Raw genomic sequence first — 49,906 nt, 5'->3', positions numbered from 1 at the left:
GCGGCGCTGTTCTTGTGCATGCGCTGCATCTCGGTGTACGCCTGGCACGGCGGCGAAGCCCACACCAGATCAAACCCCTCTAGGTCTGCGTCCAGCGCGTCACCCTGGCGGAACGTGAAAGGGTAGTAAGGCTGCGGGTGAATGTCCACGCCCACCACTTCAAAGCCGGCGCGGTGCAGGCCCATGCCAGCACCGCCAGCGCCACAAAACAAGTCCAGGCAACGTGGCGCGCGGCGGGGCATAACACGTCGGTCAAGCAGAGCGCCAACGGCGGCACCGCTGGTGGCTTCGTCTTGCATTTGTAGCGCCGTTGTCACCTGCTTACCTCAGCGTTATACGTCTTCAATGCGCGCACAGTTCACAGCCGGGCGATTCGTTGCGCACCTTGCCGCCCTTGCTGTTCCACATGCTTTTGCCGATCTGCTTCGACACGATCATGACCTTGGCCTTTTGTGCCGCGCCGAACTCGTCGAAGGCGTAGGCCTTCTCTTTCCACACGTCGCCGGACGCTTGGCACGGGAAGCACCCGACGCGCGGGAAGCCTGCGGCGTACAGTGGGTTCTCTTGGCCGTCCAGGTACTCCAACACGTCGGACTCCGACCAGGAACAGATAGCGAGTCGGAAGCGCACGCCCATCTTGCCCAGGTACTTCGGATACTTGGTCATCACCTCGTGCGGGTGGTACAGGGCATCGTCCAGCTTGCCGGCGTAGCGCTTCCCGCGCTCGGGGCTTTCCTGGGTGCGCATGCCGTACCAAACCTCAAAGCCGCCTTGTTCTTCGGCCAGCGCCTTGCAGTAGATGCGCGTCTCACGAATCTTGAGTTCGTCGGTGCAGTGTCGCGCACCGCCACCAGGAAACCGGCCGTACTTGATCGACTTCTCCATGACCGACCCACCAGTCACCGTGTCAATCCTCACCGGCCCATACAACGCGCGCAGTTTCTCCACATGCGCATACGTCAGCGGGTGCTCGAACTGGGTGTCGCAGAACAGCCCGCGCACGTCTTCCGGCGCATGGTGCTGCATCGCCATCTTTAGCGCAGCCTGCGAGTCTTTGCCGCCGCTGACTGGAACCAATACCTTGACGCTCATGTTTTCTCCCGCTTCGGAACCAAGACGTATAACTCCTCGTTCGAGCCGACCGAGTACGGCCGCTTAACTCCACGTTAGAGCGCAACCGGAGCGCCCACAGCGGGCAACTCCTCAGCTTTTCTTACAGGTTCGCTCACGCTGTGGGCTCCCGGTTAGCTCGAACGTTAGGCCCCAAGCCGCGCCAGCAGCGCAGTCGCCCGGCCTGTCTCGAAATCAGCCTCACCGTGCTGCTCGGCAAAGGCCGTGATCTGGCCCACCAGGTCGCGCACGCAGGCCAGCAGATCAGGGACGGCGGCCATGCGGCCATCTGCCGATGCACGCCCATCGGCGTAAGCCTGCATCATGGCAAGCACCACCCAGGGGTGTGGCTCAAAGCACGCCGCCTCGTTTTCGGTTCGTGGCAAGTAGGCCGGCGCGTCATCGTGCCGGCCGTACGCCAATGCGATGATCTTGGCCGCGCGCACGTAGTCCTCGCGCGCAGGAGGTGCACCATGTGGCAATGCCGACACTGCGGGCTTGAGGTCATGTTCCGGGCTGTGGAGCCCGAGGTTGACGCTGACGGCGCTTACTTCCTGTGCCCCGGGTGCGGCCACAGAAACGCGCTGGTCAACGTCGCCCGCCCCGGTGATGACGGAATCGCCCTTGGCCAGCCCGCCGAGTAACGCCGCAGCCTCCAGCCTGTCGATGCAGTCGTGCAGGTTCTCGCGGTCCCAAGCGGTGGCGCCATCACGGATGTAGCCGCGCGCCTCTTGAGCGATCTTCTCGATGTCGTTTTGCATGTTCTCAGGCAGGCCCAGTGCCTGCGCCACCACCGCAATGGCGGCCTCGGTGTCGCCCGGCGCCAGCACCAGCGCGCGGGCCACGGCCTGGCGCACGGATTCGCGGGTGGTGATCACAGATCCACCGCTTTCCCGGTCAGCTCGCTGTAGCGCAGCAGGAACATGGTTCGCGCCGCCTCGCTGTGCACCGGCGTGATGACCTCGGAGAGGGGCTGCACGCCGTCGACGCGATCCCACCGGCTTTCGTGCCACGGCATCAGGTCGCGGCGCTCGGTGATCAGCGCCACCAGGTCGGCGCGCTTCACGCTGGCCGGCAGCTTCGGCGACAAGCCGAACCGGCCCAGAACCGCAGCCTCGACGCGATCCTCGATCACCTTGTAGTCTGGCAGCAGCATCTTCAGCGGCTTGGCCACGTCGCCGATGAACGCCTCTGCGGCATCGTGCAGCAGGCCGGCCAGCGCATCCTTGGGCGGCACGATGTGCGACACGATCACGCTGTGCTGGGCCACGCTGTAGAAGCTGTGCACGTGGCCGGTGAAGCGGCAGATGTGGCTCAGCGCGTGGGCGATCTCTTCAATGCCGAACTCGCAGCGCTCGGGCTGCACGAAGTCGAAGTAGCGGCCGGCGGCCGTGAGGATGTCGGGGCTCATTCCATGCCCCCACCAGCCGCACGGCGCGGGCGGCGCGCGGCCTTGGGTTGCAGGCCCGCGGCGGCGATGGCCTTGGACATGCCCGCTTCGAGCTCGGCCTGCTCGGCTTCGTCGTTGCTGGCCGCGCCCTGCGCACCCTCGACCGGGCCGGCCTCGCCATCGGTCGGGAATGGCCAGTCCTCGCCGCCGCGCTCGGCCTCGGCCGCCAGGTCGGCCTCGTCGGCCGTGCCGAAGTCGCCCGCGTGCTGGTCATCGCCAACCTCTCCATCTTCGGCCTCGCCGGCGCCGAGCTCATCCCGGGCCGCCTGGGCAAACAGGTCGCCGGCATCGCCCTGCGCCGCGACCGCGCCCGGGTGGCCCTTCGTGCCGTCAATCGCAGGCTCCTTTTCGGCCGGCATCTCGGGCGCCACGATGGTGACGAACACCTTGCGCTTCTGCCGGCCCCACAGCATGCCGGCGCCGTCCTCGTCCACGTCGGCCGTGCTGATGCGAAAGTCCACATCCATCCGGCCACCCTCGAAGAAGTCGAAGCGGAAGGCGTCGATCTTGCAGCCGCCCATCTGCAGCGCGTCGCCATCGCTGATGCCGCGCGCCAGGTAGACCGTCCAGCCATCCAGGCAGGTCTCGGGCGCCCAGTGCACAAGATCCTTCGACTGCAGCAGCGGCGTCACATCCTCAACGCCCGGCAGGTTCTCCTGGCCCTCGACAGCCTTGTAGATGGTGTGGCGGATGGTCTTGCTGAAGCGGTCCAGCAGCGTGTTCGACACGCCGGCCAGCTTCAAGCGGAAGGTCACGGCCGGCACATCGTCGGGGCCGCTCTTCTGCGTGCGGCCGACGAAGGTGGCCAGCTCGCACTCGGTGTTGGTTGGGAGTTCAAAAAGCATGTGGGCTCCGGTGGGGATGAAGAGAAGGGGCGCCCGGCGTGGCCGGTGGCGGGGAAGGGATGGCCCAGGGAGGAAAGGCCGTAGTCCCGCGCGCCCGGGAAAGGGTCAGGCCGCGGCGCGCTGCTGCGCCTGCTGGTCCTGGATGGCGATCCGAACGCGCCAGTACGGGCACTTGGTGTTTGGCGCGTACTCGCCGATGACCTCGATCCCATGAGCCAGCACGTAGATCGGGGCCTTGGGTGGGCGGCCCGTGCGCATCAGGCAGCTTCCTTGAGGTTCTCGACGGCGCCGGCAGCCAGCCAGTGCGCGCCGAAGGTGGTGGGGAGGGAGGCCGGCAGCGCCTTGAGCGTGCCGAAAAGCAGGCATGTGTCGATCTCGCCGGCATCGGCCAGCACGTCGAGCCACGCGATCAGGTCGGCACGGCCGGGCAGGTCGAGCACGTCGAAGCGGTCCAGCACCAGCAGCCGCGCGCCGCTGATGTGCGCGATGGCCTCGGCCACCATGGCGTCAGCGCGCCACTGCTCCGACTCGCTGCACAGGCCGTAGGGCCGCGCGCCGTAGGCGACGAACATGTCCGGGGCGATGCTCACGGCCGGCCATTGCGCATCGGCGGCCGACTGCGCCAGGCGGTCATTGATCGGAGCCAAGGCCTCGGCCAGCAGATCGGCCGGGATGCCATCGGGCGCCAGGGCCTGGGCGATGGCGTCCCATGCGGCAACGTCGGCGGCGTGCGCCGCGGCGTCGGCCGTCTTCTTGTCCGCAGCGTCGACCATGGCCCTGATCGACTTCTGCGCGTCGAGCTTCTTCACGACCTCGGCGCGCTGGGTCTTGAGCGTGTCGACCTGGGCCTGGGCAGCATCCAGCGCCGCAGCGTCGAACGGCTCGGCCAGCTCGGCGGCCACGGCATCTGCTTCGGCCTTCGCGCGCTGTGCGGCATCAAGGTCGCGGCGGGTGTTCGCCACCGAGTTCGTCAGCAGTTGGTGCGAGCGCTCGACCTCGGGCAGCTTCGCGCGGGCCTCATGGTCGACCTGGCCGGCGGCCTGGGCGCCGACCACTGGGCCATGCTCTGCAGCGTAGGTGGCCAGTGCGCGGTCGGCCTGCATGCCCACCACGCTGTCGCGGTCGACGCCCCCCAGCACCAGCAGGGCGTTCACGGACTTGGCCAGGTCGTGCACGAGGCCGGCGCGCTCAACGGCGCCACCTGACGCTGCGGCGCGCACGCGCTTCAGTTCCTTGTCCCAGTGCTGCAGCTGGGCCGTGTCGGCGGCCAGCTTGGCGGTCAGGCGCTCGATGCGGCCGGCGTGCTCTTGCAGGCCGGGCAGTTTGGCGCGCAGCTGGTCGCGGTGCTGCTTCTGCGCGGCCAGGCCGCCGATTTGGCGCTGCCACTGCTCGAGCGCAATGTCGGCATGCTGCAGCTCGGTGGCCAGCGACTTGGCCACGGCCGGATCATGGGCCGGCACGCTGGCGCGCCAGGTCTTGGCCTTCTCGCTGCCGTAGGTCTCACCGGTGACCGCGCGCCATGCGCCCTTCGCGGCCGTGGCCTTGCTCTTGGCCTCGTCGTGCGCGGCCGGGAAGCCCGAGCGCATCAGCGGCAGCACGCGGTCGATCAGCGAGCCGTCGCAGCCCTTGGCCACCAGGCGCTGGCGCACCGACACGGCGTCGCTCTTGACGCCCATCAGGCCGAACAGGAAGGCGCGGCGCGCCGTGGCATCCAGGCGGGCGAAGCGCTGGGCGTCCAGCACGTAGGCCAGCACCGGGTCGGCCTCGCGGCCCTTCTGGCTGTCGGCGATCTTGCCGGTGGCGGTGATGGTCACGGCCCAGGTGTCGCCGTCGGCGTCCACGACCTCGCACAGCGCGTGCTGGGCCTGGGCGTGCACCAGCTGGCCGGCGTCCTTCTTGAGCGACACGCGGCCGAGGTCGGCGGTCAGGGCCAGGGCGACCGCGTCGCGGATGCTGCTCTTGCCCGCGCCATTGGCGCCTGCGAACAGCTGGATGGGCTCGGGTGTCTCGACGCTGACCGAGCGGGCGCCGAGGAAGCCCTCGGCGGTGATGCGGATGATCTTCATGGCCGCGTCACTCCATGCTGGTGCTGGTGGCGCGCGCACGGCGGCCTGCAGGTGCTGCAGGGGCACCAGCGGGCTGGTCTGTGCCTGCGGCCTCGGCCAGCTCGCGCTGGCGGATTTGCTCAAGCTCGGCCGGACTGGGCTCCCATTCACCGGCGGGCTGGGCAGGCCCAGCAGCTGGAGCCGACGCCGCGGGCGCTGCCGCTGCTGGCGCTGGCGGCTCGACGACGTCAGCCATCGGTACCGGCCCCGGCGCCGGCGGGCGCAGTTCCGAGATGGGCGTCGGGGTGATGACGCCGTCGGCGTCGACATCGAAGGTCGGCGCCAGATCGCGCACCTCTTCGGTGGTCTGGCCCATGCCCATCACGATGTCGGGCGCGTGGATGTTGCCGAAGAAGCTGCCGCTGCGGTACTGGAACATCAGCGTGCGCAGCGACGTCTGCCACTTGCTGCCCGGCTTGCCATACCAGCCTTCCTCGACGACCATCTGCATGGTCACCGGCGCGCTTTCGATCACTGGCAGGCCCAGCGCGCGATAGAGGTCGAGCATGCGGCCCGGAAAGGCGCGCAACTGGTCGGGCTGCAGCTTGGGCTCGGGGTAGCCTTTCGGCAATGCCCAGGCGATGCACTCGATGTCGTCGACTTCGACCTCGCGGTCCTCGAACTTGGGCCGGCGGGCCTGGCTGTCCCAGCCGACCTTTTCCTTGTACTTGGCCTTGATGCGGCCGCGGCTGACCATCTGGAAGCGCAGCGGCGTGAAGCGGCCAGATGCGTTGATCGCGGCGATCACGAAGCGGCCGGACCAGCGCAGCTTGCCCTCGATCATGTCGGCGTTCTGCATCACCGCGGTGATGGACATGCCCACGGCACGCGCGACCTCGATGGCCACCAGGCAGTTGCCCATGGCCGCGGTGTTCTCGACCCAGATCTCGCTGCCCTGGCCGTCCTTCTTGAGGTTGTGCGACCGGAACTGCGCCGGCACTGCGTCGGAGCTGGCGTAGGCCTTCGCGATGCGGTTTGCCAGCGCGAAGCCGCGCTCGGTGAACATGTCGACGGCCTGGTCGGACATCATCGGCAGCACGCCGCCGTGTTGCTTGACATCGGCGAGGCTGGTGGTTGGGTTCGCGTTCATGGGGTTGGATCTCCCGGGGTGGTCATTCGTGGAAGTGGCAGGTAGCCCAGCGCGCGCAGTACCTGGGCGAGCACAGCACGGACTGGGGGTTGGGGGGGAACAGGCCGCTGCGGAACATGCCCGCCGCGATCTCGATCAGGCCGGGCTTGTCGTCCGTGCCGGTCATCACGCGCTTGGCATCGAACACGTGCGACGCGCGCACCTCTGCGGCCTTGGTCGTCTGCAGCGCGATGACCTGGCCGCCGGCAGTCGGCCGGCCCGTCTCGCGTTCGCGCATCAGCTGGTAGGTGCCGACCTGGGCGCTGCGACCCTTGACTTGCGCCACACCGTCAGAGATCACCCGTGCGCCGGTCTTGATGTCCGGGATCACTTCGCCGGCATCGGTCAGTGCTATGCGTGCGCGATCCATGGATCCGGTCAGGCGAACGATGATGCTGACGCCGCAGTCGATGTCCATGGGCTGCAGCGTCGACTCGACGGCAGAGAACCGGAACCGAGGCGACATCTCCGCGCAGTAGCGCGTGTGCAGTGACAGGCCGATGCGCTCGGCATCGCGAAGCGACAGATCGTCCTGGCTGTAGTCGACGTCCCTCTCGGGCTCCTGCAGCGTCTTGACGAACACGCCGGCGGCATCGTCGATGCTGACCTGTTCACCGGTGATCCGGGCCTTGTCGAAGACCGCGGTGCTGGCGTGCACGGCGGTGCCCAGCTGTGCGCGCAGACCGGACGGCTTGCGCAGGCCAAGAAGGTGCGTGCCTTCCCAGGCATAGGAACAATCGAACAGCGAGCCCCACGACGAGGCCCGCACGGTGTAGACCCGCGCGGCCTCGGCGATTGGGGTGATGCGTTCGGGTGCGTTCACAGGTCTCTCCTGCTGGTGGTGGGAAGGGATCAGGTCAGGGCCGCAAAGCAGGCCGCGGCGGCGATCACCACCACGGGCCACAGCAGCAGACGCAGCAGGCTGCGCTCGGTCTCGGCCGGCACCGGGCGGCGGTAGATGCCACCCTCGACGGCGGCCGTTTCGTCCAGCGCGCCCCAGTTGCTGGAGCGCTCGGCTTGGTCGTCGCCCAGCGCGTCGGCGCCGCCCTGGCCGGTGGCCACGGTGTCGATGAACTCGGGCCACTCGGGCGCGCCGTCGCGGTGGTCGTAGCCCAGAAAGCTGATAGCCATGGTGAGCGTCCTCAGAATCGGATGGCGGCCAGGTAGCCCAGGCCAATGGCGAGCACCAGGGCGGCGGCCCAGTTCAGGGCCTGCTCGGCGCGGCGGCTCATGCGCAGGCGGCCGTCGCTGTGTTGGCGGTAGCGGCTCACAGCGCACCACCCAGGTAAGCCGCGCCATGCTCGGCGCCGAACCGCTGGCACAGCAGCAGCGCCACCTCGCGCACCAGCTGCATGCCCTGGGCATTGCGCTCAGCCTCGGCGTTGGGGTGATGCGGGGCGCACGCCAGCCGGAACACCTGCAGCATCAGGTCGTTCACGGCGGGATCGTCGGCGCCCAGCAGCGTGGACACCAGCGTGGCAGGGCTGTGCTTGCCCTCGTTCGACTTCAGCAGCGCCACCGGCAGCGCGCCGAACAGCGCGTCTTCCATCGCGTGCTCGGCCAGCGCCTGCGCCTCGCCCTGGGCGATCAGGTGGCGCACTTCGCGCAGTTCGTCGTTCGCCGCGAGGTCGCGGGGCTCCGCGTTGTCCCGGGCGCGCTGGGCGCCGCGCATCGCGGCATCACCAGCCAAGCACTCGCGCAGTTGGCGCGGCGTCAGCAGTCGGTCGAGTTGGGCGCTCATGGTCGGCACCTCAGGCCACAGCCACAGCGCCAGCGTTCGGCGCGCGCGTCTTCGGCTGAGCCACCAGCGCCGCTTCGGCGCCGTCGTCGTCTTCGTCCGGCAGAACAACCGGCTCCAGCGTGCGGCCCATGAAGGCCATGAAGGCGGCGGTCTGTTCGGTCTTGCGGTTGGCCATCTTTCACTCCCTGCCGCGGTGGGTGCGGCGTGAGTGAACTATGCGCTAGCGAATCAATCATGTCAATACACTGGCGCATAAATTTCTGAGACACTCCGCCCACACCCCAAGATCAAGGGGCGAAAAAAAAGCCCGCGCGGTGCGGGCTTGTTGAGGCCGAAGGGCCAAGGAGCTACAGATGGATCAGCAGCAGATCGTGGGGCCGGTGTCGGTCGTCGTGGATACCGCCGCCGTGGCCGCGCCCGGCGCAGCGGTGGGCCAAGAGCCTGCGGACGTGGTGCGGCAGTTGTTGGGTATGGTGCCGGCCGCGGCGGCGCTCGATACCGCCATCCGGATGCGTGAGCACATGTGGGCGAATTGCATCCCCCAGCACTTCCGCGGCACGTCAGACAATTTTGGCGAGCGCCTGGCGAAGGTCTGCCAAACCGACGCCAGGGCGCAGGAGGTAATCGCGCTGCTTCGTGCGGCCGCGCAGGCGGGCTAGATCAGAAAACTCCAGCTTTCGGCGCCGGCGGAAGGATTCCAGGCAGCACCTTTACAGCGGCCAGCACCTCGTGAAACAGTGCTGCAGCCTGCGCTGGCGTCACCTCTTGGTCCGCCGGAAGGCGAGCGATCAGCGCGGCGGTGATGGTTGCCGCCGGCTGCTTCAGCGCGTTGTCGTCGATCATCATTTCTCCCTGGTGATGCCCGGAAGCGCCGGGCGCGCATTCACACCTGATCTCTTCCAGCGAGGCAAAACCATGAAGCAGGTCTCACGGCTTGGGCAGCGCGGCCAGCACGGCTTTCGCTGCCGCGTTCAACGCAGCGGCGTTGCGCGGGATCGGATCATCGAACTTCGCGCCTGGGCGCTGCATCTGGTCGCGGTGGTGGCCTTGGTAGTTGGCCAAGGCGGCGTCCAGGCGGCGCCACTTGCGGTCGCTCATGGTGCAACGCAGGGCGTCCAACTCCACGGGCCCAAGCAACTTGGCGGGTGGCTTCGCAGCAGCGACGGCCGCCGCCACCATGGCCCGGGCAGCCTTGGCCGCATCGGAACGCACCAGCCATCGTCTGGCAATCCAGGCCGCACCAATGCGCGACAACACGCCGCAGATGAAACCGAAGACTGCGCACAGCAGCGCGCCAAGCGGCTTGCCAACAAGGAATGCGGCAGCGGACTCGATCATCCCGCGCAGACCTGGTGGCCGGTGGCGCTGATCTTCGGTTTCGCGTTCTTGTTGGGGGCTGGGCTCGACACCGTGTTCTTCCTGCTGATTCACAGCTGGCGGCTACCTGTGTGGCTGGCTGAGCAGGTTTGGGAGGTGGGCTATCGCCTGCACTGCTGGTGGCAGCGTCGGCGGGGCCGCGCTAGCCCTGGCCCTTGATCCGCTCCATGAACTCCGGCCAGGTCGGGTGCGCGGCGTCCTCAACGTCGCTGTTGTCGATGGGCGGCTCGTGCTCGGCCAGCCAGCGCTCAATCTCCGCCGCCTCGCGCCGCAGCGCGTGCATGCGCATGCGCATCTGCTCGCGCATCAGCTCGTTCGTCTGGCGCAGGGCGCCAGGGGTCGGGGCGTGGCGCTTGCGGCCGCTCACTGCTGGGCGTCCACCTGGGCGAGGAAGCGGCGCAGGGCGTGCAGGGCCTTGCTGTCGGTCGCGCCATCGATCACCGCAACATCGGACACGCCGTCCAGCGTCTCGACTCGCAGCCACACGCGCTGCGCCGCGGTGATCTGCCGAATCAGCGCGAGGTCGACGCCGAATGGCTGGGTGCTCTCTCGGGAAAGTGGCCCGAGGCCGGGGTCAAACCGAGTCAGACCCGCGGGCAGCAGTGCACGCACCGCGCCATCGACAGACACCCGCAGGCCGCGCACGCCAACGAACTTTGGGCCGGTGATGCGCAGCACCAGCACCGCCGCGCCAGGCCGCGCCGATGTCCACTGCGCCCCCAGCATCTCGCAAGGCAGGCCGGGGCATGCCGCGCCGTGCGGCGCGATGTCGACCACTCTTGCGCCGTCAAAACCGGCTCGGGACACCGTAGGCGCCAGGCCGTCCGTCGTCGCGCAACCGGTGAGCACCAAGGCCAGGGCCGCGGCAAGGATCTTCATTCCATCTCCCTTCGCTGGGTCAATCTATCCCGACGGATCAGCGGCACCAGCAAAAGCCCACCCGCGGCTCGGTGTTGAAAGCGCGTGCAAACCCGTAGTAGCCTGACCATAAATGATCGTTGGGTGTAGGCAATGGTGTCTGAGCAATGGCGATACGGCGAGGGCCGGCTCGCACTGACGCACGACGGCGTGATTGCCGTCCTGGAGTTTGGCGGGCTGATCTCGGCCACCGTGCTGAGTCGGCTGATCGAGCGAGCCGTCGAGCGGTATGGAGCCAGGACGCGCGGCTGGGTGAGCGATTTCACCCAGGCCGCGCTGCTGGTTGATCTGGCAGAGTTGTCGCGCATCACGCTCAGCACTCCGCCAGGGCATGTGCTGCGCCGGCCTGGGGCTTTTGTTGTGGGCGGCCAGTTGGCCCCAGTGTTCCGCGAGCACGCATCGGCGCTTGATGCGGCCAGCCCCCCGGTTCGGCGCAGAACGTACCTGCGCCGCGCTGCAGCTGTTCGGTGGGTTTCACGAGTGGTCGGCAGCGGCGGCTGGGAGGCTCGCGGCCAGGAGCCGGGCAGCGAAGCCCAAGACCTCGAGCTGCGCCGCCTCGGGTAGCCGGCGAACAATCATCGCCACATCGTCGGCCCGGCTGGGCTTCACATCTTCCGCTGGCGGGAGCGACCACCCCTCGCCGCGGCGGCGCTGAAAGTCTTCCCACGCCGCATCCGCCGCTCTGGGGTCATAGAAGGCGTCAACGGGTATCTCAAGCAGCGCGGCAACCGGCATCCAGGTCGAGCGCTTCGGCTCTTTGGCGTCACCTTTCAGGAAGCGATGGATCTGCGGCTGCTTCGTCTTCCCTCGCGTGGCGCGCGCCAGCGAGTTCGTGTTGTAGTTCAGCGAGTTCATCATCTGCTGAAGCATGGTGCGCGGTTCCATGGCAGAACTATGCGGCGGCAAGTAATGCATTGGGGACTAGACTAAATTATGCGACGGCGTATAAACTGCGCGCATGAGCCAGACCACCGAACTGATCCGCGGCCTGCGCAACCTGGGGCTGTCGCAGTCCGAGATTGCCCGGCGAACCAAGATTCCGCAGCCGCGCATCTCGCGGTGGGAGCGCGGCGAGGCGCCAGACAGCGCGGATGACGCGCTGAAGTTGCGCGACCTGCATGTCGAACTGATCGGCCAACCCGGCGCCCCTGCTGTTGCCCAGTCCACAGAAGCGGCGGGGGCTGAGTGATGCTGATCAAGCTGCATTGCGACTTCTGCGACCGAACCGAAGAGGAGGTCAAGTGGCTTGCGCTCGGCAAGCGAGGCGCAGCGATCTGCCGGGAGTGCGCGGCGCTGGCGCTGAAGCTGCTGCCGACGGGCGACCAGCCCACCGTCACCCCGCCCGCCGCCCCCACCGCTGCGGCGGCAGACCAGGCGGGGGGCTGAGATGCGCGCGCCGACCATCGACTTCTCGCGCCCGATCTTGGGTGGCAAGGGGGAGACGCTTCTCAAGAACCTGAGCGCGGGCCTCCGGGTGCGATTTGACGAGGAAGGTCGAGTCGTTGGGCGACTGCAGGGAACTGGCGCCACAAGGCCGAATGGATCGCGGTTGCCAAGTCTGCCGCTGTCTCCGGCGTCATCCACAGATCCGGAAGACGGAACACCTGCGGCGCGGGCGCGTCCCGAGACTGGCGCTTCACAGTGAACTCGATGCGAAGCATAGGAATGGTCCGGCCTTCTATTTCGAGCTCGCCCGAGTGCGCATCCATTCCGTCGAGCAAGTGGATGGCGGTGATGTTGAGTTTTTCCATGGTCGCCCTCCTGAGGCGTTGGGTAGGTAAGGGGACCCAAAGCGTAAATCAGGCAGGGCGGCCGCCTATCGTGAAGGGGTCCGCATGACCAACTCCTCCGTTCTTGTGGGCCCGGTGCTGGTGGAGGTCGAGATCTCGCCGGCCGAGATCGAGCGACTGCTATCGCTTCTTCAGGGCATCCCGCAGCCGGTCTGCGACCAGCTTGTCGGTCGCATCGGCGACTTCCTGAAGTGGCGGGAGACGGACGGGCTGGCCGCAGGCGTTGCACTTGACGCGGCTGCCCGGCCTGGGCGGCTGGCCTGGGTTGTCGAGGTCGTCGAGGACGAACTGATCGCTGCCGCACGTGCAGCGCACGCTGATTTTCATGGGGAGCCCTCTCGTGGTGGCTGAAGCTTTGGGAAGTTCCAGCATGCCACGGGCAGGGCGCCCACCCAACGCAACAGGGAAGGGGGCCTGAATGCTCACCGTCACCACTACCGACATCGCCCGCGAGTTGTGGCTGGTGCGCCGCGCGCTCGGCCTGAGCGTGACCTCGTTCGCCGACCGCCTGCGCATCATCGGTAGGCCGATCGATCTCGGCATGGCTGAGCTGCGCTGCGAGTTTCTGCTGGCCTCGACCACGGCCGCGAACGACGAAGCGCCGGCCAGCCCGGTGCAGGCCTGATTTATGGGAACCGACACCCGCCTGCGCCACGCGGCCATCGCTGTGCTGGCCGCCATCTCTGCAGCCCTGGTTGTCGTCGGCGCCGGTGTGGCGCTGTACGCAGCTGCGCAACTCTGGGGCTGAGCGATGGCAAGCATTCCACCGCGCCGCGAGAAGCGCGAGCGTCAGCTGACCGGGCCGCGCGTGACAGAGGCTCAAGAGGTGTCCCTGATGCGCTTCGCGCACGCACGGGACGTCTCGGTCTCGCAAGTCATGCGCGAGGCGATCCGGGAGTACATGCAGCGTCATGGCTTCAGTTTCGACGACGACGACGGCGACGAGGACCAAGTGCCATTTCGTGATTCAACACGCCGGGGGACGCGATGAAGGGCCCTGAAACCGTCTGCGAGCTTTTCAAGCTGCTGCGCAGCCAGTGGCGGTCGCGCGCCGAGATCCAGCGAGACGCCGGCCTGGCCGACAAGACCGTCGAGAAGTGGTGCGCCGAGCTGGTGGCCAACGGCATGCTGGTGCAGCGCACCCGGCCAGACCATGAAGGCCGCGGCATCGCGCCGGTGGAGTTCGCCTTGGCGCCGGCGTGGGGAGGGCAGGCAGCATGATCAAACGCCTGCGCTACGTCGGTCGCCGCCTGGGCTGGACTGGCTACGCCACGATCCTGCGCGACCTGCAGCGCCAGCCGGCCACAGCTCAGGAGATCGCGGCTCGGCATGATGTCCAGCTGCAGACCGCGCGCCGCGTGATGGCCAGGCTGCATGAGCTGCGCGCCATTCACATACGAGGCTGGACGCGCCCGCACGTGCGCGGCAGCTCGATTCCGATCTGGGCGTTCGGCCTCGGCGCGGACGTCATCAGGCCAGACCCCCCCAGCGGCACGCCACGGCAGCCGCTGTCGCGCTCGACAGCGCTGCCCGAGCTGGTGCAGGTTGTGCAGATACTGCGCCTACTGGAGCGCGAGCCCATCAGCAAGACCGCACTGGCTGCCGAGGTCGGGTCGCAGTGGGCCAACGTCGGCCGGTTCGTCGAGCACTGCCGGGCCATTGGCTTGGTGCGCATCGCCGACTGGGAGCAGCGTCTGCGCGGAGGTGCGCCGGCAGCGCTGTACCAACTGGGCTCCGGGCCCGATGCGAAGCGCCCGGCGCGCCAGGACCGCCGCGAGATCGAGCGGCGCAGCCGGCTGGCCAGGCAGGCCAAGGCGCAGACGGCGCGGCTGATCGCAGCCACGGCGGCGCCGGTAGGCATGGGGGCCGCGGCATGAGCAGCACCGAGCTCCCCGCATCGCTAGTGCCTGCAGAGGTAGACCCGCGAGGGCCCCGGGCTAGCATGCATTCCCCATCACCACAGGAGAGCGCCTATGGGCGAAGTAGTCAAGGGCGGCATCGCCGTGCCCGATCGACCGCAAATCTCGGTCGAACTGCACGACGATTTGTCCATCGAGATCACTGTCTCGCAGATCGGCCCGGGGTTCGACAACGTCGACATCCAGACGATCAAATTCCCTGCCGAGTGCGGCAAGGACGTGGCCAAGGCCATCCAGGCGCTGCTCAAGCGCTGACGCATCCCTGCGGGCGCCTTCCTGATGGAGGCGCCCGATGAGGGACTACGCCAAGCTTTCCCCCACCTTCTGGACCGGCGCCACGGGCAAGGCCCTGCGCCGAAGGGGCTCCGAAGGGGTCATCGTCGCGCTGTATTTGGTCAGCGCGCCCGGCTCCAACATGCTCGGGCTGTATTACCAGCCTCTGCTGTTCATGGCCCACGAGACCGGCCTAGGTGTCGAAGGGGCTTCGAAGGGGCTTCAGGACTGCATTGCATGCGGCTTCTGCAGCTACGACGCCGACACCGAGATGGTGTTTGTGCACGAGATGGCCGCATGGCAGATCGCGGACTCTCTCGCTCCGAAAGACCTGCGTTGCAAGGGCATCCAGCGCGACTATGACGCGCTGCCGGATAACCCGTTCTTGGGCGCCTGGTTCGACCGCTACGAGCACGCGTTCCACCTGTCGCGCCGACGTGAATTCAGCGGCCAGGAACAAGGGGCTATGCAAGCCCCTACGAAGCCCCTACGAAGCCAGGAGCAGGAGCAGGAGCAGGAGCAGGAGCAGGAGCAGGAGCAGGAGCAGGAGCAGGAGCGCGCAGCGGCGCCTCCCGCCCGCGCTCACGTGTCCGCGCACACACCCGCACCCACGCGAGGCGGCCTCATCGGCCAGGCGCTGAAGCGCGCTGGGGTCGACATGACCCGGGTCAGCATGCCCGACAGCCGGCTCGATGCACTGCGCGCCAAGGGCGTCACGGTCGAGGAGATCGAGGCCGTCGCTCGCGAGGCCGTGGACCGTCGGATCCGCAATCCGGTGTCGTGGATTGCCGCAACGATCGCTGGCCGCCGCCAGGACGCCGCAGCCGTGAACCTGCCAGCAGCCGGCCGCAGCAGCCGCGCACGCCGGTCAACCACCGATCGCCAGGTCGCCACCATCAACGCCCTCACGGGCAAGGACCAGAGCTATGGACACACGGACCCTGCCCGCGATGTCGTCGATGTCGAAGCCCGCGATGTCGGCTGACGGCTCCCCCATCCCGCTGCGCTGGGTCGAAGACCTGTTCGAGCGCCTGGCCGCCATCCTCGGCGCGTCGCTCGCCAACGTCTACGCCAGCGCGAATCCCGAGCGGGTCAAGGCCGAATGGGCCGAGGCCCTGGCCGGCTTCAGCTCCGACGAGGTCAAGCGCGGCCTGGCTGCAGTGCGAACCCGCCGCTTCGCCCCCAACCTGCCCGAGTTCCTGCACCTGTGCCGGCCGGCTCTGGATCCCGAGGTCGCATGGATGGAAGCCGATGAGGGCATGCGCACGCACACCGCCGGCACACCCTACGGCTGGTCGCACCCCGCCGTGTACTGGGCCGCCCGCGAGGTGCAGCACGAACTGCGCACAAGCACCTTCGCAGCCTGCCGCAAGCGCTGGGAGCGCCTGCTGGCCGACCAGTGGGCCCAGGGCACATGGGCGTCGCCCCCTGACCCGACCCAGCGCGCGCTGCCGGCGCCAGCGCCGGCGCAGCAGCCGCTCGACACCGGTGCGCGTGAGGCCGGCATCGCTGCGCTGCGCGCACTGCGCCAGCGCATGACCGGCTACTCGACGCAGCGGGAGCAGGATGAAGCGATGCAGCGGGCAGAGGCGGGCGCTCTGGTGGATCCCCTGGCGACGGGCGAGGCGTCGGCATGATCACGCTGACGCTGCCTTATCCGGTTTCCAGTAACAGGTACTGGAAGGCCATCACCATTCCGGGCCGCACGATGATGGCTCCATCGAAGGAGGCCAAGGCCTACAAGGCCGACGTGCAGCGCATCGCCCGCGCCGCCGGCCTGGCCGAGCCGCTGACCTGCCGCGTCGAGCTCTGGCTGCGCCTGTACCCGGCCCGGCCGCAGGACTGGGCCCGGCGCCAGCGGCGCGATCCCGCCGCCTGGGATGACGACGTGCGGTGCATCGACTTGGGCAACGCCGAGAAGGTGCTGAGCGACGCACTGCAGGGCATCGTGTTCGACGATGACCGCCGCATTTGGGCAATGCACAAGACCCGCATGGAGCCAGACGGCGGCCCGGCCCGCGTGGTCATCGCCATCCGCGCCCAGGCCCCGCGTGTGCTGCCCCAGCAGGGTCTGCAGCTGGAGCAGGCGGCGTGACCACCGTCACCCTCGTCGACGGCACCGTCGTGGACAGCGCCAGCGAGGCGTGGCGCCACGAATGCGAAGCCCGCGCCATCACCATGCTGCCCACCCTGGCCGACCGCAGGGCCTGGCTGGAAAACCTCGAGCGACGCCGCGGCAGGGCCGCTGTCGATGCGCTGCGCGCCACCATGCGCGCTCTGTGGGAGGCGCGCAAGCCGCCGACCTGATGACCACTGCCGAGCGCCAGCCGATGCTCTTCGACGATCTGCCCATCCCGGCGGCGGCGCCCGCCACTCGCGCTGTGCTGGCCCGCCGGTGCCGGGTGCGTGTGGCGCCGCGCCGCGACGTGCAACTGGTGCTCGACTTCGACTTTCGCGAGTTCGCCGCCCAGACCAGCGGCTGGCTTGACGACGAGGACACCGCCTATGACTTCCCCACCCGCCGACGCACACTGGCCGGGCGTGAGCCGCCGCCGCCCACCGGCGCCGCATCGTCCATCTGGGCTCTGGCGGCCGCGGCATCGCGCAGCAAGGGCAAGGCCCGGCCAGGCAAGCCGCAGGACATCGCCGCGCCGGCCCCGTTGATCCGGGTCGACCGCGAAGACGGCCGCGTGCGCGTCGTGCGGCTGCGGCCCGAGGAAACCGAGGAATGGGCCGAGCGCGAGCGCCTGCGGCGTGCCAGGCAGCGGCCGCCGAAGCCCACCAAGGCGGCCAAGAGTCGCGGCAAGAAAGTCCGCGTTTGGGATGGAGAGGAAATCGGATGAGCGGGGATTGCGTTTTTCTGAGGCGTTCGCCAAGGCGCGGGCATGTGCTTGGCGGTCAGGGCGAGGTCGTGAGGGCGCTTCTGGCGTTGCGCGATGGCGAGGAGCTTTCGATACTCACAGACGGCTCTCTCAGCATGATCGACATATTGCAACGATTGCTGGAGGTTGTCGGGCCGTCTGACGTGGCTCTGGCGACTTGGACAATGGGGCTCTATGACCTCGATGCCTGCGAAAAGTTTGTGCGCGACTCGCGCATCAAAAGCATGCGGATGATCGTTGATCCGAGCATTTTCGGGCGCCGTCCTGAGTTGAGCGCGCGCCTTGTTCAGGGGTTTGGCGTCAAGTCGTTTCGAGCCGCAAACATTCATGCCAAGTTCTGCATTTTGACTGGCGGCGCTTTTTCTGTTGCGGTGCGCAGCAGTATGAATCTAAACCCGAACCGTCGCATTGAATCTGCCGACATTGCGGCGTGCGCTGATATGGCGCGCTTTTATCTTGGCTTTGTGGATTCCGTGTTCTCCGCAGTCGAAGAGGGCAACCGCCTTCAGTCTGCGGCGATCTTTGACCGCTTGTTCAAGACGGACGTGAAGCCGGCGGCTCGTAGGAAGGGGGTGCCATCTTTGCGCTCGGCGATTCGGCGGTTTGGTTAGACCATGGATTGGATTGGATTGATTTATGAGCGACGAACCGAAGAAATCAAGCAGGGGCGGTGCGCGGCCAGGCAGTGGTCGTAAGCCGACACGACGAGTCGTGAAGCTGACCGCCCTGGACGTCGTCATGCGGCGTCGTGAGTCGGGCGGCAAAGAGCCGCTGCAGGTGATGCTTGACGCGATGGATGATGTGCTGATGAAAGAGGGGGCTGTCGCGGCCTTCCCTTTTGCCCAGGCGTGCGCGCCATTCATGCATGCGAAGCTTGGGCAGATCGAGCACAGCGGGCAAGGCGGGGGGCCGATACAGCACGAATCGCGGCCATCAATCGATCCGTCGAAGCTGTCGAGCCAGACCCTGCAGGATCTGCTGGATGCACGCATTGCAGCTGACGGACGCTGACTGGCTCGGCATCGAGCGGGAGTATTGCGCTCGTAGCTTGGTGCATTTTGCTCAACGTGCGTGGGCGGTGCTGGAGCCTGCGCACAAGTACATCCACGGCTGGCACATGGACGCCATCGCCGAGCACCTGGAGGCGATCACGGCGGGCCAGATCACGCGGCTGCTGATCAACATCCCGCCCGGCACCATGAAGTCGATGAGCTGCGCCGTGTTCTGGCCGGCCTGGGAGTGGGGGCCGAAGGGCATGCCGTCGATGCGCTTCATTGGCGCCAGTCACGAGGAAGGGCTGGCCATCCGCGACAGCGTGAAGATGCGCCGCCTGGTGCAGAGCGACTGGTATCAGCGCCTGTGGCCCACCAAGATGGCGGGCGACCAGAACGCGAAGAAGTACTTCGAGAACGCGAGCACTGGCTGGCGCCAGGCCTGCCCAGTCGGGTCAATGACCGGCCGGCGCGGTGATCGGGTGCTGTGGGACGACCCGCACAGCGTCGAGGGGGCACACAGCGAGGCTGAGCTGGCCGAGGCGAACCGGGTGTTCCGCGAGACCCTGCCAACGCGCCTGAACGAGCCCGAGCGAAGCGCCATCATCATCGTGATGCAGCGGCTGCACGAGAAGGACGTGAGCGGGCTGATCCTGGCCGAGCAGCTGGGCTATGACCACCTGTGCCTGCCGATGGAGTACGAGGGGGCGCGCAAGCCCACCAGCATCGGCTTCGTCGACCCGCGGCGCGAGGATGGCGAGCTGTTGTTCCCGGCCCGCTTCCCGCGCGCTGTGGTCGAGCGTGACAAGCGCACGATGGGGGCGTATGCCACGGCCGGCCAGTACCAGCAACGGCCCAGCCCGAAGAAGGGCGGCGAGTTCGAGGCCGACAAGATTGAGATCGTCGACGCCATCCCGGCAGGCGCGATCCGCTGGGCGCGTGGGTGGGATCTGGCGGCCACCGAGGGGGCAGGGGACTACACCGCCGGCCCCAAGCTGGGCGCGCTGCCTGACGGGCGCTACATCGTGGCCCACGTGGTGCGGGAGCAGTACGGCACCACCAAGCGCGACGCCCTGATCAAGAACACCGCGGCGGCCGATGGCATGGGACGTTGCAAGCAGTCATTGCCACAAGACCCCGGCCAGGCCGGCAAGAGCCAGATCAAGGCGCTGGTCGCCATGCTGGCCGGCCACCACGTCGTGCACAGCACAGAGACCGGCGACAAAGTGGTTCGCGCCCGCGGCTTCGCCTCGCAGGTCAACGCCGGCAACGTGCTGATGCTGCGCGGGCCTTGGAACACGGCATTCACTGACGAGCTGCAGACCTTCCCAAACGGCGCGAACGACGACCAGGTCGACGGCGCGTCGCGCGCGTTCGATGCACTGCTGGGCAAGCGAGGCGGCGTGTTCACCTGACGCCCGATCCCTAGCATGGCGGCATGCACCAGCTGACCCTGAACGCCGACGACCTGACCGCCATCGTGGCCGCGCGCATGGGCCTGCTGGCCGGCATGGGCCTGGACGCGAAGCGGCCCACCGCATGGGCCCAGTACGGCTACAGCGACACGCTGGGCTTCGATCACTTCTATCGGGCCTATTCCCGTGGCGGCGCGGCCTTCGGAGCCGTGCACCGGCTGCTCGATAAGTGCTGGGAGGAAGTGCCGCGCATCAAGCGGCCCGACACCGACGACGAGACGCCGTGGGAGAAGAAACTCGGCGACCTGCTCAAGAGCCTGAAGGCCTGGCAGAAGCTGCGCGACCTCGACCGCCGCAACATGGTCGGCAGGTATGCGGGCCTCATCTACCGGGTGGCCGACGGTAAGCGCCTGAGCGAGCCCATGGAGCGCGCGGCCAAGCTGGTCGACATCGTGCCGCTGTTCGAGGATCAGCTGAAGGTCACGAAGTGGCACGCCGACGAGACCAACGCCGAGACCTTCGGCAAGCCTGCCATGTGGCAATACCGGCGCCGCGCACTGAGCAGCCAGGGCGACCAGCAGGGCAAGCCCGACGAGTGGGCCGACGTGCACCCCAGTCGCGTGCAGATCCTGGCCGAGGGCGCGGCCGGCGGTGACTTCCTCGACGGCGTGCCGCTGCTGCGCGCGGGCTTCAATGCGCTGGTGGATCTGGAGAAAGTGCGCGGCGGCAGCGGCGAGAGCTTTTTGAAGAACGCCAGCCGCAACCTCAACATCAACTTCTCGCCTGACGTCAGCCCGCACGTCGTCACCAGCAACCCTGACGGCACGCCGAGCGGCAAGACAGTCCGGCAGGTGCTGGGCGAGCAGGTCGACAACCTCAACCGCAGTATCGACAGCGTGCTGGTGACGCAGGGCGCCGACGCCAAGGCACTGCAGACCACCCAGGCCGACCCCGAGCCAGCGTGGCGCGTGGCCGCCAACGACTTCGCTGCCAGCGTGCAGATCCCGGCCACCATCCTGTTCGGGCAGCAGACCGGCCGCCTGGCCAGCGACCAGGATCAACAGGACTGGCTGGCCAGGTGCTCAAGCCGGCAGGTCAACGAGCTGACGCCGATGCTCGAAGAGTTCATCCGCCGCGGCCAGGCCGCCGGGTGGATCGAGGCCGGAGACTTCGAGATCGAGTGGTCTGACCTGGGCGCGCCGAGCGACAAGGACAAGGTCGATTTGGCCGACAAGATGGCCAACACGAACAAGACCGCCATGGCCTACGGCAGCCGGCCGATCTACACCGACGAGGAGGTGCGGCGCGTGGGTGGGTATCACGAACCCATCGCCGAGGATGATCTGCCGATCCCGCCGGAGGGTGGTGCCGATGATGATCCGGGCGTCGAGGACGACGAACCGCCGCCGCCAGGCACTCAAGCGTGACCCGCGCGCCGCGGGCGCCGAACCCCACGATCTTCGGCAGCGACCAAGACCGCACGGCCAGTAGCCCGATCATCCGGCGCGCCGTGGCCGAGATCCGCAAGCGCTTCGCGGGGCTGCAGGCCGAGGTGCTGGCCGTCTTCCGCGGCATCCGCGTGCTGGGCGCGAATGATGCGCTCGACGCGGCGCGCACGGTCTACGCCCTGGGCCCACAGGAGGCTGCCGCGGTGTCGCTGGCGCTGCAGCAGGCGCTCGACCGGTGGCTGTTGGACGGCCGCGCCGCGGCCGATGTCTTCTGGTGGTCGGCCTACGAGGATGACGCGGCGCGCCTGGGCACTGCGCAGACCGTGGCCAACCTGAGCAAGCTGTCATCCAGCTACGCGGCTGCACGGCGACTGGAGGAGGTTGTGTTCTCGCAGCCCTACCGCACGCGCGTCGCGGTGGCCCAGGTTCGCAGCCTGGATCACTGGACGGGCCTGGCCGCCGGCGCCAAGTCGGAGCTGTCGCAGATCATCGGCCGCGCCGTGGTCGATGGGAAGAACCCGCGAGCCGTCGAGAAAGAGCTGGTCGAGCGCCTGGGCGTGAGGCGCAGCGACGCATTCCGCTACGCGCAGACCGACATTCCGGGCACGCTGCGCGAGGCGAAGTGGGCCGAGGCCGACCACGCCGAGGAAGCGATGGGCCTGCGCATGGGGCTGCTGTGGACGTCGGCGCTGATCGCCACCACCAGGCCATGGCACGCCAGCCGAGCGGGCAAGGTCTACACCACGACCGAGGTACGCAAGTTCTACGGCGAGCGGGGCAATCGCTACGGCTGCTTCTGCGGCCAGACCGAGTGCCTGATCGGCGAGGACGGTAAACCCATGCTGTCGGATGCGCTCAAGTCGACGCTGGCCAAGAGCCGGCAGCGGTGGGTGCTCGAGCACGGGCCGAAGTGATCTGGCGCGGGGCCTGCTACCTAGCATGGCCGCATCGTCCACATCACCGAGGGCCAGCCGATGGCACACAAGCGCCAGCGCGTCCACATCCGCAGCGTCGTCAACGCCGCCAACGTCAGCAAGGCGGGGAGCACCTACACCGTGCGAGACGTGTGCGGCGCGGTGGACGACCTGGTCATGAACGGCATGCTTTACGGGGGCGACCAGCTGGCCGCCGGCGCCGCGTCGCTGGAGGGTCGGCCAGCGCCTGCGGGCCACCCGAAGGACGGGCAAGGCCGCTACATCAGCGCGCTGTCCGGCAATGCCCTGCTGACCGCATATGCCGGCGCGGTGTGCACCAACGCCCGGCATGAGGGCGGGCGCACGCTGGTGGATGTGGTGATCAACGAGGCCCAGGCCAGGGCGCATCCTGACGGCGCGAAGCTGATCGAGCGCCTGGATGCGGCGATCAACGGTGTCAACGCCGACCCGATCCACGTGAGCACCGGCGTGCTGGTGCAGGCCATCGCCGCCAACGGCGAGAGCCGGGGCAAGAAGTACAGCCGCATCGCGACGAACCTGCAGTACGACCACCTAGCATTCCTTCTACACGAGTCCGGCGCCGGCACGCCGGCCGATGGCGTGGGCATGTTCGTGAATTCGGACGGCACCGAGGCCGAGATCGAGGCCGTGACGGTCAACACCGACCCCGAAGACCGCCGCGGCGACGGCGCGCTGGCCTGGGCCCGGCAGCAGCTGCGCCGCCTGCTGGGCAACAAGGGCGACGACCTGAGTTTCGACGCTATCAGCAGCGCCCTGCACCAGGGCCTGCCCGATGGCTCATGGCTGCGCGAGGTCTTCGACCGCTACGCCGTCTGGACGGATCGCGACGGCAAGCTCTATCGGCAGGACTACACGGTCAGTTCGGACGGCTCCGTAGCATGGGCCGGGACTGCTGTCGAGGTGACCCGAAAGGTCAGTTACGAGGAAGTTTTCAACCACCAACGCCAGGAGCACGACCCCGTGAAACCGCTCATCCTCGCCGCGCTGAATGCAGCCGGTGTTTCAACCGAAGGCCTGGACGATGCTGCGATCCTGGCCGCCTACAACAAGCTCGCCGCGCAGCCGGCCGAGACCAAGCTCACCGCGGCGAACAGCAAGCTCGCCGAGCTGGAGGCCAACGCCCAGGCCGCCGAAAAGGCCGAGCTCGACACGCTGGCCGGCAAGCTGGCCACCAACAGCAAGGCCGGCCTGACCGCCGACGACTTCAAGGCCATGGGCCTGAAGCGCTGCCGCGAGCTGGCGGCCAATGCCACGGGCACCACCGGCACGGCGGCCCCGGTCACGCCGGGCGGTTCGGGCGAGGGCGCCACCAACGAGCTGGCGACGTACTCGCTGAACGCCCACCTCGACGACAAGAAGGCCGCCTAACCCGCGCCGCCGCAAGGAGCCACCATGCCCAATACCGTTTTCCGCGGCCCGGCTGATCGCCAGCCGCACACCGCCGAGGCCAAGACCGTTGCCGGCGCCTACCTGCCGTGCACGTTCGTGACCGAGGGTGCCAGCACGCTGACCCAGGCGACCGCGCCGGCCGGCCAGCTGCGCCTGCTGAGCAACCGCGACTTCTACAGCACCGGCGCACTCGACGCCACCGACCCGCTGAAGACCGCCTACGCCAGCGGTGACACCGGCATCGCCTACATCCTGGAGCCGGGCCAGCGCTACCTCGTGGCCGTGGCTGCTGCGACCTACACGTTCGGCCAGGAGCTGACTGTCGCCGCCGCCGGCCGTGCCGCCGCTGCCGCCACCGGAAACCAGGTGGTGGCCTTCAGCCGCGAAGCCGGCGTCAAGGCCGCGGGCGACCTGATCGAGGTCGAGATCGCCAACTGCTACGCCAAGCCGTAACCCGGCAGGCACACGAAAGGACACGCACATGCTGCGCTTCACTCCCCAGCAGGAGCTGGCGGTCAACACCGCCCGCCATCACTTCAACCTCACCGCCGCCGCCCTCGCTGCCACGCTGCCCACGGGCGAGCTGGCCCTGGTTGGCAACGCCTCGCCGGTGCCGATCGATGCGTGGCGCCGCCTGGACGGCCGCGCTGCGCAGATCCAGCGCGATGTGCTGAACGTGTTCAGCCGCCTGGCTGCGGCGAACACCACGCCGCTGTCGGTGGCCGATCTGGTCAGCTACTTCGCCCAGGTCAGCGACAGCGGCCAGGTGTCGGTGTCGATGGATGGCCGCCACACCGGTGCCGCCGATCAGGCGACCGTGAAGTACGTCGGCACGCCGGTGCCCGCGATCACCTCCGAGGCCCGCTTCGGCTGGCGCCAGATGGCCGTGATCCAGAAGGGTGGCGGCATGATCGACACCGACACGGTGGCGAACCATCAGCGCCGCGTGACCGAGAAGCTGGAAGACCTGGTGCTGAACGGTGACACCAGCATCGTCGTCGGCGGCTCGACCATCTACGGCCTGCGCACCCACCCGCAGCGCAACACCGGCACGCACGGCTTCGACCTCAGCGCCACCACCGGCGCCAACTGGCTGGCCACGTTCCAGGCGCTGATCAATGCGCTGGTGGGCGACAACGCCTTCGGCAAGGTGACTGTGTTCCTGAACTACGCCGACTGGGTGTACGCGAGCATCAACGAGTTCACCGCCGGTTACCCGAAGACGATCCTGCAGCGCCTGCGCGAGATCGAGCAGATCGCCGACATCGTGCCGGCCTCGCGCGTGCCCGCTGACAACGTGCTGGGCATCGCCGGCATTGAGACCGGCGACTGGGGCTCGATCCTGTCGGCGATGCCGATGGCCACCGTGCCGAAGGTGCGGCAGAACGCGCAGGACGACTACGTGTTCCAGGTGATGGCCATGGCCGCGCCGCAGCTGCGCAGCGACTTCGACGGCCGCTCGCCCATCGCTCACCTGACCGCGAGCTGATCCATGATCCGCGTCGAAGTTCTCCACCTCAAGGCCCCGTGGCCGGCGGGCGTCACGGTGGGCGCTGTCGTGGCGCTGGCCGTGGCCAGCCTGCCGGCCTGGGCTGCCGGCAAGTGCGTGCTGCTGCCGGCCGACGACGAGCGCGAGCCCGTGGCCACCTGGGAGCCGCCGCAGATCGACAGCAGCGATCCCCAGGCGCGCGCGTTCGTGGTCAACCCCGCGGCGGCGGCCGATCAGCTGGCAGAGCAGGCGGTTCGCGTCGCCGAGCTGGGCCAGCAGCTGCTCGACGCCGAGCAGGCCCTGGGCACGGCGCTCGCCGAGATCGCCAGCCTGGTGGCCGAGCGCGATGCGGCCCAGGCCGAGCTGCAGGCCCTGCGCAGCGTCCCCGTGGGCACGATCACCGGCGACGGCACCGGCGAGGCCTTGCTGCCGGTCGAAGAGCCCAAGGCCGCCCCGGCCAAGGCCACCAAGAAGGCCGCAGCGTGATCACTGCCGAGCAGGCCGCCGAATACCTCGACGCCTCGCTCGGCGTCACGCTGCCCAGCTTCATCGTGCAGGCCGCCGTCGAAGAGGTGGCGCCGCTCGAGGTGGCCATGGTCGCCGCCGGCTACAGCGCGACGCGCTGCACGCTTGTGCAGTCGATGGCCGTGGCCATCCTCGCCGCCGCCGGCGACCCGAAGCGCCTGCAGTCGCAGGGCGCGCCCAGCGGCGCCTCGCGCAGCTTCAAGCACAGCGACAAGGCGCTCAGCGCACTGCGCCGCAGCCTGGCGGCCCAAGACACCGCCGGCATCACGACCGCCCTGATCGGGCCTGATCCGGCCGCCGGCACGCTGCTTATGGTGGTCTGACGCGGGGCGGGCGTGGCCCGCTTCCTAGCATGTGCTGTAGCCCATCAATGGAGCGCCGCACATGGCAACCCTCGACAGTACCGAACGCGCAAAGATCGCACTCGCGGCCGGCGACACCATCCGCATCAGCACCACCGGGCAATGCACGGTGCAGGGCCTGAGCGGCGCGCCGGCCACCACCACCACCCTGACCAGCAACAGCCAGGACTTCGGGCCCTACGGCGTGTCGGCTGTGCTGCTGGTGCAGAACGTGAGCGGCCGCACCGACTACAGCCTGAACAACGCGACCTATCCGCTCAACTCGACGGAGAAGCGTGCTTTCGACTCCCTGGTGTCAGCACATGGGATTGCGGGGGGCGCCGGCAAGCGCGGCGTGGCCCAGGTCGGGCAGAGCAATGAGCGCAGCGGCGCCCGCAACTGGGCCGGCCCCGGCAGCGTGGCCACCGACGTGACCTTCGACGGGCTTGGCCTCGCGGACCCTATTGCCCCGTCCGTCAGCGCCCTGGGCAGTGTGATCCCGCACCTACACGCCCGGCTGCGCAACCGCGGCTGGTCACTACAGTGGCGCAACTGTGCCGTCGGCGGATCGTCGTTCATCAAGCAGTGGGCGGGCCAGGCTACGCAATGGGCGGCCAATGCCGCATTCTTCGGCCAGCGGGCCAGCCTGGGGACTGGTGACGCGGGCGATTACGGCGATGTGATCGTGGACAGTGGGCGCGTCTTTCGCTGCAAGGTCGGTCGGCCACGCTACGCCACGAACGCCAGTGGCGTGGCCATCCCTTCTGGCAGCGGCGCGACCAATATCGACTACATCATCACCCCGACTGCCACCCAGGTGACGGGCGCCACAAAGCCGGCCGCATTTGCCACCGCTGCGGTCAATGACGACATCGTGGACAACACGATCACCTGGACGTGCGTCGCTACCTCTGTGGGGTCGATGGCGGCATTCAAGGTGCTGCGGTCGGGGGATTTCGGCTTTGATCCACTGGGCCTGCTGGCTCGCACCAAGACCAATCTGGACGCCATCAGCGGCGTGAGCGAACGCTGGGTCTTCATGGCCAACGGCCAGTCAGACGCCCAGGCGTCCCTGGCCAACCAGCCGACCATTCGCAGTTGGTACAAGCAGGCCGTCGAGTCGATGGTGGACTACTTCGTGGCCCAGGGCTACAGGGTGGCGCTGGGCTTCACCTGCTTCAGCCCGAACTACACCGTGTTCGCTGACCCGACCTACCCTGACCAGTTCGCCACGTTGCAGCTCGCCATCAATGACGCGCTCACCGTCACCTATGCGGGCAATGCGTCAGTCATCGCGGGCGGCGACCTGTACGACTATTGGGGGCGCACACCTCCCACCTACCCGGAACCGCCTGCGACCTCCATCGTGGGCGCCAATGCGCCCCACCTGCTGGCATCCGCGTACCCCGAGTACGCCCAGGTGTGGGCCGACGCGCTGGCCGCGTCTGGCAAGTGGTGATGTGCCGCTGATTCCCATACCTTGCCGGTGAGCCCGGCAGCAACCCAACCCGAGACCACCATGAACGACCAAGCAATTGAGACCGAGATCCAGGCCAAGGGCCTCACCGCCGCGCGCGTCACCCTGGCGCAGATCGACGCGCTGATGGCACGCGTGACCTACGTCGGCGGCCGTGTCGGGGAGACCACCAGCACGGTGGTGCACGCCTTCCTGGATGGCGAGTTCCTGCTGGCCAGCGGCCACAGCGCCTGCGTCAGCGCCGCGAACTTCGATGCCGAGATGGGCATCAAGATGGCAACCCGCCAGGCCGAGGCGAAGGCGCGCGATCAGCTCTGGCTGCTGGAGGGCTATGCGCTGCGCACCCGACTGGCCGGTCCGACCGATGAGCAGGTGAGCCGCTTCCTGACCTGGCCGGTGCCGGCCGATGTCTACCCCGATGGCACGCCTGGCCAGCCCGGCCGCACGGGCACGAACCTGCTGTCGGCGCCGCAGGCCCGGGCCATGCTGCAGCACGTCCTTGGTGGCTGATCCCACCTGCCAGAGGTGATGCTGTGAACCTTATCGACACCATCGCCATGTGGGTCGGCTACGCCGTGATGGCGGCCGGCGCTGCCAGCTCCGTCGCGCTGCTGCTGGGCGTGGCGTGCACCTACTCCTACCGCACGCTGCTGCGCGATGTGCCGTCGTGGCTCTACATCCAGAACGCGGTGGCCCTCTACCGCAAGCAGTACCCGCCCAGCCGCTGGGCGCGCGAGCAGATGAACAAGGACTGGCCTTGAGCCCGCTCGACAAGCTGGCCAATGCCATCAGTGCCGCGCTGGATGAGGCGCCGGCTGCTGATGTGCTGACCGTCATCACCGGCACCTTCGTCGGCCTGACGGTGGAGATGGTGCGCCGCGCCGGCCACGACGTGACCAAGCCGATCACGGTGGATGGCGGCAAGCAGCGCGACATCACGATCCACGCGCCAAAGGGCTGATCCCAGCCCCCAGACCGGCACCCATGACCACGATCACCGACGCTGAGGCTCAGCGCCTGACGCCCGCTCAGCGCCTGGGCCAGCGGTGGGATGAGACGAGGCCGGCGGACACCAGGCCGATGGCGGCCGGCGCCTTCATGGAGTGGCGGGCGCCGACGCTGGCCCAACGCATCCGCAACGCATGGCGCGCCGCGTGGCGCGAGCTGCGCAGGGCCGGCTGAGCATGCCGGCGGGCCGTGCTCCCTAGCATGGCCCCATGTCCTCAGTCGCTCGCTGGTCGTACACCGCCGCTGCCACCGTCTGGCCCCTCGAGGGCCGTGACGACTGGGCCGGCGCGCGTACCTGGGGCGCACCGGTGGGCATCGCCTGCGACTACAGCGGCGAGGCGCGCCGCGCGACCGACGCCAAGGGCCTGGAGTTCACGGCGCGCCTGACGGTCTACACCGAGCGCGCCGACATCAAGCCCGGCGACATGGTGGCCATCGGCACGCACACCGGCGCCGATCCCGTGGCCGCTGGCGCGGTCGAGGTGCGGGCGGTGCAGCGCGACGCCGACACCTTCGACCGCCAGGCCGACGACTACACCGTGACGGGCTGACGCCATGGCCAAACCGCGCAGAGTCCGCATCGTCAACAACCTGCCCGAGTTCGTGGCGACCACTCAGCAGCGCGCAGTGCGCAACCTCACCAGCGTACTGGTGCGCATCGGCAGCGAGGTGGCGCCGCTGGTGCCCATCGAGACATCGACGCTGATCAACAGCCAGTACAGGCACATCGACATGCAAGGCTCTGCGCTGGTGGGCCGCATCGGCTTCACGGCCGAGTACGCCCTGGCCGTGCATGAGGCCGCCGGCAAGTGGCGCGGCCTGGGCATCCCGCGGCCACGGGTCAACGGCAAAGACCGCGGCTACTACTGGGGCCCCAACGACGGCCAGCCGCAGTTTCTGGCCGTGGCCGGTGAGCGCGCCGCGTCCGACGTGGCGAGCATCATCAAGCGGGGCATGCGGGTATGAGCGCAGCCGCCGACGCCCTGCGCCTGTTCATCGGCGCGCTGCTGCCGGGCTGGCGCATCCAGTACGGACGCTGGGTCGATGACTCCGCCCGCACCAGCCGATTCGCGGTGATCAAGCCGGCCGGCGGGGCGCCCGCGCAGCTGGTTCGTCGCCCGCAGTTCATCGTGTCGCTGATCGGCGCTGAGGCTGACGAAGTGACGACCATTTCCGACGCGGCTGACGCCATCGTCGAGGCCATGCGCGCGAACAGCGGCGGCCTGGTCTACCTGCAGGCGGCCGAGCCTGTTTTCATGGCCACCGGTGACGGTCGGCCTGTTTTCGACATCGCCGTCTCGGCGATCACCACCTGAGAGAGGAAGCACCATGTCCGAACAGTTCGTCGGTCGGGATGTCGTCGTGAACTACGCCATCGCCACCGAATCTGCCAGCCCCGGCGCCCTGACCTTCAAGCGCCTGGGCATGATGCGCGGCAAGTCGATGAAGACCAGCTGGGACACGGTGGACACCACCGCCGACATGTCGCCCGCCTTCACCAAGACCAACCTGGTCACCTTCAAGTCGGTCGAGTTCTCGGGCGACGGCGTGAGCTACGGCGAGACCGTGGCGAACCAGAAGGAGTTCAAGGCGCACGTCATCAACCCGGGCGCCGCCACCGGCAACCAGCCGAAGGTGTGGCTGCAGATGATCGACCCGGACGGCGACCAATACCAAGGCCCGTTCATCGTGGGCGAATGGAGCGATGACCGCCCCTACGACGACGCCGCCACTTGGTCGATCACGGCCATGAGCAACGGCGCGGTGACCTACACCCCGGTCTGATCCGCAACCCCCAGCACCAGGAGCTAGACCACCATGGCCGCCATCTCTTCCATCAACGCCAACCAGGCCGGCGCGTTCGCCGCTGCGATCAGCACGCTCAGCGCCGACGACACGATCACCTTCGACGGCAGCAAAAAGCAGTTGCTGGTGTTGACCAACACCACCGGCGGCAGCCTCACGTGCACCATCGACGGCGACGGCGGCACCACCGTGGCCGTGCCGGGGCTGGGCGCCGTCTCGGTTGCTGCCGGCCTGGCCATCGCGGTGCCGGCCGGCGAGTCGCGCGCGGTGGTGCTGTCCACCGTGCGGCACTACTGCCAGGGCGTGGTGCATCTGCTGGGCGCGGCCACGCTCAAGGCCCAGCTGTTCAACCTGTGACCTGAGCGGCTGCCCGGTGCTGGTCGAATGCGGTTTCGTGCGGGCCTACACCAGCAGCGGCGCTGAATTCACCTTCACGCCCTCGCTGGGGCGCATTGCCGACCTGGGCTCACCCCATGAGATCGTTGCCCTGTACGCCGCCCTGCATGGGTCGAACGCCGCGCAGGATGCGGCCTATGTCCTGGCTGGTCTGTGCGATCAAGAGGATGCGTCGGCGCTGATCGGCTGGCACGACGAGGCCGGCGCGTGGCATGACGGAGCGATGCCGCCGGCCGAGCGCGTGGTCATCGCCCGCCACCTGATGCAGCACGGCATCTGCGGCAAGGCCAGGCCCAGCGCAGCCGGGGCAGAGCGGGGCGGCCAGTACACGGACCGCTTCGAGGCCGCCGAGTACATCGCCGCGGCGCGCGTGCACTTCGGCCTGTCGAGTGCCGATGCGGCCGCGCTGTCGATGACCGAGTTTCAGACCATGCTGGCGATGAAGTTCCTGGACAGCGATGCCGCCAAGGGTGCGCGGCGGCGCGACGTGCCCAGCCGGGCCGAGTACGAGGCCGCCATGGCGCGCGTGAAGGGGAAGGCCAGTGTCTGAGAAGGTCGGTGGCGTCCACTATGACGTCACGCTCGAAACGAAGGGCCTGATCAACGGCGAGCGCGAGGCGGCCAAGTCGCTGGATCGGGTCGGCGGACTCGCGGAAGGGCTCGGGGCTCGTCTGACCGCGACTGCCGCAGCGGCCGCCGTGCTTGGTTCGGCCCTGGCCGCGATGAAGATCGCCCAGCGCGCCGACGAGTTCCGCCTGCTCGGCGCGCGCGTCGAGGTTGCGGCCGGCGGGGTCGAGGCCGGCGCGGCGGCCATGCGCGAGCTGGAGGCGATCAGCAAGCGCACGATGACCAGCGTCGCTGGCAACGCCGAGGTGTTCTCGCGCTTGAACCAGTCGATCCTGCAGATGGGCGGCACGCAGGCCGACACGCTGCAGGTGACCGAGCTGCTTGGCAAGGCGATCAAGGTCAGCGGCGCCAGCGCGGTGGAGTCGAAGGCCGCGATGCTGCAGTTCGGCCAGGCGTTGGGCTCTGGCAAGCTGGCCGGCGACGAGTTGCGCAGCCTGATGGAGACGGCGCCTTACCTCATGCGCCAGCTTGCCGATGGCATTGGCGTGCCGGTGGGCGCGCTGAAGAAACTGGGCGAAGAAGGCAAGCTCACCTCCGACGTGGTGGTGTCCGCGCTTGGCAAGGCCGCGACCAAGATCGAGGCCGACTTCGCCCGGTTCCCGCCCACCTTCGAGGCCGCATTCACGGCGCTGGAGGATGCCGCGCTGCGGGCGAATGAGCGCCTGGACACGCTCACCGGCACCAGCGCAGCACTCACCGGCGCCACCAAGGGCCTGGCTGATGGCGTCGATCTGCTGGCGCAGTACCTGGCCGAGGTCACGACAGAGGGCGACAAACTCGGGCGCAGCGGAACCGTCAAGACCTGGGCCGAGGCCGCAACCGAGGCATTCACCTACCTCGTTGACGGGGCGCACGCAGTCGTCAAGGGTTTTCGCATGATGGGCATCACCATCGGCGGGGTGGCGGCGGCCACCGCAGCGGCGACGCGCGGCGAGTTCGCGCAGGCCTGGGAGATCATGCGGCAGGTGGACGCCGACTTCGAGAAGATCGGGTCATCGCAGGGCGCCGGCCAGCGCATGCGTGAACTGATGGCGTTGCGCAAGGCGGAAGACCGCGGCTTCACGCCGGCTGCGGCGATGTCGAAGCTGAAGCCCGCCGCGGGCGCGGATGGCGACGCAAAGAAGACCGGCGCGAAGTTCGACGGCACCGGCTACCTGGCCACGCTCGAACGCGCCACGCTCGACGGCCACGCCCGCATCGACGCGGCCGAGCGCGAGGCCCTGCGCAAGAACGACGCGCTGCTGCAGCAGAAGAAGCTGAGCCTGGCAGAGCACATGCAGGCCGAGAAGCTGATCCGCGAGGAGGCGGCGCAGGATCGGCAAACGCAGTCGCAGCGCGAGCTAGACCAGATGGTCGAGCGGATCAACGCGCAAGGGGCCATCGAAGAGCAGGAGCGCAAGCGCAAAGAGGCGGCCGAGGCTCAGCGCCAGCAGGGCCGAGACTTCGCGCTTGGCGTGACCGCCGAGGGCGACCCCATCGCGCGGCTGATGCTCGAGCAGGAGCGAAAGAAGGCCCTGCTGGCCCAGTTCGCCATGGAAGACCAGGCGAACATGCAGCTGTACGCCGACGCCAAAGTTGCCCTGGAGAAGGATACCGAGCGAAAGATCACCGCGATCAGGGAGGAAGAGGAAGAGAAGCGCCGCGCCGCGCAGGCTGCCCAGCTGCAGGGCTACGGCAACATGTTCGGCAGCATGGCCGACCTGGCCAAGACCTTCGGCGGCGAGCAGAGCAAGACCTACAAGGCCATGTTCGCCGTGTCCAAGGCCTTCGCCATCGCCGACTCGATCATCAAGATTCAGCAGGGCATCGCAGCCGCAGCGGCCCTGCCGTTCCCGACCAACATCCCGGCCATGGCCACGGTGGCGGCGCAGACGGCAGGCATCGTCTCGACGATCCGCGGCCAGCAGTTCGGCGGCGGCCGTCAGTACGGCGGCCCGGTGTCGGCCGGCTCGCTCTACAAGGTCAACGAGACGGGCCGGCCTGAGATGTTCACCGGCAGCAACGGCAGCCAGTACATGCTGCCCACCCGCAGCGGCAGCGTGACGCCGGCCGACGAGGTGGGCGGCGGCGGTGGCGGTTGGACGATCATCATCAACAACGCGCCGGCCGGCACGACTGCGACCGTGGACAACGAGGCGCGCGTGATCGAGGTTGCCGTCGCCCGCGCGAAGTCGGAGATCGCGTCGGAGATCGGCCAGAACACCGGGCCGGTGTGGGGCGCTCTGCGCGCTGGCGCCAACGTGCAAAGCAGGCTCTAATGCCCGCCGCCTACCCGTCAACGCTGCCCGGCGTGCTGCGCAGCAAGCGCCGCCGGCAAGCCCCGCCGTGGGCCCTGCTGGGCTCGCGCCGCGGCCCGGCCTACATGCTCAACACCGGCACCGTCCCGCCGGTGTTCTTCGAGGTCGAGTGGATCTTCACCGCCGAGCAGGCGCTGTTGTTTCGGCTGTGGTTCGAGGCCATCATCGGCCGCGGCGCGCTGCCCTTCACGATGGCGCTGCGCACCGAGTTCGGCTTGCTAGACCACGTGTGCCAGCTGCTGCCCGACTCGCTGCTGCCGGCATCTGAGGATGGCGGCACCTGGCGGTACAGCGCCACCCTGATGACCGCGGCGCAGATCATCCCGGCCGAGGGCCTGGCCCTGGCCACCGGGCTGACCACGGACTATCCCGCCGCGCTGCCCGGCGTGCTGCAGGCCGGCAAGCGGCGCGAGCGCGAGGCATCGTTCGCGGTGCCGCAGCCCGACGCCGGCGCCAGCCAGGCCGAGGCCACCGGCGCCGACAGGCCCGTGGTGTGGTCGGTGCAGTGGGTGTGCACGCAGGAGCAGGCCCAGCTGCTGATGGCGTGGTTTGTCGTCACGCTTGAGCGCGGCCGGCTGTCGTTCCGGATGCCCATCCGAACCGAGTTCGGCTTGTTGTGGCATGCCTGCCGCTTCCTGCCCGATGGCCTGATGTCAGCGACCCAGGAGGGCGAGGTGTGGCGCTACTCGGCCAGCATGCAGGCCCGCTCCGAAAGCATCCCGCCCGACATGCTGGAGGCGGCGCCGCTGCTGCTGGGCCTGGATGACTGGGCGAGCTGGGGTAGCGTCCTGGATGTCGTCATCACTGCCACATTGCCGGAGGCCTGAGCGCCATGGATCGCCGCGAGTTCTGGGCCACGAAAGCGACGGTGCCGGTGTGGCACGCTGTGGTGTTCTCCCACCCGGCGCTGGCCACCCCGTTTCGCCTGGTGGCCAACCAGTTCGAGCCGGTCACGCTCAGCGGCCAGGTGCACACGCCGGTGCCCATGAGCGTGCAGCCGCCGGAGAGCTCGAGCAGCAGCCCGCCGCGGCTGACAGTGAGCTTCCCGCGGCAGGTGGTGGGGCGCGAGTTCAAGCGCCAGATCGCGCTGATCGCCGCATCAGGCTCGCGCGACGCCATCGAGGTGACGCTGGCCATCTACTACGGCAGCACCAGCGCCCCGGAGGCGACCTGGAACCTCTACGTTGCCGACCAGAGCGGCATCACGTTCGGCCGCGACACCGTGCAGGTGATCGCCAGCGACGACAACCCGATGCGCCGCAGCGTGGCCCTGATCTATCAGCCCGAGGTGTTCACGGGCCTGGTGCAGCTGTAGCCGCTCACCGCGCTACCTAGCATCCCCGGGGGTGATGACCCCCGATGCCTTCCTCGCGCGCGCGCTGGCGCTTCCTGGCCTTCCATGGGTGCGCTGGCGCTCAGACTGGCAGGGCGCCGATTGTTTCGGCATCGTGGTGCTGTGGCATCGCGAGGTTCTGGGCATTGACCTCGGCGAGGTGCCGCAGACCGACATCGCCGCGGGCTTCGATGCGGCCACCGGCTGGCAGCCCTGCGGGCCCGAAGTCGGCGCGGCGGCCTGGATGGCCTGGCGAGGCGGCGCCCCCGCGCACTGCGGCATCCTGGCTGCGCCCGGCATGGTGCTGCACAGCGATGGCGACATCGGCCGCCCGGGGCTGGCCAGGCTGGCCAGGATCAGCGCCATGCAGCGCCTCTACAGCGACTTGCGGTTCTTCCGCCGGGCGGAGGTGGCCCCGTGCTGATCCTGCTGAACGACCCAGCCGGCGCCACCGGCGTGCGCCGCCTGCAACTGGACTACGGCATCACTCTGCAGGCCAACATCGAGCGCCACCTGGCCGCCGGTGGCGACTGTGAGCTGCGCATCAACGGCCAGCGCGTCGACCCTATGACCGACCCGCGGCTCGACATGCCGCCGGCCATCGGCGATGTGGTGGCGGTGGCCATGCGGCCGGCCGGCTTCGAGTCGTGGCTCTACTACCTCGTCGTCGCAGCCGCGGCGGTGTACGCCTATTCAGTGGCCGGCGCGGCACCGCCCATCGACAGCACGGTCGGCAAGGAAAGCCCGAACAATCGGCTCACCGGCCAAACCAACGTGGCGCGGGCCTACCAGGCCGTGCCCGACGTCTACGGCTACCGGCGCGTGTGGCCCGACCTGATCCAGCCCTCGGTGGTCGAGTACATCGACCAAGTCAAGTACGTCACCGAGTGGCTGTGCGTGAGCCGGGGCCGCGGCGATGTGACCGATGTGCGCTATGCCGACACGCCAATCTCCGAGGTCGAGGGCGGCAGCTACGAGGTGTTTCAGCCGCCGGAGTCCGGGGCAGGCGAGTATTCCGAGCACTACGACACCGTGTTGTCGGATGTGCTGGAGGCGTTTGCGACCAGCGGGGTCGATGGGCAAGAAATCTCGTTCGATGCCACGCCGCCCAACCCGACCGGGTGGGGCAACTTCTCGATCGTCAGCGGCGACACGGGGCTGCGCCTGGTGACGGCAGACGGCCCCCAGTGGGCGCCGCTGAAGGCAGTCATCCCCTACCCGGCGGCCGTCTACATCACTGCCACCCACATCGACGTGCACGGCGGCGGCGACTGGTCGTACTACTGGGCCGGCGGGGTCTTGCTCGACAGCTACAGCGTGGCATCCGGCGAACTCACGGTGGACATGACGGCCGACTCGCCGGTTCCGGCGCCGCCGGTCACGCCTGCGCAGGCCGATTACACGGTGGTCGCCGACGGCTTGACCGCGCCCAACATCGTGGGGCCCTTCACGTTGCCGATCGATGACGCAACCCAGATCAGGTGGAACACCGTGTTCCTGCGCGGGCTGAAGGGCACGGTGCGGATCAAGGCCGAGTGGTGGCGCATCGATGGCGCAGGCGCCGAGGTCAGCGGGACGCGGCAGTCGCAAGAATTCCCGTTCGTCGCCGACACATTCGACCAGCGATTCCACACGACGACCGTCACGCCTGGCGCAGGCGCGGGCCGGTACAAGGTGCAGTTCGAGAGGATGAACGCCGAGAACAGCGACGGCACCGATGTGGCCAAGCTCGAAGGCCTGTTCGCGCTGCGCAGCTACGCCACCAAGCTGCTGCCGGGCGTGACCGTCATCCGCGTGACCACGCGCGCCACCACGGCGGCCACGGGCTTCAGCGACCGCAAATTCAACCTACGCTGGCAGCGCCACGTGCGCACGCTGGCCACCACGGCGCCCAGCGCATCGCGCAACTTCGCCCGGGCGATGGTGCATGTGTGGGCGCTCGCCGGCAAGGACATCGGCGAGATCGACACCGGCGCGCTGGCCGCCATCAATGCCGAGTTCGGAGAAGCGTCGCCGCTGCTGCGCTTCGACGGCAGTCTCGACGATGCCGACATGAGCCTGGGCGAGCGGCTGCAGCTGATCGCCAACCATGCGCGCTGCCAGGTGTGGCGCGACGGCCTGCGCTGGACGGTGACGCGGGAGCAGGCGCGCGAGCTACCCGAGGTGCAGCTCGACTATCGCAACCTCGACACCAGCGGGCAGAGCAGCATCGGCTACGCCGCGCACCTGCCGGCCAGCCATGACGCCATCGAGCTCGAGTATGTCGATCCCGACACCCATGCCTCGAAGGCCTATGTCCGCCTGTCCGTGGCCGCCGGCACCGTGGCCGCCGGCACCGGCGCCAACCCGAAGAAGGTGCAGCTGCCTGGCTGCACCAATCTCACCCAGGCCGAGAACCGCGCGCAGCTGGAGGCAAGGCGCCTGCTGTACGAGCGCACCACCGTCAGCGACACCGCCCTGGGCGATGCCGGGCAGCTCGGCCTGGGCTCGCTGGTGCGGTGGGTTGACCCGCACGACTTCTCGGCCGACGCGGACCTGCAGGCGGGCGAGGTGCTGGCCATCGCTGGCTCGGTGATCGAGACGAGCGAGGCCGTGGACTGGCAGGGGCAGACCAGCGGGCGCATGGTGTTCACCGGTGCGGATGGCGCCATGATCGGCAGCCCAGTGCCGTGCACGCCTGGCGCCGATGCCGTGCATGTGGTGCTGGCCAGCGCCCCCGCGGGGCTGTTCGTGGCCAGCGCGTCCCGCCAGTGCGGCAGCCGCTATGCGTTCGCGGTGGGCCTGAGCGAAGCCGAGATCGAGGCCGCCGGCCTGTACATCGTGCGCAACGCCCGGCCCGGGAGTGGCGGCTCCGTAGCGTTGACCCTCGCGAACTACGATGCCCGCCTCTTCGGCGCGGACTGACCATGCCGACCACCAACCCCGTACCGAGCGCCGATCCGTCTGACCTGCTGTTCAACGCGCAGAAGCTCGACGAGGTGGTCAACGGGCCGGCGCTGAGCTACACCGACCGCCTGGGCAATGTGCGCCTGACCTGGGCCGGCATCTCGGCGCAGGCCGGCTTTGTCGCGCTGACCGACGCCGCCACGATTGCCATCGACGGGGCGCTGGGCTTCAACCACCGCGTGGTGCTGGGCGGCAATCGCACGCTGGCCAACCCGACCGGCCTGATCGACGGCATGGTCTACACCGTGCGCATCCGGCAGGACGCGACAGGCGGGCGCACGCTGGCCTACGGGACGAAGTGGAAGTGGCCTGGCGGCACCGCGCCGGCACTCAGTACCGGGGCCAATGCCGTCGACCTGATCTGTGCGCAGTACGACGCGGCCCTCGACATGCTGCTGTGCAACCTGCTGCGAGGGTTCGCCTGATGATGCGCATGGTCGGCCCGGCGCTGCGCGCGGGAATCGATCCGTACTGGCGGCATGTGGTGCTGCTGCTGCAGGGCGGGTCGGGCGTTGACCAGTCGAGCGCGCAAACGTCGGTGCAGCTCCTGCCGTCAGGCCTGTACCAGCCCGGCGGGAGCACCGAGCACCTGGACGGCACCCTTCCGACGATCAAGGTCATCAACCCGGTGTCCTACGCCCCCGGCATCGTCTGCGACATCCCGGCACTGGGCTCGCAGGATTGGACGTTCGAGCTCTACGCGCACTACACCGGGCCTTACTTCGCGCTCTGGACGGACGCGAAAGACCGATCGGGCGGCGACCCCTACGGGGGCTTCACGGCCTGGGTGAGCAATGCCGGCGACAGACGCATGGACGTCATGCTCAACAACAACACGGCGACCGTCAAGAACGGCGCCACGCCTGACGCGCAGCCGGCATTCCCGTGGGGCGCCTACTACTGCGTCGAGCGCAAGGGCCGGTACGTGTACCTGTCGACCGGCGGGGTCATCCGCGGCACGATTGACCTCGGCAGCACGGGCTACACGCTGAACGCCCGCGAGCGCGTGCCGCGCATCGGCGACTGGTCTACCGACGCCGGATCGGGATGGGTGCAGTACGTCGGCCGCGTCCGCTGGACGCTCGGCGTTGCGCGATACGACGGCCTCGGATTCACCCCGCCTGTCGGCCTGTTGCCGGTGGGCTGAGCAACCCCATGCAGTCCACCATGAGAGCACCTGCTATGTCTGAGCCCGCATCGTCCACCGCAGCCGGCATCGTCGGCTGGAAACTCATCGGCGGCGCCGCCGGGGCCGCCAGCATCGGCGCCGGCCTGGCCGCCATCGTCGTGATGTGCATGACGCCGCCGCGCAGCTCGCGCGAGTGGGCTGTCGGCCTCATCAGCACTGTGGTCGGCAGCATCGCCGGTGGCGCGGCTGTGATCCAGCACCTGGGCCTGCAGGCCTGGATGCAGGAGCCGGCCGGCCTGATGGCGGTGCTGGGCCTGGTGTTCGCGTGCGGCCTGCCTGCCTGGGCGCTGGTGCGCTGGGCCTTCACGTGGATCAGTCGGCGCGAGGGCAAAGACCTCGCCGAGGTGGCCGCGGATCTGCGCCGCGACATCGCGGGGGGCTGAGCGTGCATTTCAGCCTCGACGAGTTCACCGCCTCGACCACCGCCGCCCGCCGCGGCATCCCCAACGTGCTGCCGCTCGAGCTGTTGCCGGCCGCGCACGAGACGCTGGCCATGCTGCAGCGCATCCGCGACTGGCTGTCGGCCCAGGCCGGCCGCGACGTGCCGGTGGTCATCACCAGCGGCTACCGCTGCGGGGCGTTGAATGCGGCGGTGGGATCGTCGCCCCGCAGCGACCATGTGCGCGCAATGGCCGCCGACTGGCGGGCACCGGCCTTCGGCACTTCGGTCGAGGTCTGCCGCGCGCTCGCGCCCATGGTCGGCGCGCTCGGCATCGGTCAGCTGATCAACGAGTTCCCGGGGCCGTCAGGCTGGGTGCACGCCAGCACCGCCTACCCGCTGCAGCCGGTGAACCGCGTCATCACGATCACCAGCGCCGGCACCGTGCCGGGCATCATCGGGGCGTAGGGCGCGCGATCAGCCCTGGCGCACCGCAGGTATCGCCCGGCCCCGAAAAATCGCTCCAGCGGCCGGATTCAGGCCTTGGTGAGCCTGTAGCGGGGATGCTGGCCAAGCGCCAGCAGAGCAACGGCCCAGGTCTGCACCGGAATGGCCCGGCCGCCCTCGTACCGCGCCCAGGTCTGCCGGTCTGCGATGCCGCACAGCGCGGCCATCTGCGCCAGCGACAGGCCCGCGCCCTCGCGCAGCGCGCGGACGGCCTCGGGCGTGGGCTCAGGCAGGTCGGCCACCGGATCAGGCTGCTGAGTGCCGCCGAGCATGCGCGCATGCGCTGGCGTCAGGTACGGCTCGGCCATGCCCGCCGGCATGCCCAGGTGCACCAGCGCCAGCAGCAGCGCGGCCTGTGCGCTGTAGGGCATTGGCCGGGCGCCCGCCAGGTACTGCCGCCAGGTGGCCGCCGACGTGCCGGCCAGCTCGGCGATGCGCTCATCGGGCAACGCGGATCGCTGCTGCAGGTCAGCGAGTTCGGTCGGGGTCATGCGCGGGGCAGACCCCGGCTTGCGGCCGGGGTGGTTGGTCATGGTCAGGCGGTCCAGTCCATCTCGGCCATCACATCAGCCTCGTTTTCGCCCTCGGCGTCAGGGGCAGTCTGGCTGCACCAGATCGAGTAGCTGTCTTTGCCGTGGGTGTCCTTGACCACCTCGATGAGGGCGCGGAGCGCGTCTACGTCAGCCGCATAGTGCCGGCGCGTCTCGTCGGCGAAGTACACGACGCCAGCCAGATCGCCATCGCTGTCATAGGCCAGCGTGGCGCTCGGGAGGTGCGGCAGGGCCGCATTGATGATCTCCTCGACGAGGGCGCTGTCGGTGTCGATGGTGAATGCGTTGGTCATTTCAGTTTCTCCGCCCACTGCCTGGGGCCCGGGTCGCAGCGGTGTTGCTGCGATGGATGTACTGTAGGCCATCGGATTACAGTGTGCAAGCAATCCCGAGCGACTTGTGTGGTCTATTGGACTACAGCCCGGCGACTCTCAGCACCACCTGCACGCCGGGCTGCCCGCCCGCATACCCCGGCGGCGCCCACGGCTCATCATCCGCGCCCGGCTCGCGCTCCCACGCATCGCAGCCGGTGGCCGGCCATGAGCGCACGCGGCAGCAGCCCGGGCGCGAGCACAGCGCCGCAGTGCCCTGCGCGGCCAGGCCGGCATAACAGCGGCAGCGCCAGCAGGGGCGGATTTCAACAGGGCGGGACGGGGCACCAGACATTGCGACAGGGTAGGGCGCGGCTGGCTCAGCGGGTGAGCCGGGACGATCGCGCGAGGCGTCCGGATCGCACCCGCTCGGCCGCTGCGGTGTGCCTCCACTGTCCCGGCTCGGGCGGATTGTGTGGCCTGACCGGCCCGAATCGAACGGGCAACCCCTTGCTTAGAAGGCAAGTGCTCTATCCGGTTGAGCTACGGTCAGTCGGGAATGTTTTTGGACAGACCCCGGATTATTGGACATTCTCCATAGGGCGAATACCTGCTTAGAAGGCAGCTGCTCTATCCAGTTGAGCTACGGGCAGATGCCGCGCCGGGGTGCAGCCGGTGCGGGCTGCCGACGCGGACGGCGGGGCGCATTGTAGGTGGGCACTCGCAGGCAGGCCTGCCGGTGCGCAGGCCGCTGGCTCAGACCCGACTGTTGTGACTTCGGCCACAGGCACCCCCGGCAAATGGGTGGTGCCATCTGCACGGCTCTTGCATAGGCTGAGTGACATCAAAACGTCATATCAATCACAGGGAGCGTCTGGACATGTCGGCATCACAACAGGGGTTCATGGGCCTGTGCAAGGCTGCGGTCGCGGCATGCCTGGCGCTGGCGCTGGGCGGTGCCCAGGCCACGGTGCAGTTCGACCCGACGGCGCTGGGCCTGGGCGGCAGCGCCTTCGAGACCAGCACACTGACCGGCGGCGAGGTGTCGCGCATCGACTTTGGCGCACCCGATGCGCAAGGCAATTCGCTGTGGCAGGAGCATGGCTTCCTGATCGTCGACACGGCGCAGCAGGCGGGCGGCATGCTCACCCCCACCGGCCTGGGCAGCGACTACACGCTGTACATCCAGTTTGATCTGCTGGGCGTGCAGCCGGCGGCGGCGGCGGGCTACACCACGCAGGCCACGGTCTCGATGTATGCGGTGCCGGGCGTCTCGAGCTTCGGCTTCGACAGCCAGGGCATCGCCGTGGCCACGCATGCGGCCACGCCCATCCTGGTGGCCAGCATGAGCGGGGCGCAGGTCTTCACCTACAGCTACCCCGACCCCGCCTTTGGCGGCGCGCCGACCCTGGGCGCGCAACTCGGCGGTGTGCTGGCGCCGGTGGCAGGCAACAGCTTCCTGTCGTCGGCGGTGCAGGTGTCGGGCGTGTTCTATCACCCGTTTGCAGGCCTCGGCTTCATCAATGGTGGCGCCAGCGTGCTGATCCAGGGCGGCCACGACACGCTGAGCCTGAGCGCCGTGCCCGAGCCCGCCACGCCCGCGCTGTGGCTGGGCGCGGCGCTGCTGCTGGGCCTGGGCCGGCGGCGGTGGCGTGCGCCCCTTGCGGCAGCCGGACGCGCCAGCGCCTGAACGGCGGTCTGAGAGCTGATTGACGGCCGGCGGTCGCCGGTCGGTCGGCCAGCCGGCCGTCGGGCGGCGTGCCCGGGGCGCGGCAGTGGCCGGCGGCTGGCGTACAGTGCCGGCGCCATGCCTCGCCCCAACCCCTGCCGTGTCTGACCCGCGCCGCGCCGACCGGCTAGACGCGCTGCGCGGTGCCGCCATCGTGTGGATGGTGGCCTACCACTTCGCGTTCGACCTCAACCACCTGCGCTGGCTGGCGCCGCCGCAAGACTTCTACCGCGACCCGTTCTGGACCTGGCAGCGCACGGCCATCGTGAGCCTGTTTCTGCTGTGTGCCGGCATGGGCCAGGCCCTGGCCGCCGCGGGCGGGCAGGGCTGGCCGCGCTTCTGGCGGCGCTGGGCACAGGTGGCGGGTTGTGCGCTGGCGGTATCTGCCGGCTCGGCGCTGATGTTTCCGCGCAGCTGGATCAGCTTTGGCGTGCTGCACGGCATGGCGCTGATGCTGCTGCTGGTGCGCTGTGCCGGGGCCCTGGCGCCGGGCCGCACGGCCTGGCTGTGGCCGGCCGGCGCACTGGCGCTGTTGCTGCCGCACGGGCTGGGCTTTGCCGCCCTGGACAACCGGCTGGGCAACTGGCTGGGCCTGGTCACGCGCAAGCCCATCACCGAAGACTGGGTGCCCGTGCTGCCCTGGCTGGGCGTGATGCTGTGGGGCCTGGCCGCCGGCCACTGGTTGCGCGCCCGGCGCCCGCCGTGGCTGCTGGGGGCCGCCCCGGGCTGGAGCCGGCCGCTGCGCTGGCTGGGCCAGCGGCCGCTCACGGTCTACATGCTGCATCAGCCGCTGCTGCTGGGCGCGCTGATGCTGGCAGGCATGGCGCGGCGCTGAGCAGCACCGAGTGGCCACGCGCCCGCCGGCGCGCCCCACCGCGCCGGCGCGTCTGGTCACGCCGGCGCGGCGCTGGTGCAGCACCGGCACACTGGCGGTGCGCAGCCGCTACAGTCGCACCATGAGCGCCCAGGTCCTGTTCGGCTTCCATGCCGTTACCGTGCGGTTGAAGACCGCCCCGCAATCCATCATCGAGATCCATGTCGATGCCACACGGCGCGACGCGCGCATGCGGCAGTTCGTCGAGAGAGCCCAGGCCGCCGGCGCCAAGCTGGTTGACAGCGATGACCAGCGCCTGATCCGCCTGGCCGGCAGCCCGCGCCACCAGGGCGTGGTGGCCCGCGTCAACGCGGTGGCGCGCAGCCACTCGCTGGACGACGTGCTTGACGGCGTGGATGGCCCGCCGCTGGTGCTGGCGCTCGATGGCGTGACCGACCCGCACAACCTGGGTGCGGTGCTGCGCGTGGCCGACGGCGCCGGTGCCCATGCGGTGGTGGCGCCCAAGGACCACGCGGTGGGCCTGAACGCCACCGTGGCCAAGGTGGCCAGCGGCGCGGCCGAGACCATGCCCTACCTGATGGTCACCAACCTGGCGCGCTGCCTCAACGAGCTGAAGGAGCGCGACATCCGCATCATCGGCCTGTCCGACGACGCCGAGCGCACGCTCTATGACCTGGACCTCAGCGGCCCGGTGTGCCTGGTGATGGGCGCCGAAGGCCCGGGCATGCGCCAGCTCACGCGCAAGACCTGCGACGAGCTGGTGAGCATTCCGATGAGCGGCGCGGTGGAGAGCCTGAACGTCTCGGTGGCCGCCGGCGTGTGCCTGTACGAGGCACTGCGCCAGCGCCGCCTGGCTGCCGAGCCCGCCTCGACGGCGGCCGGGCTGGCCGACGAGCAGGCCGAATCGGACCACGACGCGGACGACGACACGGACCACGACGCGGATCACGACGCGGACAACGAGCCGGGCGATGAGCCGACGGACGGCCCGGCGGACGAGCCGGACGGCGCCCCGACCGATGCCGGAGATGCCAGCGGCCGCCCTGCCTGAGAGGCTGAGCCGGCGCCCATCGCCCCCCCCGCGCGCGCGCACGGCCGCCCCGGCCGGCCGCCGCGATGGCCGCTGCCAGCCTGCTGCCGGCCCTGCTGGAGGCCCTGTGACGCGCCGGCCCGCCATGTGGCGGTGGCTACACTCGTTGGCAACCCGTTGACCCCAAGGCTGCCTGCCATGTCCGTGACCGCTGTCCAACACCCGCTCGTGCGCCACAAGATCGGCCTGCTGCGCGAGGCCGACATCTCCACCAAGAAGTTCCGCGAGCTCACCCATGAGCTGGCGCGCCTGCTGGCCTACGAGGCCACCGCCGACTTTCCGCTCGAAAAGACCACCATCGACTGCTGGAGCGGCCCCACCGAGGTGGAGCAGATCGCCGGCCGCAAGGTCACCGTGGTGCCCATCCTGCGCGCCGGCTTGGGCATGCTGGACGGCGTGCTCGACCTGGTGCCCAACGCCAAGGTCAGCGTGGTCGGCCTGGCGCGCGACCACGAGACCCTGCAGCCGGTGAACTACTTCGAGAAGTTCGTCGGTCAGCTCGACGAGCGCACCGCCATCATCATCGACCCGATGCTGGCCACCGCCGGCTCGATGATCGCCACCGTCAGCCTGCTCAAGGCGCGCGGCTGCAAGGACATCCGCGCGCTGGTGCTGGTGGCCGCGCCCGAGGGCATCGCCGCGCTCAATGCCGCCCACCCTGATGTGCGCTGCTGGACGGCGGCCATCGACAGCCACCTCAACGAGGTGGGCTACATCATCCCGGGCCTGGGCGACGCGGGTGACAAGATCTTCGGCACCAAGGACGAGGGCACGCGATGAACCGCCATGGCGTGATGCCCGCACTGCTGGGCCTGGCCGCGCTGCTGGCCACCGGCTGCACGCAGGAAAAGCAAAACGAGATCCGCCGCAGCATCCAGAACTGGACCGGCACCAACGGCGTGCTCGAGGTCTACAGCGGCGACAAGGTGGTCAAGCGCTTCCTGAAGATCGACAAGCTGTCCACCGCCTACGGCACCGAGGACAACCTGCCGCGCAACTACCGCTACGGTTACGGCGTGCTCGACGAGAACCTCAACGGCACGGTCGACGGCGACGAGAAGCGCGTGTATTTCGAGATCAGCAACCAGGGCACGAACTGGGTGTTCCACGAGGCGCCGCGCTGAGCATGCCCGGATCTGGCACGGCGGCGCCGCGGCGCAGCCTGGTGGCGCTGTTCGGCGCCACGTTCTTCGAGCTGTGCGGCATCTTCGTGTTTGCGCCGCTGATGCTGTTTCAGCTGAAGGCGCGCGGGCTCGACAGCACGGCCGCCGGGGCCTTTGCCGCGCTCAACTGGGCCGGCGTGCTGGTGGCCACGCCTTTTGCGTCCACCGTGGTGCGGGCGCTGGGCACCCGGCGCGCGCTGCTGCTGAGCGGCGTGGTGCCGGTGGTGGCGTTGGCCGGCATCCAGGCCAGCAGCCAGCTCGGCCTGTGGGCGCTGCTGTACGCGGCCTCGGGCATGGCCGCGGCGCTGCGCTGGGTGTTGTCCGAGTCGCTGGTGGCGCGGCTGGCGCCGGCGGCGCACCGTGGCCGCATGATGGGCCTGTTCTCGACCATGATCGGCGCCACCTTCATGGTCGGGCCGGCGCTGCTGGCGGCTTTGCTGGCGCGGGGCTGGTCGGCCCACCAGGCCGGCTGGATGGCGCTGCTGCTGACCGTGCTGGGCCTGGTGATGATGTTCGGCATCCAGGCCCCCGAGCTGGCGGCCGCCGCGGCGGGCGATGCACCCGACGGCGCGGCCACCCCAGCGCCGCGCCCGGGCCTGGCCCAGGCCCTGCAGGGCACGCTGGCAGCGCTGCGCGGCATGCCGGTGGTGATGGCCACCGGCTTCGTCGGCGGCTTCTTCGAGGCCGGCCTGTCGGGTGCCTTGCCGCTGTGGGGCCTGTCGCTGGGCTGGAGCCAGGCCGCCGCGGCGCTGCTGGTCACCGTGTCGGGCCTGGGCAGCACGCTGGCGGCGGCGCCGGCCGGCGAGCTGGCCGACCGCTGGTCGGTCGAGGCCATGCGCCGCAGCTGCGTGGCGGCCTGCCTGCTGGGCGCGCTGCTGGTGCCGTGGGTGTCGCTGCCCGGCGGTGCCTGGCTGGCCTGGCCGCTGGTGGTGGCCTGGGGCGCGGCCGGCGCGGCGCTGTACACCTTGTCGATGGTGGAGATCGGCCACCGCCACACCGGCCAGGGCCAGGGCGTGGCGCTGGTCGACAGCACCGCGGTGCTGGTGCTGGCCTACACCGCCGGCGGCATGCTGGCACCGGCCGTCACCGGCCTGATGATCGACTGGGCGCCGCGTTTCGGTCTGGCGGCCGCGCTGGCCGCCGTGGCCCTGGTGGGCTTCATGCGGCCTGGCGCGCCGCTGGCGGGCGCCCGGGCGAGCCCCTGATCGCTCTGCCCGCGCCGGCAGTTCAGGCCGGTGGCTCAGGCCGTCCCGGGCCGCAGCCGGTGCATCTGGCTGCGCAATCCGGCGGACCGGCGATGCAGCCTGTCGGGGGGCGTCATCGGCGGCGGCGGCGCTTTGGTTACCATCGCGCCCGTCCGCCGGCCGCAGCCGGTTTCACCACGGTTCTACAGGAGCAACCCAACATGGCCATGGATGTCGTCGACTACGAGATCAAGGGCTCTGAAATGCAGTTCGTCGAGGTCGAGCTCGACCCCGGCGAGGCCGCGGTCGGCGAGGCCGGCAGCCTGTTCTTCATGGACGCCGGCATCGGCATGGACACCGTCTTCGGTGACGGCAGTGCCAGCCAGGGCGGCGGCTTCTTCGGCAAGCTGCTGGGCGCCGGCAAGCGCCTGATCACCGGCGAATCGCTGTTCACCACGGTCTACACCAACCAGGCGCCGCAAAAGCAGCGCGTGGCCTTTGGTGCGCCCTATCCGGGCAAGATCATCCCGATGGATCTGCGCCAGCTCGGCGGCATGCTGATCTGCCAGAAGGACGCGTTCCTGTGCGCCGCGCGCGGCGTCTCGCTGGGCATCTACTTTCAGCAAAAGCTGTCGGTGGGCTTCTTCGGCGGCGAGGGCTTCATCATGCAGAAGCTCGAGGGCGACGGCCTGGCCTTCGTGCATGCCGGCGGCACCGTGGTCAAGCGCGAGCTGCAGCCTGGCCAGACGCTGATGGTCGACACCGGCTGCGTGGTGGCCTTCACGCCCAACGTCAACTTCGAGATCCAGTACGTCGGCAAGATCAAGACCGCGCTGTTCGGCGGCGAGGGCCTGTTCTTCGCCAAGCTCAGCGGCCCGGGCACGGTGTGGCTGCAAAGCCTGCCGTTCAGCCGCCTGGCCAGCCGCGTGTTTGCCGCCGCGCCGCAAAACGGCGGCTCGCGCGAGCAAGGCTCGGTGCTGGGCGGCCTGGCCGGCGGCGGCCTGATCGGCGGCATCCTGGGCGGCGGCGACGACGAGTAAGCCCCGCCGCGCAGGCGCTGGGCGGGGCGCGGGCCACGGCAGATCGCACAAAAGTGGCGGTGGCGCCGCGGCCCCCGCGCCCGGCCTGCGCTGACGCAAGCCGGCCGGGGCCGGCCGCAGGGCGGCACCGCCTACACTTCTGGGTTGCCCGCCACCGATGTTGCGCCGCCGCTGTGCCTGCGTGCCCAGCGGCCGCCAGCCGCCCCGACGTGAACCCTGATTCCATCCGCTGCCTGCCGCGCCGCCGTGCGCTGACCCTTGCGCTGAGCCCCTGGCTGGCGGCGTTGCCGGTGCTGCCCGCCGCAGCCCAGGCCACGGCCCAGCCGGCTGGGGCCGCCCAGCCCTCCAGCGCGGCCGCCAAGGCCCGGCTGGCCAGTGCGCCGATCTTTGTGCTGAATTCGCTGGACGCGACGATCAGCGTCATCGAGCCCGGCAGCTACGTCGAGCGCAAGCGCATCCCCACCGGCAAGGAGCCGCACCACCTCTACCTCTCGCCCGACGAGAAGAGCCTGCTGGTGGCCAATGCGCTGTCGAACTCGCTGACCCTGGTCGATCCGCTGACGGCCGAGGTGCAGCGCACCATCACCGGCATCGTCGACCCCTACCAGCTGCGCTTCTCGCCCGACATGAAGTGGTTCGTCACCGCGGCCAACCGGCTCGATCATGTCGACCTCTACCGCTGGGAGCCGGCCGACGCCGCCCAGCCGCTGAAGCTGCAAAAGCGCATTGCGGCGCCCAAGACGCCCAGCCATCTGACCATCGACAGCCGCAGCACGGTGGTGTACTGCTCGCTGCAGGACAGCGACGAGCTGATCGCCATCGACCTGGCCACGCAGGCCGTGCGCTGGAAGGTCAAGACCGGCAAGATGCCGGCCGATGTGTACCTGTCGCCCGACGACAAGCGGCTGTTCGTGGGCCTCACCGGCGACCGCTTCGTCGAGGTCTACGACGTGAGCGCCGGCGCGGCACGGCTGCTGCAGCGCATCGTCACCGGCGCAGGCGCGCACGCGTTTCGCGCGCGCGGCGATGGCCGGCAGCTGTTCGTCAGCAACCGCGTGGCCAATACGCTGAGCGTGATCGACATCCAGTCGCTCGCCGTCCTGGCCGAGTTGCCCGGCCCCAGCGGCCCCGATTGCATGGAGCTGCTGGCCGATGGCCGCACCCTGCTGCTGAGCTCGCGCTGGGCCGGCAAGATGACCGTCATCGACGTCGACAAGCGCCAGGTGCTGCAGCAGGTGAAGGTGGGGCGCTCGCCGCACGGCATCTGGACGCTGAACCATGCGCCAAGGGGCTAGCGGCGCCCCCCCCGAGGCGGCTGCGCCGCCTCCCCCGAAGCCTGGTCTCGGGCGCGCCGCCAGTGGCCTGGCGGAGCCAGAACCATGGCGGCCGCTGGGTTGGGGTGGTGGGCTGCCGGGTGTTTGCGCGGCGGTGGCGATGCTGGCCGCTGGAACTGCTGGCGCAGCAGGCCCTACCGCCGCCTCACCCTGCACCCAGCCCGTCTACCTGACCTTCGACACCGGCCACATGGGCGTGGCCGAGCTGGTGGCCGAGGTGCTGCAGCGCCAGCAGGTCAAGGCCACGTTTTTTCTGGCCAACGAGCGCACCCTCACCGGTGGCTGGAGCCTGGACGAGCACTGGGCGCCCTGGTGGCGCGCCCGGGCGGCCGAGGGCCATGCCTTCGGCAGCCACACCTGGGACCACCACAGCTGGCTGGCCGATCGGCCCGAGCGCGGCGACGGCAGCTTCGACACGCGGCCGTCGATGGGCCCGCGGGCAGGGCAGCGCAGCAGCTTCACGCCGGCCGCCTACTGCACCGAGCTCAGGCGCCCGGCCGAGCGCTTCCAGGCCATCACCGGCCAGGCCATGCTGCCGCTGTTTCGCGCGCCGGGCGGCAAGACCTCGCCGGCCCTGCTGGCCGCTGGCCGGGCCTGCGGCCTGGCCCAT

The 49,906-nt window shown here is 69.2% G+C and carries 73 protein-coding genes, 1 tRNA gene and 1 pseudogene (2 of these 75 cut by a window edge); 53 read left to right on the top strand and 22 right to left on the bottom strand.

Features of this window, described 5'->3' with window-relative positions; translation table 11 throughout:
- The 13 genes from N4G63_RS07390 to N4G63_RS07330 form a co-directional block, all read right to left on the bottom strand.
- Nucleotides 1-242: the start of a DNA cytosine methyltransferase gene (locus tag N4G63_RS07390; RefSeq protein ID WP_260788665.1), read on the bottom strand. It extends 406 nt beyond the left edge of the window; 242 of the gene's 648 nt are visible here — the first part of the coding sequence; its start codon is at nucleotides 240-242; its stop codon lies beyond the left edge, outside the window.
- 100 nt (nucleotides 243-342) lie between these two features.
- On the bottom strand, nucleotides 343-1,092 hold the full coding sequence (locus N4G63_RS07385) for a phosphoadenosine phosphosulfate reductase family protein (RefSeq protein ID WP_260790835.1): 750 nt from the start codon (nucleotides 1,090-1,092) through the stop codon (nucleotides 343-345).
- A gap of 164 nt (nucleotides 1,093-1,256) precedes the next feature.
- The gene (locus N4G63_RS07380; RefSeq protein WP_260790833.1) at nucleotides 1,257-1,988 is read right to left on the bottom strand and encodes a hypothetical protein; all 732 of its coding nucleotides are present in this window, start codon (nucleotides 1,986-1,988) and stop codon (nucleotides 1,257-1,259) included.
- A complete protein-coding gene (locus tag N4G63_RS07375) occupies nucleotides 1,985-2,521 on the bottom strand; it encodes a metal-dependent phosphohydrolase (RefSeq protein ID WP_260790831.1) in 537 nt (178 codons plus the stop codon). Before N4G63_RS07375 ends, N4G63_RS07380 begins: the two co-directional genes overlap by 4 nt.
- On the bottom strand, nucleotides 2,518-3,405 hold the full coding sequence (locus N4G63_RS07370; protein ID WP_260790823.1) for a hypothetical protein: 888 nt from the start codon (nucleotides 3,403-3,405) through the stop codon (nucleotides 2,518-2,520). The genes N4G63_RS07375 and N4G63_RS07370 overlap by 4 nt, the downstream gene beginning before the upstream one ends.
- Nucleotides 3,406-3,510: 105 nt before the next feature.
- The gene (locus N4G63_RS07365; RefSeq protein ID WP_260790821.1) at nucleotides 3,511-3,663 is read right to left on the bottom strand and encodes a hypothetical protein; all 153 of its coding nucleotides are present in this window, start codon (nucleotides 3,661-3,663) and stop codon (nucleotides 3,511-3,513) included.
- Nucleotides 3,663-5,471 (bottom strand): AAA family ATPase, encoded by a 1,809-nt coding sequence (locus N4G63_RS07360; protein ID WP_260790819.1) that lies wholly within the window; start codon nucleotides 5,469-5,471, stop codon nucleotides 3,663-3,665. Before N4G63_RS07360 ends, N4G63_RS07365 begins: the two co-directional genes overlap by 1 nt.
- A gap of 7 nt (nucleotides 5,472-5,478) precedes the next feature.
- Complete coding sequence (locus N4G63_RS07355; protein WP_314599522.1) at nucleotides 5,479-6,600, bottom strand: hypothetical protein; 1,122 nt, start codon at nucleotides 6,598-6,600, stop codon at nucleotides 5,479-5,481.
- A 22-nt stretch (nucleotides 6,601-6,622) separates the two neighbouring features.
- On the bottom strand, nucleotides 6,623-7,462 hold the full coding sequence (locus N4G63_RS07350; RefSeq protein WP_314599521.1) for a RecB family exonuclease: 840 nt from the start codon (nucleotides 7,460-7,462) through the stop codon (nucleotides 6,623-6,625).
- Nucleotides 7,463-7,491: 29 nt separating this feature from the next.
- Nucleotides 7,492-7,770, bottom strand: coding sequence for a hypothetical protein (locus N4G63_RS07345; protein WP_260790817.1), 279 nt, complete (start codon nucleotides 7,768-7,770; stop codon nucleotides 7,492-7,494).
- Nucleotides 7,771-7,781: 11 nt separating this feature from the next.
- Nucleotides 7,782-7,910, bottom strand: a complete 129-nt coding sequence (locus N4G63_RS07340) for a hypothetical protein (RefSeq protein WP_260790815.1) — start codon at nucleotides 7,908-7,910, stop codon at nucleotides 7,782-7,784.
- Nucleotides 7,907-8,380, bottom strand: a complete 474-nt coding sequence (locus N4G63_RS07335) for a hypothetical protein (protein ID WP_260790813.1) — start codon at nucleotides 8,378-8,380, stop codon at nucleotides 7,907-7,909. Before N4G63_RS07335 ends, N4G63_RS07340 begins: the two co-directional genes overlap by 4 nt.
- Before the next feature lie 10 nt (nucleotides 8,381-8,390).
- Complete coding sequence (locus N4G63_RS07330) at nucleotides 8,391-8,555, bottom strand: hypothetical protein (RefSeq protein ID WP_260790811.1); 165 nt, start codon at nucleotides 8,553-8,555, stop codon at nucleotides 8,391-8,393.
- Between the two features lie 178 nt (nucleotides 8,556-8,733).
- Here N4G63_RS07330 and N4G63_RS07325 point away from each other — a divergent pair, with 178 nt between their 5' ends.
- Nucleotides 8,734-9,039, top strand: a complete 306-nt coding sequence (locus N4G63_RS07325) for a hypothetical protein (RefSeq protein WP_260790809.1) — start codon at nucleotides 8,734-8,736, stop codon at nucleotides 9,037-9,039.
- 1 nt (nucleotide 9,040) lies between these two features.
- Here N4G63_RS07325 and N4G63_RS07320 read toward each other — a convergent pair whose 3' ends face one another.
- The 5 genes from N4G63_RS07320 to N4G63_RS07300 all read right to left on the bottom strand — a co-directional run bounded on the left by N4G63_RS07320 (nucleotide 9,041) and on the right by N4G63_RS07300 (nucleotide 11,560).
- Nucleotides 9,041-9,223 carry a hypothetical protein gene (locus tag N4G63_RS07320; protein WP_260790807.1) on the bottom strand — a complete coding sequence of 61 codons (183 nt, stop codon included), beginning with the start codon at nucleotides 9,221-9,223 and terminating at the stop codon, nucleotides 9,041-9,043.
- Between the two features lie 84 nt (nucleotides 9,224-9,307).
- Complete coding sequence (locus N4G63_RS07315) at nucleotides 9,308-9,811, bottom strand: hypothetical protein (RefSeq protein WP_260790805.1); 504 nt, start codon at nucleotides 9,809-9,811, stop codon at nucleotides 9,308-9,310.
- A gap of 88 nt (nucleotides 9,812-9,899) precedes the next feature.
- Nucleotides 9,900-10,124, bottom strand: a complete 225-nt coding sequence (locus tag N4G63_RS07310; RefSeq protein WP_260790803.1) for a hypothetical protein — start codon at nucleotides 10,122-10,124, stop codon at nucleotides 9,900-9,902.
- Nucleotides 10,121-10,636 carry a hypothetical protein gene (locus N4G63_RS07305; protein ID WP_260790801.1) on the bottom strand — a complete coding sequence of 172 codons (516 nt, stop codon included), beginning with the start codon at nucleotides 10,634-10,636 and terminating at the stop codon, nucleotides 10,121-10,123. The genes N4G63_RS07310 and N4G63_RS07305 overlap by 4 nt, the downstream gene beginning before the upstream one ends.
- A gap of 513 nt (nucleotides 10,637-11,149) precedes the next feature.
- The gene (locus tag N4G63_RS07300) at nucleotides 11,150-11,560 is read right to left on the bottom strand and encodes a hypothetical protein (RefSeq protein WP_260790799.1); all 411 of its coding nucleotides are present in this window, start codon (nucleotides 11,558-11,560) and stop codon (nucleotides 11,150-11,152) included.
- A gap of 73 nt (nucleotides 11,561-11,633) precedes the next feature.
- On the opposite strand from N4G63_RS07300, the gene N4G63_RS07295 reads away from it, so the two are divergent.
- Together N4G63_RS07295 and N4G63_RS07290 are read left to right on the top strand one after the other, a co-directional pair.
- Entirely contained in the window at nucleotides 11,634-11,864 is a 231-nt protein-coding gene (locus N4G63_RS07295) for a helix-turn-helix domain-containing protein (RefSeq protein ID WP_260790797.1), read from the top strand.
- On the top strand, nucleotides 11,864-12,061 hold the full coding sequence (locus N4G63_RS07290; protein WP_260790789.1) for a ClpX C4-type zinc finger protein: 198 nt from the start codon (nucleotides 11,864-11,866) through the stop codon (nucleotides 12,059-12,061). Before N4G63_RS07295 ends, N4G63_RS07290 begins: the two co-directional genes overlap by 1 nt.
- A gap of 62 nt (nucleotides 12,062-12,123) precedes the next feature.
- Here the strand turns inward: N4G63_RS07290 and N4G63_RS07285 are convergent, their stop codons facing one another.
- Nucleotides 12,124-12,426 (bottom strand): hypothetical protein, encoded by a 303-nt coding sequence (locus tag N4G63_RS07285; protein ID WP_260790787.1) that lies wholly within the window; start codon nucleotides 12,424-12,426, stop codon nucleotides 12,124-12,126.
- Nucleotides 12,427-12,510: 84 nt separating this feature from the next.
- Between N4G63_RS07285 and N4G63_RS07280 the strand changes: the two genes are divergently transcribed.
- The 41 genes from N4G63_RS07280 to N4G63_RS07080 all read left to right on the top strand — a co-directional run bounded on the left by N4G63_RS07280 (nucleotide 12,511) and on the right by N4G63_RS07080 (nucleotide 40,020).
- A complete protein-coding gene (locus N4G63_RS07280; protein ID WP_260790785.1) occupies nucleotides 12,511-12,816 on the top strand; it encodes a hypothetical protein in 306 nt (101 codons plus the stop codon).
- A 67-nt stretch (nucleotides 12,817-12,883) separates the two neighbouring features.
- Complete coding sequence (locus N4G63_RS07275) at nucleotides 12,884-13,090, top strand: hypothetical protein (RefSeq protein ID WP_260790783.1); 207 nt, start codon at nucleotides 12,884-12,886, stop codon at nucleotides 13,088-13,090.
- Nucleotides 13,091-13,216: 126 nt separating this feature from the next.
- Nucleotides 13,217-13,456 (top strand): ribbon-helix-helix domain-containing protein, encoded by a 240-nt coding sequence (locus tag N4G63_RS07270; RefSeq protein WP_260790781.1) that lies wholly within the window; start codon nucleotides 13,217-13,219, stop codon nucleotides 13,454-13,456.
- A complete protein-coding gene (locus N4G63_RS07265; RefSeq protein WP_260790779.1) occupies nucleotides 13,453-13,686 on the top strand; it encodes a hypothetical protein in 234 nt (77 codons plus the stop codon). The genes N4G63_RS07270 and N4G63_RS07265 overlap by 4 nt, the downstream gene beginning before the upstream one ends.
- Nucleotides 13,683-14,342 carry a hypothetical protein gene (locus tag N4G63_RS07260; protein WP_314599520.1) on the top strand — a complete coding sequence of 220 codons (660 nt, stop codon included), beginning with the start codon at nucleotides 13,683-13,685 and terminating at the stop codon, nucleotides 14,340-14,342. The genes N4G63_RS07265 and N4G63_RS07260 overlap by 4 nt, the downstream gene beginning before the upstream one ends.
- A 96-nt stretch (nucleotides 14,343-14,438) precedes the next feature.
- On the top strand, nucleotides 14,439-14,639 hold the full coding sequence (locus tag N4G63_RS07255; RefSeq protein WP_260790775.1) for a hypothetical protein: 201 nt from the start codon (nucleotides 14,439-14,441) through the stop codon (nucleotides 14,637-14,639).
- 37 nt (nucleotides 14,640-14,676) lie between these two features.
- Nucleotides 14,677-15,642, top strand: a complete 966-nt coding sequence (locus N4G63_RS07250; protein ID WP_260790761.1) for a hypothetical protein — start codon at nucleotides 14,677-14,679, stop codon at nucleotides 15,640-15,642.
- Nucleotides 15,608-16,294, top strand: coding sequence for a replication protein P (locus N4G63_RS07245; RefSeq protein WP_260790759.1), 687 nt, complete (start codon nucleotides 15,608-15,610; stop codon nucleotides 16,292-16,294). The genes N4G63_RS07250 and N4G63_RS07245 overlap by 35 nt, the downstream gene beginning before the upstream one ends.
- A complete protein-coding gene (locus N4G63_RS07240) occupies nucleotides 16,291-16,752 on the top strand; it encodes a RusA family crossover junction endodeoxyribonuclease (RefSeq protein WP_260790757.1) in 462 nt (153 codons plus the stop codon). The genes N4G63_RS07245 and N4G63_RS07240 overlap by 4 nt, the downstream gene beginning before the upstream one ends.
- Nucleotides 16,749-16,964, top strand: coding sequence for a DUF7696 family protein (locus N4G63_RS07235; RefSeq protein ID WP_260790755.1), 216 nt, complete (start codon nucleotides 16,749-16,751; stop codon nucleotides 16,962-16,964). The genes N4G63_RS07240 and N4G63_RS07235 overlap by 4 nt, the downstream gene beginning before the upstream one ends.
- Nucleotides 16,964-17,500, top strand: coding sequence for a hypothetical protein (locus N4G63_RS07230; protein ID WP_260790753.1), 537 nt, complete (start codon nucleotides 16,964-16,966; stop codon nucleotides 17,498-17,500). Before N4G63_RS07235 ends, N4G63_RS07230 begins: the two co-directional genes overlap by 1 nt.
- Nucleotides 17,497-18,150, top strand: coding sequence for a hypothetical protein (locus tag N4G63_RS07225; RefSeq protein WP_314599519.1), 654 nt, complete (start codon nucleotides 17,497-17,499; stop codon nucleotides 18,148-18,150). The genes N4G63_RS07230 and N4G63_RS07225 overlap by 4 nt, the downstream gene beginning before the upstream one ends.
- Nucleotides 18,151-18,175: 25 nt before the next feature.
- Entirely contained in the window at nucleotides 18,176-18,550 is a 375-nt protein-coding gene (locus N4G63_RS07220; RefSeq protein WP_314599518.1) for a hypothetical protein, read from the top strand.
- Nucleotides 18,522-19,946 carry a phage terminase large subunit gene (gene terL / locus N4G63_RS07215; protein WP_260790747.1) on the top strand — a complete coding sequence of 475 codons (1,425 nt, stop codon included), beginning with the start codon at nucleotides 18,522-18,524 and terminating at the stop codon, nucleotides 19,944-19,946. The genes N4G63_RS07220 and terL overlap by 29 nt, the downstream gene beginning before the upstream one ends.
- A 65-nt stretch (nucleotides 19,947-20,011) precedes the next feature.
- On the top strand, nucleotides 20,012-21,373 hold the full coding sequence (locus N4G63_RS07210) for an anti-CBASS protein Acb1 family protein (protein WP_314599517.1): 1,362 nt from the start codon (nucleotides 20,012-20,014) through the stop codon (nucleotides 21,371-21,373).
- The gene (locus tag N4G63_RS07205) at nucleotides 21,370-22,308 is read left to right on the top strand and encodes a structural protein (protein WP_260790735.1); all 939 of its coding nucleotides are present in this window, start codon (nucleotides 21,370-21,372) and stop codon (nucleotides 22,306-22,308) included. Before N4G63_RS07210 ends, N4G63_RS07205 begins: the two co-directional genes overlap by 4 nt.
- Before the next feature lie 60 nt (nucleotides 22,309-22,368).
- Nucleotides 22,369-23,718 (top strand): hypothetical protein, encoded by a 1,350-nt coding sequence (locus N4G63_RS07200; RefSeq protein ID WP_260790733.1) that lies wholly within the window; start codon nucleotides 22,369-22,371, stop codon nucleotides 23,716-23,718.
- Nucleotides 23,719-23,742: 24 nt separating this feature from the next.
- On the top strand, nucleotides 23,743-24,192 hold the full coding sequence (locus tag N4G63_RS07195) for a hypothetical protein (protein WP_260790731.1): 450 nt from the start codon (nucleotides 23,743-23,745) through the stop codon (nucleotides 24,190-24,192).
- 28 nt (nucleotides 24,193-24,220) lie between these two features.
- Nucleotides 24,221-25,228, top strand: a complete 1,008-nt coding sequence (locus N4G63_RS07190) for a major capsid protein (RefSeq protein WP_260790729.1) — start codon at nucleotides 24,221-24,223, stop codon at nucleotides 25,226-25,228.
- 3 nt (nucleotides 25,229-25,231) lie between these two features.
- A complete protein-coding gene (locus N4G63_RS07185) occupies nucleotides 25,232-25,714 on the top strand; it encodes a hypothetical protein (protein WP_260790727.1) in 483 nt (160 codons plus the stop codon).
- Entirely contained in the window at nucleotides 25,711-26,076 is a 366-nt protein-coding gene (locus N4G63_RS07180) for a DUF7370 family protein (protein WP_260790725.1), read from the top strand. Before N4G63_RS07185 ends, N4G63_RS07180 begins: the two co-directional genes overlap by 4 nt.
- 61 nt (nucleotides 26,077-26,137) lie before the next feature.
- Complete coding sequence (locus N4G63_RS07175; protein ID WP_260790723.1) at nucleotides 26,138-27,553, top strand: hypothetical protein; 1,416 nt, start codon at nucleotides 26,138-26,140, stop codon at nucleotides 27,551-27,553.
- 60 nt (nucleotides 27,554-27,613) lie between these two features.
- The gene (locus N4G63_RS07170; RefSeq protein ID WP_314599516.1) at nucleotides 27,614-28,081 is read left to right on the top strand and encodes a Gp49 family protein; all 468 of its coding nucleotides are present in this window, start codon (nucleotides 27,614-27,616) and stop codon (nucleotides 28,079-28,081) included.
- 23 nt (nucleotides 28,082-28,104) lie between these two features.
- Entirely contained in the window at nucleotides 28,105-28,332 is a 228-nt protein-coding gene (locus N4G63_RS07165) for a hypothetical protein (RefSeq protein ID WP_260790717.1), read from the top strand.
- Nucleotides 28,329-28,532, top strand: coding sequence for a hypothetical protein (locus tag N4G63_RS07160; protein ID WP_260790715.1), 204 nt, complete (start codon nucleotides 28,329-28,331; stop codon nucleotides 28,530-28,532). Before N4G63_RS07165 ends, N4G63_RS07160 begins: the two co-directional genes overlap by 4 nt.
- Nucleotides 28,533-28,555: 23 nt before the next feature.
- Entirely contained in the window at nucleotides 28,556-28,753 is a 198-nt protein-coding gene (locus N4G63_RS07155; RefSeq protein WP_260790713.1) for a hypothetical protein, read from the top strand.
- Between the two features lie 35 nt (nucleotides 28,754-28,788).
- The gene (locus tag N4G63_RS07150) at nucleotides 28,789-29,130 is read left to right on the top strand and encodes a hypothetical protein (RefSeq protein WP_260790711.1); all 342 of its coding nucleotides are present in this window, start codon (nucleotides 28,789-28,791) and stop codon (nucleotides 29,128-29,130) included.
- Nucleotides 29,131-29,134: 4 nt separating this feature from the next.
- Nucleotides 29,135-29,545: a hypothetical protein gene (locus N4G63_RS07145; protein ID WP_260790709.1), complete on the top strand. Its 411-nt coding sequence runs from the start codon at nucleotides 29,135-29,137 to the stop codon at nucleotides 29,543-29,545.
- Nucleotides 29,542-29,895: a phage tail termination protein gene (locus tag N4G63_RS07140; protein ID WP_260790707.1), complete on the top strand. Its 354-nt coding sequence runs from the start codon at nucleotides 29,542-29,544 to the stop codon at nucleotides 29,893-29,895. The genes N4G63_RS07145 and N4G63_RS07140 overlap by 4 nt, the downstream gene beginning before the upstream one ends.
- A gap of 13 nt (nucleotides 29,896-29,908) precedes the next feature.
- Nucleotides 29,909-30,364: a phage tail tube protein gene (locus N4G63_RS07135; protein WP_260790705.1), complete on the top strand. Its 456-nt coding sequence runs from the start codon at nucleotides 29,909-29,911 to the stop codon at nucleotides 30,362-30,364.
- A gap of 33 nt (nucleotides 30,365-30,397) precedes the next feature.
- Entirely contained in the window at nucleotides 30,398-30,742 is a 345-nt protein-coding gene (locus N4G63_RS07130; RefSeq protein ID WP_260790703.1) for a hypothetical protein, read from the top strand.
- Nucleotides 30,743-30,758: 16 nt separating this feature from the next.
- Nucleotides 30,759-31,331 carry a DUF6246 family protein gene (locus N4G63_RS07125; RefSeq protein ID WP_314599515.1) on the top strand — a complete coding sequence of 191 codons (573 nt, stop codon included), beginning with the start codon at nucleotides 30,759-30,761 and terminating at the stop codon, nucleotides 31,329-31,331.
- Entirely contained in the window at nucleotides 31,324-33,666 is a 2,343-nt protein-coding gene (locus N4G63_RS07120; protein WP_260790699.1) for a tape measure protein, read from the top strand. The genes N4G63_RS07125 and N4G63_RS07120 overlap by 8 nt, the downstream gene beginning before the upstream one ends.
- A complete protein-coding gene (locus N4G63_RS07115) occupies nucleotides 33,666-34,532 on the top strand; it encodes a hypothetical protein (protein WP_260790697.1) in 867 nt (288 codons plus the stop codon). Before N4G63_RS07120 ends, N4G63_RS07115 begins: the two co-directional genes overlap by 1 nt.
- Nucleotides 34,533-34,537: 5 nt before the next feature.
- Complete coding sequence (locus N4G63_RS07110; protein WP_260790695.1) at nucleotides 34,538-35,020, top strand: hypothetical protein; 483 nt, start codon at nucleotides 34,538-34,540, stop codon at nucleotides 35,018-35,020.
- A 34-nt stretch (nucleotides 35,021-35,054) separates the two neighbouring features.
- Nucleotides 35,055-35,462, top strand: coding sequence for a hypothetical protein (locus N4G63_RS07105; protein ID WP_260790693.1), 408 nt, complete (start codon nucleotides 35,055-35,057; stop codon nucleotides 35,460-35,462).
- Entirely contained in the window at nucleotides 35,456-37,942 is a 2,487-nt protein-coding gene (locus N4G63_RS07100) for a host specificity factor TipJ family phage tail protein (RefSeq protein ID WP_260790691.1), read from the top strand. The genes N4G63_RS07105 and N4G63_RS07100 overlap by 7 nt, the downstream gene beginning before the upstream one ends.
- A 2-nt stretch (nucleotides 37,943-37,944) precedes the next feature.
- Nucleotides 37,945-38,409 (top strand): hypothetical protein, encoded by a 465-nt coding sequence (locus tag N4G63_RS07095; protein ID WP_260785423.1) that lies wholly within the window; start codon nucleotides 37,945-37,947, stop codon nucleotides 38,407-38,409.
- Nucleotides 38,409-39,131, top strand: a complete 723-nt coding sequence (locus tag N4G63_RS07090) for a hypothetical protein (protein ID WP_260785424.1) — start codon at nucleotides 38,409-38,411, stop codon at nucleotides 39,129-39,131. Before N4G63_RS07095 ends, N4G63_RS07090 begins: the two co-directional genes overlap by 1 nt.
- 8 nt (nucleotides 39,132-39,139) lie before the next feature.
- Nucleotides 39,140-39,556: a hypothetical protein gene (locus N4G63_RS07085; RefSeq protein ID WP_314599514.1), complete on the top strand. Its 417-nt coding sequence runs from the start codon at nucleotides 39,140-39,142 to the stop codon at nucleotides 39,554-39,556.
- Nucleotides 39,557-39,558: 2 nt separating this feature from the next.
- Complete coding sequence (locus N4G63_RS07080) at nucleotides 39,559-40,020, top strand: D-Ala-D-Ala carboxypeptidase family metallohydrolase (RefSeq protein ID WP_260785426.1); 462 nt, start codon at nucleotides 39,559-39,561, stop codon at nucleotides 40,018-40,020.
- A 68-nt stretch (nucleotides 40,021-40,088) separates the two neighbouring features.
- On the opposite strand, the gene N4G63_RS07075 is transcribed toward N4G63_RS07080, so the two are convergent.
- The 3 genes from N4G63_RS07075 to N4G63_RS07065 form a co-directional block, all read right to left on the bottom strand.
- Nucleotides 40,089-40,592, bottom strand: coding sequence for a helix-turn-helix domain-containing protein (locus tag N4G63_RS07075; RefSeq protein WP_260790689.1), 504 nt, complete (start codon nucleotides 40,590-40,592; stop codon nucleotides 40,089-40,091).
- Nucleotides 40,593-40,594: 2 nt separating this feature from the next.
- Complete coding sequence (locus tag N4G63_RS07070) at nucleotides 40,595-40,903, bottom strand: hypothetical protein (protein WP_260791235.1); 309 nt, start codon at nucleotides 40,901-40,903, stop codon at nucleotides 40,595-40,597.
- A gap of 494 nt (nucleotides 40,904-41,397) precedes the next feature.
- A tRNA-Arg gene (locus tag N4G63_RS07065) sits at nucleotides 41,398-41,474 on the bottom strand.
- A gap of 327 nt (nucleotides 41,475-41,801) precedes the next feature.
- On the opposite strand from N4G63_RS07065, the gene N4G63_RS07060 reads away from it, so the two are divergent.
- The 9 genes and pseudogenes from N4G63_RS07060 to N4G63_RS07020 form a co-directional block, all read left to right on the top strand.
- Nucleotides 41,802-42,611 (top strand): hypothetical protein, encoded by an 810-nt coding sequence (locus N4G63_RS07060; protein WP_260785428.1) that lies wholly within the window; start codon nucleotides 41,802-41,804, stop codon nucleotides 42,609-42,611.
- 139 nt (nucleotides 42,612-42,750) lie between these two features.
- Entirely contained in the window at nucleotides 42,751-43,485 is a 735-nt protein-coding gene (locus N4G63_RS07055; protein ID WP_314599513.1) for a heparan-alpha-glucosaminide N-acetyltransferase, read from the top strand.
- A 121-nt stretch (nucleotides 43,486-43,606) separates the two neighbouring features.
- A pseudogene (rlmB, locus tag N4G63_RS07050) lies at nucleotides 43,607-44,332 on the top strand (23S rRNA (guanosine(2251)-2'-O)-methyltransferase RlmB); the annotation flags it as partial.
- 381 nt (nucleotides 44,333-44,713) lie between these two features.
- Nucleotides 44,714-45,355 carry a uracil phosphoribosyltransferase gene (gene upp, locus N4G63_RS07045; RefSeq protein ID WP_260785429.1) on the top strand — a complete coding sequence of 214 codons (642 nt, stop codon included), beginning with the start codon at nucleotides 44,714-44,716 and terminating at the stop codon, nucleotides 45,353-45,355.
- On the top strand, nucleotides 45,352-45,699 hold the full coding sequence (locus N4G63_RS07040) for a hypothetical protein (protein ID WP_260785430.1): 348 nt from the start codon (nucleotides 45,352-45,354) through the stop codon (nucleotides 45,697-45,699). Before upp ends, N4G63_RS07040 begins: the two co-directional genes overlap by 4 nt.
- A gap of 2 nt (nucleotides 45,700-45,701) precedes the next feature.
- Nucleotides 45,702-46,943 (top strand): MFS transporter, encoded by a 1,242-nt coding sequence (locus N4G63_RS07035; protein ID WP_260785431.1) that lies wholly within the window; start codon nucleotides 45,702-45,704, stop codon nucleotides 46,941-46,943.
- 200 nt (nucleotides 46,944-47,143) lie between these two features.
- Entirely contained in the window at nucleotides 47,144-47,962 is an 819-nt protein-coding gene (locus N4G63_RS07030) for a TIGR00266 family protein (protein ID WP_260785432.1), read from the top strand.
- A 275-nt stretch (nucleotides 47,963-48,237) separates the two neighbouring features.
- Entirely contained in the window at nucleotides 48,238-49,257 is a 1,020-nt protein-coding gene (locus N4G63_RS07025) for a YncE family protein (protein WP_338001642.1), read from the top strand.
- A gap of 139 nt (nucleotides 49,258-49,396) precedes the next feature.
- A protein-coding gene (locus tag N4G63_RS07020; RefSeq protein WP_260785433.1) for a polysaccharide deacetylase family protein crosses the window boundary here: on the top strand, nucleotides 49,397-49,906 show its 5' portion. The gene runs 276 nt beyond the window's last position; 510 of the gene's 786 nt are visible here — the first part of the coding sequence; its start codon is at nucleotides 49,397-49,399; its stop codon lies beyond the right edge, outside the window.

It is taken from the genome of Aquabacterium sp. OR-4 (assembly GCF_025290835.2).
In the GTDB taxonomy this organism is placed as follows: domain Bacteria; phylum Pseudomonadota; class Gammaproteobacteria; order Burkholderiales; family Burkholderiaceae_C; genus Pseudaquabacterium.
Note: the sequence above shows the minus strand (reverse complement) of the source record. Positions and strands in the feature narration are given on the sequence as shown.

Excerpts from the sequence above, each read along its gene's own strand:
- N4G63_RS07035 (WP_260785431.1), top strand. The coding sequence starts at position 45,702 with ATGCCCGGATCTGGCACGGCGGCGCCGCGGCGCAGCCTGGTGGCGCTG.
- N4G63_RS07300 (WP_260790799.1), bottom strand. The coding sequence starts at position 11,560 with ATGGAACCGCGCACCATGCTTCAGCAGATGATGAACTCGCTGAACTAC.
- N4G63_RS07240 (WP_260790757.1), top strand. The coding sequence starts at position 16,291 with ATGATCACGCTGACGCTGCCTTATCCGGTTTCCAGTAACAGGTACTGG.
- N4G63_RS07145 (WP_260790709.1), top strand. The coding sequence starts at position 29,135 with ATGGCCAAACCGCGCAGAGTCCGCATCGTCAACAACCTGCCCGAGTTC.
- N4G63_RS07085 (WP_314599514.1), top strand. The coding sequence starts at position 39,140 with ATGCAGTCCACCATGAGAGCACCTGCTATGTCTGAGCCCGCATCGTCC.
- N4G63_RS07335 (WP_260790813.1), bottom strand. The coding sequence starts at position 8,380 with ATGAGCGCCCAACTCGACCGACTGCTGACGCCGCGCCAACTGCGCGAG.
- N4G63_RS07110 (WP_260790695.1), top strand. The coding sequence starts at position 34,538 with ATGGATCGCCGCGAGTTCTGGGCCACGAAAGCGACGGTGCCGGTGTGG.
- N4G63_RS07095 (WP_260785423.1), top strand. The coding sequence starts at position 37,945 with ATGCCGACCACCAACCCCGTACCGAGCGCCGATCCGTCTGACCTGCTG.
- N4G63_RS07150 (WP_260790711.1), top strand. The coding sequence starts at position 28,789 with ATGTCCTCAGTCGCTCGCTGGTCGTACACCGCCGCTGCCACCGTCTGG.
- upp (WP_260785429.1), top strand. The coding sequence starts at position 44,714 with ATGTCCGTGACCGCTGTCCAACACCCGCTCGTGCGCCACAAGATCGGC.
- N4G63_RS07225 (WP_314599519.1), top strand. The coding sequence starts at position 17,497 with ATGAGCGGGGATTGCGTTTTTCTGAGGCGTTCGCCAAGGCGCGGGCAT.
- N4G63_RS07270 (WP_260790781.1), top strand. The coding sequence starts at position 13,217 with ATGGCAAGCATTCCACCGCGCCGCGAGAAGCGCGAGCGTCAGCTGACC.
- N4G63_RS07360 (WP_260790819.1), bottom strand. The coding sequence starts at position 5,471 with ATGAAGATCATCCGCATCACCGCCGAGGGCTTCCTCGGCGCCCGCTCG.
- N4G63_RS07070 (WP_260791235.1), bottom strand. The coding sequence starts at position 40,903 with ATGACCAACGCATTCACCATCGACACCGACAGCGCCCTCGTCGAGGAG.
- N4G63_RS07345 (WP_260790817.1), bottom strand. The coding sequence starts at position 7,770 with ATGGCTATCAGCTTTCTGGGCTACGACCACCGCGACGGCGCGCCCGAG.
- N4G63_RS07130 (WP_260790703.1), top strand. The coding sequence starts at position 30,398 with ATGGCCGCCATCTCTTCCATCAACGCCAACCAGGCCGGCGCGTTCGCC.
- N4G63_RS07030 (WP_260785432.1), top strand. The coding sequence starts at position 47,144 with ATGGCCATGGATGTCGTCGACTACGAGATCAAGGGCTCTGAAATGCAG.
- N4G63_RS07325 (WP_260790809.1), top strand. The coding sequence starts at position 8,734 with ATGGATCAGCAGCAGATCGTGGGGCCGGTGTCGGTCGTCGTGGATACC.
- N4G63_RS07075 (WP_260790689.1), bottom strand. The coding sequence starts at position 40,592 with ATGACCAACCACCCCGGCCGCAAGCCGGGGTCTGCCCCGCGCATGACC.
- N4G63_RS07230 (WP_260790753.1), top strand. The coding sequence starts at position 16,964 with ATGACCACTGCCGAGCGCCAGCCGATGCTCTTCGACGATCTGCCCATC.
- N4G63_RS07115 (WP_260790697.1), top strand. The coding sequence starts at position 33,666 with ATGCCCGCCGCCTACCCGTCAACGCTGCCCGGCGTGCTGCGCAGCAAG.
- N4G63_RS07220 (WP_314599518.1), top strand. The coding sequence starts at position 18,176 with ATGAGCGACGAACCGAAGAAATCAAGCAGGGGCGGTGCGCGGCCAGGC.
- N4G63_RS07275 (WP_260790783.1), top strand. The coding sequence starts at position 12,884 with ATGCTCACCGTCACCACTACCGACATCGCCCGCGAGTTGTGGCTGGTG.
- N4G63_RS07365 (WP_260790821.1), bottom strand. The coding sequence starts at position 3,663 with ATGCGCACGGGCCGCCCACCCAAGGCCCCGATCTACGTGCTGGCTCAT.
- N4G63_RS07060 (WP_260785428.1), top strand. The coding sequence starts at position 41,802 with ATGTCGGCATCACAACAGGGGTTCATGGGCCTGTGCAAGGCTGCGGTC.
- N4G63_RS07040 (WP_260785430.1), top strand. The coding sequence starts at position 45,352 with ATGAACCGCCATGGCGTGATGCCCGCACTGCTGGGCCTGGCCGCGCTG.
- N4G63_RS07370 (WP_260790823.1), bottom strand. The coding sequence starts at position 3,405 with ATGCTTTTTGAACTCCCAACCAACACCGAGTGCGAGCTGGCCACCTTC.
- N4G63_RS07250 (WP_260790761.1), top strand. The coding sequence starts at position 14,677 with ATGAGGGACTACGCCAAGCTTTCCCCCACCTTCTGGACCGGCGCCACG.
- N4G63_RS07265 (WP_260790779.1), top strand. The coding sequence starts at position 13,453 with ATGAAGGGCCCTGAAACCGTCTGCGAGCTTTTCAAGCTGCTGCGCAGC.
- N4G63_RS07355 (WP_314599522.1), bottom strand. The coding sequence starts at position 6,600 with ATGAACGCGAACCCAACCACCAGCCTCGCCGATGTCAAGCAACACGGC.
- N4G63_RS07200 (WP_260790733.1), top strand. The coding sequence starts at position 22,369 with ATGGCACACAAGCGCCAGCGCGTCCACATCCGCAGCGTCGTCAACGCC.
- N4G63_RS07385 (WP_260790835.1), bottom strand. The coding sequence starts at position 1,092 with ATGAGCGTCAAGGTATTGGTTCCAGTCAGCGGCGGCAAAGACTCGCAG.
- N4G63_RS07245 (WP_260790759.1), top strand. The coding sequence starts at position 15,608 with ATGTCGTCGATGTCGAAGCCCGCGATGTCGGCTGACGGCTCCCCCATC.
- terL (WP_260790747.1), top strand. The coding sequence starts at position 18,522 with ATGCACGCATTGCAGCTGACGGACGCTGACTGGCTCGGCATCGAGCGG.
- N4G63_RS07280 (WP_260790785.1), top strand. The coding sequence starts at position 12,511 with ATGACCAACTCCTCCGTTCTTGTGGGCCCGGTGCTGGTGGAGGTCGAG.
- N4G63_RS07375 (WP_260790831.1), bottom strand. The coding sequence starts at position 2,521 with ATGAGCCCCGACATCCTCACGGCCGCCGGCCGCTACTTCGACTTCGTG.
- N4G63_RS07105 (WP_260790693.1), top strand. The coding sequence starts at position 35,055 with ATGACCCCCGATGCCTTCCTCGCGCGCGCGCTGGCGCTTCCTGGCCTT.
- N4G63_RS07195 (WP_260790731.1), top strand. The coding sequence starts at position 23,743 with ATGCCCAATACCGTTTTCCGCGGCCCGGCTGATCGCCAGCCGCACACC.
- N4G63_RS07260 (WP_314599520.1), top strand. The coding sequence starts at position 13,683 with ATGATCAAACGCCTGCGCTACGTCGGTCGCCGCCTGGGCTGGACTGGC.
- N4G63_RS07305 (WP_260790801.1), bottom strand. The coding sequence starts at position 10,636 with ATGAAGATCCTTGCCGCGGCCCTGGCCTTGGTGCTCACCGGTTGCGCG.
- N4G63_RS07255 (WP_260790775.1), top strand. The coding sequence starts at position 14,439 with ATGGGCGAAGTAGTCAAGGGCGGCATCGCCGTGCCCGATCGACCGCAA.
- N4G63_RS07175 (WP_260790723.1), top strand. The coding sequence starts at position 26,138 with ATGGCAACCCTCGACAGTACCGAACGCGCAAAGATCGCACTCGCGGCC.
- N4G63_RS07285 (WP_260790787.1), bottom strand. The coding sequence starts at position 12,426 with ATGGAAAAACTCAACATCACCGCCATCCACTTGCTCGACGGAATGGAT.
- N4G63_RS07190 (WP_260790729.1), top strand. The coding sequence starts at position 24,221 with ATGCTGCGCTTCACTCCCCAGCAGGAGCTGGCGGTCAACACCGCCCGC.
- N4G63_RS07090 (WP_260785424.1), top strand. The coding sequence starts at position 38,409 with ATGATGCGCATGGTCGGCCCGGCGCTGCGCGCGGGAATCGATCCGTAC.
- N4G63_RS07330 (WP_260790811.1), bottom strand. The coding sequence starts at position 8,555 with ATGGCCAACCGCAAGACCGAACAGACCGCCGCCTTCATGGCCTTCATG.
- N4G63_RS07290 (WP_260790789.1), top strand. The coding sequence starts at position 11,864 with ATGCTGATCAAGCTGCATTGCGACTTCTGCGACCGAACCGAAGAGGAG.
- N4G63_RS07155 (WP_260790713.1), top strand. The coding sequence starts at position 28,556 with ATGACCACGATCACCGACGCTGAGGCTCAGCGCCTGACGCCCGCTCAG.
- N4G63_RS07320 (WP_260790807.1), bottom strand. The coding sequence starts at position 9,223 with ATGATCGACGACAACGCGCTGAAGCAGCCGGCGGCAACCATCACCGCC.
- N4G63_RS07140 (WP_260790707.1), top strand. The coding sequence starts at position 29,542 with ATGAGCGCAGCCGCCGACGCCCTGCGCCTGTTCATCGGCGCGCTGCTG.
- N4G63_RS07295 (WP_260790797.1), top strand. The coding sequence starts at position 11,634 with ATGAGCCAGACCACCGAACTGATCCGCGGCCTGCGCAACCTGGGGCTG.
- N4G63_RS07135 (WP_260790705.1), top strand. The coding sequence starts at position 29,909 with ATGTCCGAACAGTTCGTCGGTCGGGATGTCGTCGTGAACTACGCCATC.
- N4G63_RS07170 (WP_314599516.1), top strand. The coding sequence starts at position 27,614 with ATGAACGACCAAGCAATTGAGACCGAGATCCAGGCCAAGGGCCTCACC.
- N4G63_RS07185 (WP_260790727.1), top strand. The coding sequence starts at position 25,232 with ATGATCCGCGTCGAAGTTCTCCACCTCAAGGCCCCGTGGCCGGCGGGC.